Raw genomic sequence first — 53,029 nt, 5'->3', positions numbered from 1 at the left:
GATAAAAGTAATTTTTTGTTCATAATGAGTTAGAGTTTAGTAAATTATAGTTGTTATTAAGTTGCAAATATAGGTTTTTCTTAATTTTAGTTAAATTATTTAGTAAATGTTATGGACTATTACTAAGACAAGGGAATTATGAAAAAGACATATTTTTTTAATCAACTATTTTTTCTTAAAGAGAGGAACCGACGAACAAGCTTCACCAAACATAATGGATTTTGTAATTGGTTTTAATCTTTGTGATAGCAACACCAAAGCATTTGCAGGTACAGGTTTGTGAGAACACCCTTTGATAATTACAGGCATGTCTTTATAGATTTTCAGATCTAATTCTGAAATTATTGACGTGTAAATTATCGATTCTAACTGTTCTAAAGAGCCAATAACAGTGAGTTTAGAATAAGATTTTGTTTCTATCGAAATAAGCATGTAAGCCCAGTCTGGCACAATAGCATCTGTTGAGCAATGTAAGGCGATATAACAATCTTGGTATTGCGACCAATCATGCTCAGCTACAGAAACTCTAAAGTCTTTTTCGCGAAGCACCAAACCTTCAAGTAACCAGTTCTTAATATCAAAAAGAACACGCTTTCCATCTGGATAGTAGTCCTCTAAATCTATAACTTTTAGCTTGCTTTTAGCTACTCTATTTATTATTTCTTCTGCCATTTTTATGTTTCTAGAGTTTGGGTGAGCATTGAAAACTGAATTAAAGCATTCCTAATTCTAATTTAGCTTCTTCACTCATTAAGTCTTGCGTCCAAGGTGGATCAAACGTAATTTCCACATTAGCAGTTTTAACTTCGTTAATAGATTTTACTTTTTCCTCTACCTCTAAGGGTAAAGTCTCTGCGACTGGGCAGTTAGGTGTTGTTAACGTCATAAGGATTTTAACCTCGTAGTCTTCGTTAACAAAGACATCGTAAATAAGTCCTAGTTCGTAAATATCTACAGGGATCTCAGGATCAAAAATAGTTTTTAAAACTCTAACAATTTTATCTCCGAGTACATTTGTATCTATAGTTGCTTCGCTCATCTTAATTTAGTTGTGTTTGGTATGCAATAGCATACAGTTTTAGTTGTTTTATCATGCTAACTAAGCCGTTAGCTCTGGTTGGTGACAAGTGTTCTTTTAGGCCTATTTTATCAATAAATTCTGTGTTTGCATCGAGAATAGCTTTAGGGTGTTGATTAGAAAAAGCTCTAATTAATATTGCTATAATACCTTTTGTTATAATGGCATCGCTGTCTGCAGTGAAGTTTATTTTATCTTCTTGTAAATTCGCATGTACCCAAACTTTACTTTGACAACCTTTTATTATATTATCTTCAGTCTTGTATTGTTCTTCAATTATGGGTAGCGATTTACCAAGATCTATCATGTATTGGTAGCGCTCTTCCCAATCTTCGAACATTGCAAACTCTTCTATAATTTCATTTTGAACTTCTTCAATAGTCATATTCAATTTCTTTAATGCAAAATTACAAAATAGCTATTGTTTTAAGACACTTTCCTTAATGGATAACACTTTATTAACTAATTCTTTAATTTTAGTAGGAGGTTCCCCTTCATCAAAAGTTGGTGTTTCAAAGAGAATGTCACCTTCTCTTAAGCTAAGTGTTGCATGAGCAGCACCATCATATAGGCGCTTATCTGTTGGAGCTTTTAGATTTGAAATAGTTTGAGTATCTATTTCTCTAAGAAGCCTTTTTATATCTTGCCAATCTCCTTTTTTAGAATTAAATGTATCTATTTCAATTAAATTACGATCTGTTGAATAAGCGATTTTAGATTCTGAAATATCAATATATTCAAAGGACGTTCTAGAGCTTGTTGTGTAGGTAACACTTTTAGTATTGTAATAATCGCCAGTACTCCTTGTTTGTACAATAGAGGCATTATTTTTAGAATTAGTAGTTGCCTTATCAGTATCTGTAATACTTTGTTTTGAAGAATCACATGATAAAGTAAGTAATGCTATAGCAAATAAGCTTAATAAAAACTTCATTTTTATGTTGTCTGTTAAATAAGTTGCATTTTTAATGCCAAAACTTAAGATAGCATCATTACTGCTTTTTTTAATGCAGTAATAAAAGTATCTATTTCTTCTTTAGTATTATAAAACATAAAAGAAGCTCTAATAGTTCCTGGTATTTTATAAAAATCCATAATAGGTTGTGCGCAATGATGACCTGTACGCACGGCAATGCCCATTTTGTCTAATATAGTACCAATATCGTAAGGATGAATGGAGCTAACATTAAAAGATATGACTGATGTTTTTTCTTTGGCTGTACCATAAATCTTTAAACCTTCAATTTGCTTTAACTGCTCCGTTGCGTATTCTAAAAGCTCGTGCTCATATTTAGCGATAGCATCAAACCCGATACTATTCATATAATCTAAAGCTGCACCGAAAGCAATACCTCCAGAAACGTTAGGTGTACCAGCTTCATACTTATGAGGCAAACCTGCGTAGGTTGTTTTTTCGAAAGTGACTTCAGCAATCATTTCGCCTCCTCCTTGGTATGGTGGTAATTTATTCAACCATTCCTCTTTTCCATAAAGCATACCAACACCTGTTGGGCCACAAATTTTATGCGCAGAGCAAACATAGAAATCAACATCTAAAGCTTGTACATCTGGTTTTAGGTGAGGACAAGATTGTGCGCCATCTACTAAAACGGCAGCTCCGATAGCATGTGCTTTTTCAATCATATATTCGATAGGATTAATAGTTCCTAAAGCATTAGAAATATGATTAACAAAAACAAGTTTTGTTTTATTATTTAGAAGGTCATCAAACTCTGAGAGGATAAGATCACCATCTTCATTCATAGGAATGACTTTTAAAATTGCACCTGTGCGCTCACTTAACATTTGCCAAGGCACAATATTACTATGATGCTCTAAAGCCGAAACTAAAATTTCATCTCCTTTTTTAAGAAGTGAAGAAAACCCACTAGCAACTAGATTAATACTGTCTGTTGTACCAGCAGTGTAAATAATCTCGTAAGGATGCTTGGCATTAAAATGTTTCTGAATTTTAATACGAGCTTGCTCATAAGCATCAGTTGCTTCTTGGCTTAAAGTATGAACACCTCTATGAATATTTGCATTGTAATTACTATAATAATCTACAATAACATCAATGACCTGTTTTGGTGTTTGTGATGTTGCAGCATTATCAAAATAGATGAGTGGTTTTCCGTTTACTGTTCTGTTTAGTATTGGAAAGTCTTTTCTTATTTTTTTTACGTCTAGCATAAGTTCTAATTCCATATACAAAGATACAAAGCATTGTGTTTATAGTGAAATATATAAGAAGGGTTTAATAGTATAGAGCTATAATATTTTTACATTTTATTAGGATACATTTTATATAAATGTATATTTGTAATATGTATAGTAAAGAATTAACAAAAGGAACGTTGCAACCTATCATCTTAACCCTTATAAATAATAACGGTAAAATGTATGGTTATGAGATTACACAGGAAGTAAAAAAAATGACCTCAGGAAAAATTGATATTTCAGAAGGAGCTTTATATCCTATTCTTCATAAACTAGAAGCACAAGGTGTTTTGGAAATCGAAAAAGTATTTATTGGCAAACGTGTTAGAAAATACTATAACGTTACTAAAACCGGAAAACAAAAAGTTATGGAGGTTACCACAGAAATTAATGATTTTATAGATACGTTAAACACAATTTTTAACACTAAACTAACCACATAATGCAATTATCAGAAAAACATATAGATTTTATAGAGAACAGTTTAAAACTTTATGGCGTAAAATCTAAAGCGCTTCAAGAAGATTTAGTTGATCATATTAGCACGTATATTGAAAACCAGGACTCTAACGACTTCAATGAATTATATCAAGAAGCTTTGCAGAAGTTTGGTGGCTATGCTAGTTTTCAAAATTTACAGTTAGAAACGAACAGACAGAAGTTTGCTAAAGAAAGAGTGGTTCTTAATAGACTAAAAATTTCTCTTGGTTTAGCTATGGTTTTGTTATTGGTTCTTGGTATGTTATTTAAAATAATGCACTGGCCTTATGCAAGTGCTTTGTTGACTTTAGCAATTTTAATTTTTGCCTTCTTACTAGTTCCAGTTATTTTTTATGCGGGCTATAAAACATCTATTCATAAATTTTCTTAAATTAAAAACTATGAAAAAATTATTTTACGTTTTAGGCTTTTTAACTTTTTTTATCCTTGGGATTGGTGCTATGTTTGAATTCCTAACTTGGCCATATAGAGGCATTATTGTTTTTATTGGTTTCTTGTTTCTTAATTTCGGATTTATCCCAACCTATTTCTATCAAAAATTTAAGCAATGTGAATCATAAGGTGATGTAGTTTTTTTGAAAAGAATGCGATTACCGATTAGCAATCGTTTTGTTATTAAAAGATAAGACCTCACAGGTTTTTAAAACTTGTGAGGTCTATATTATCTATAAAATGTTTTGGTAATCCTTATACTGACTTAGCAAGATCTTTACGATTTACTACAAATCAAACCCAATATTTACACCTAATTTATTTGCAATAATTTTAGTAATTCTATTTTTAATTTCAGGAATTCTAACTGAGTCTAAAACATTATTACTAAACGCAAACATTAATAAGGCTCTTGCTTCTTTTTCTGGAATACCTCTAGAACGTAAGTAGAACAAAGCGCTGTCATCTAATTGTCCAATAGTACAACCGTGAGAACATTTTACATCATCTGCAAAAATCTCAAGTTGAGGTTTGGTATTAATGCTAGCTTTATCGCTTAATAAAATATTATTGTTTGACTGAAACGCATTAGTCTTTTGTGCTAATTTTTCAACAACAACCTTACCATTAAAAACACCCGTTGAGCTATCAGTAAAAATACCTTTATAATCTTGGTGACTTTCGCAATTAGGTTCTATATGATGCACTAATGTGTTGTGATCTACATGCTGCTTATTACCAATAATGGTAATACCTTTCATTGTAGAATCTATGCGCTCACCATTTTGATAAAAGTTGAGGTTGTTTCTAATCAATTTTCCACCAAAAGAGAAGGTATGCACTTTTGCATGACTTTCCTGTTTCTGATTTACAAAGGTGTTATCAATTAATGAAGCATTTTCGTTATCATTCTGAATCTTGTAATAATCTACAATAGCCCGCTTATTCGCGAATATTTCAGTAACACTATTAGTCAAAACAGGATTATCAGTTAAACTCTGATGACGCTCTATAATTTGAACATGAGAATTCTCATCAACAACAATAAGATTTCTAGGTTGAAGCATTAAAGCCGCTTCATTACCTGTTGAAAAATGTATAATTTGAATCGGTTTTTCAACCAACTTATTCTTTGGCACATGGATGTATGCACCTTCCGCAGAAAATGCAGTGTTTAAAGACGACAAGCCATTTTTGGGAGCGATTTTATTGAAATAGTTTTCAATAATCAATCTGTATTTAGGCTTATTTAAGGCAGATGACATTAAACAAACATCTAAACCATCATGTGTCGTTTGTGATAAATGCGATGAATATTTTCCGTCTATAAAAATTATCTTGTAAGCATCTATCTCATGGATAAAATACTTATTTATATCTTTAAATTCTAATGCATTTTCATGTTTAGGAAACACACTGTAGTCGTGTTTTAAAACTGAATTTAAAGACGTGTATTTCCAGTCTTCTTCTCTCTTGCTTGGAAAGCCTTCATTTTCAAATGTTTTTATAGCTTCAGTACGAATATCGTGTATAGGCGAGTGCACATCTACTGTGTCTTCAAATGCCATAAATGATGATACTAATTTTTCTTTTAAATCCATATTTCTATCATTCCTGCGAAAGCAAGAATCTTTTAATGTTATCTAGTTGTTTTTATTGAATTCCTGGTTTCGCAGAAATAACAAACTAAATTAATTTATTAGGTAATCTGAATATAGTAAGCAACTGTAAACTGAATACTGCAACTAGCGTTAAGCGTTTGCTTCTTCCTTAATCCAATCGTAACCTTTAGCTTCTAACTCATGTGCTAATTCTTTACCACCAGATTTTACGATTTTCCCATTGTGTAAAACATGAACAAAATCTGGTACAATATGATCTAATAAACGCTGGTAGTGTGTAATTACAATGACAGCATTATCTTTAGATTTTAATTTATTTACACCATTGGCTACAATACGAAGTGCATCTATATCTAGTCCAGAATCAGTCTCATCTAATATGGCAAGTTTTGGCTCTAACATTGCCATCTGAAAAATTTCGTTACGTTTCTTTTCTCCACCAGAAAAACCTTCGTTTAAAGATCTTGATAAGAATTTACGATCTATCTCTAATAGTTCAGATTTTTCACGAATCATTTTCAGCATATCTTTAGCTGGCATATCCTCTAAACCTTTTGCTTTACGAGTTTCGTTGATGGCAGTTTTCATAAAGTTAGTGACACTAACTCCAGGAATTTCTATAGGATATTGAAACGATAAGAATATACCTTTGTGTGCGCGTTCTTCTGCAGATAATTCTTCAATATCGTCACCTTCGAGTAAAATAGTACCTTCGGTAACTTCATACTCTTCTTTACCAGCAATTACAGAAGCTAACGTACTTTTACCCGAACCATTAGGGCCCATTATTGCGTGAATTTCTCCTGGTTTTACCTCAAGATTAATTCCTCTTAAAATACCTTTATCGTCTACACTTGCATGTAAATTATTTATTTTTAACATAATCTTAGTTTGCTAATTTTATAACATCTTTTTTACTAGGGTCAGGTGCTTCCACCTTTAATATTTCTTTTATTTCTACCCTATATTGCCACCCTTCTTCGTCTTTGGGTTTTTCAAATTTCCTAACACGTACAGTTATAGGAACCATGTCTGTTGCTTCTTTTTTAAAGGGCCTAACTTGTTTCTCTAAAAGTTGTAAATTATCATCTATTACGACTCCATAGATTTCGTTAGAAGTTTGAAAAACAGCAGCATCTGCATAATATACGTATTCACCTTTCATGGTTACTAAACCATCATTTTGATCGAAAGATTTTGAACGATTATCTTCTAAATCTACTTCAGATTTTGCTTCGTTTTTACAAGCAAAGAAAACCAAAGCTATGATAATAATAAGATTGATTTTTTTCATCTTCAAATAATTATAATTTATAAGCGACATCTCTAGTTTAATCAGAATGACAGAATATTTATCTCTGGTTTAGCCTACACTGCCTTCTAAACTAATTTCCAATAATTTTCGAGCTTCAACAGCAAATTCCATAGGTAATTTATTCAACACATCTTTACTAAATCCATTAACAATAAGTGCAATGGCTTTTTCTGTATCAATACCACGTTGGTTACAGTAAAAAATTTGGTCTTCACCAATTTTACTTGTAGTCGCTTCGTGCTCTATTTTAGCAGTTTTATTTTTTGCCTCAATATAAGGGAAGGTGTGCGCACCACATTCATTACCCATTAGTAAGCTATCACATTGTGAAAAGTTACGAGCGTTATCTGCACGCGAACCAATTTGCACTAATCCTCTATAAGAGTTTTGTGATTTACCAGCTGAAACACCTTTAGAAATAATCGTTGATTTCGTGTTTTTACCTAAGTGAATCATTTTTGTACCCGTATCTGCTTGCTGATAATTATTAGTGACAGCAATAGAATAAAATTCACCAACTGAATTATCACCTTTTAAGATACAACTAGGATATTTCCATGTTACAGCAGAACCGGTTTCAACTTGTGTCCAAGAAATTTTTGCGTTTTTCTCACAAAGGCCTCTTTTCGTTACAAAATTGTAAACACCACCTTTGCCTTCAGCATTTCCTGGATACCAATTTTGAACTGTTGAATATTTTATTTCAGCATCATCCATAGCAATTAACTCAACAACGGCTGCATGTAATTGATTTTCGTCTCTACTAGGTGCTGTACAACCTTCTAAATAACTAACATAACTGCCTTCATCTGCAATAAGTAAGGTGCGTTCAAATTGACCTGTACCTCCTTGGTTGATTCTGAAGTAAGTTGATAATTCCATAGGGCATTTGACACCTTTTGGAATATAACAGAAAGAGCCGTCACTAAATACTGCTGAATTTAAAGCCGCGTAAAAGTTGTCTTTGGTTGGTACGATTGAACCAATATATTTTCTCACAAGTTCTGGATGCTCTTTAATGGCTTCTGAAATACTCATAAAAATAATACCTTTTTCAGATAAGGTCTTTTTAAATGTAGTAGCTACAGAAACAGAATCTACAACAATATCCATTGCGACATTGTTCATTTTCTTCTGTTCATCTACTGAGATACCTAGCTTTTTGTACATCGCTAATAAATCTGGATCTACATCGTCTAATGTTTTATTAGGATCAATAGCTACTGGTGCAGAATAATAGGCTATTGCCTGAAAATCTGGTTTCTTGTAATTAACATTTGCCCACTCTGGCTCAGTCATTTCTTTCCAGACTTTAAAGGCATCCAATCTCCATTCTGTCATCCATTCTGGCTCATTTTTTTTCTTAGAAATAGCACGAACGATATCTTCATTTAATCCAATAGGAAATGTTTCAGATTCAATATCTGTAAAAAAACCATATTCGTATTCTTTGGTTTTTAGTTCTTCCCTTAAATCGTCTTCTGTATATTTAATCATATTTAATTCTCTTTTAAAACTTTTTCCCTTAGGGAAAGTTGGATGGGATTAAAGCGAAAAACTCTCACCACATCCACAAGTACGATTAGCATTCGGATTGTTAAAAACGAAACCTGCTCCGTTTAATCCTCCAGAATATTCTAGTGTGGTACCAATAAGGTATAAGAAGCTCTTTTTGTCAATAATAATTTTTACACCATTATCTTCAAAAACTTTATCTTCTTCGGCTTGTGTGTTATCGAATTTTAAATCATAGGATAGACCAGAACACCCTCCACTTTTTACGCCAACTCTAACGAAGTCGTTTGTTGGGTTAAAGCCATCGTCAGTCATTAACTCGACGACTTTCTTTTTAGCTGTTTCCGAAACTTTTATCATATTCTTATGTAGATTTACTCTAAATAGAGTGCGAAGATACAATATAAGTCTCTTTTGACCATGGGTCCTAACATTATATTAGGATATGTTTATTATAGATTTTAGTTATGGATGTTAAACGAGGTCGAAAGGCTCTCTATTTAAGAAACTTTTGCTTTCTGAAAGCGATGTATAAGACGATACAACTCTTGCATTGTATCTTTAATTTGAGTATTAGAAACCGTAATAGAATCAAAATTCCCATTACGATCTGTAACAACGACCGCATCGCAATGCGAACAAGTGAGCTCTAAAGTATAATCTATATTTGTTTTCGTTCTTATATAATTGTGCCCAAAGACGGAGCAAGGTAATGCTTTATTAAAGGTAGGTTTCATGATTTTAGGTGATTTAGGGGAAATGAATATACCTAAAACCTTTATAAAACAAGTTCAATTACTTAATTTTTCGATGAAATGCATTTATTTAGTAGGTTAATCTTTCGGTTTATTAATTCTGAAATTCAGGATTATTAATGAATGATGGGTCAGAAAGTGTTAATAAAAAAGCTTTGAGATCTGCTTTTTCTTGATCAGATAATTGCACGCCTCCCTCATCTATTTTTTTCATAAGAGGATCTATTGTTGGCGAGTTTTGAAGTCCTTCGCTGTAGTGATTAATAACTTCATCTATTGTGTTAAAACGACCGTCGTGCATAAATGGAGCCGTAAACGCTAAATTTCGCAATGATGGTGAACGAAACTTTCCGTTATCATTCGGATCTCCTGTAATGGCTCCTAAACCTAAGTCGTTGAATGTAGTATCTAACCCATTATTGTGAAAATCATTATTAGTCCATAATGGGTTGTTTGGATTACCGTGGCAGTGAAAACAATCCCCTTTGTCTTCTCTCAAAAATAGATCTAACCCATTTAATTCTTGAGGTGTTAACGTCGCTTGCCCTAAAGAATAGTTGTCGAATTTTGAATTGGCCGAAATTAAGGTACGTTCAAACTGTGCAATGGCTTTTGTGGTTAGTTCTTTTGTTATTGTATTAGTTTTAAATGCTAGTTGAAATAATTCAGGATATTCCGAATGGGATTGTAATCTACTAACTACATCCTCCCAACTACTATGTAATTCTATAGGGTTTTCTATTGGTTCTTCGGCTTGCCGTTCTAAACTTAATGCTTTACCATCCCAATTAAAACGCTCTCCATAGTTCCAAGCTAAATTGAATAAAGGCATAGAATTGCGTGTGCCAAATATACCGTCTATACCATCACTTGTTGGTGTGTTATCTGTAAACGCATTTTGTGGTGAGTGGCAACTGGCACAGGCTTGAGAACCATCTGAGGATAAGATTTTATCAAAAAATAAGCGTTTGCCTAATGCTACGCCTTCAATCGTTTGAGGATTATCATTAGGGATTATAGGCGTAATTATATTTTCTGCAAATATTTGAGGTATGTCTAATCCTAATGCTGTAGGCTCATAACCGGTATCTTCTTTTGAACAATTCAAAAAAAACACGACAAAACATGTATAAACTATCCTCGATTTCATTTTAGTTATTAGTTATATCCCCTAAAGAAAATACGGTTTGACCATTTTCAGACATCATTATTTGAGCTGAAGAATTAGGCATTAAGGTTTGATTTAAGACATTTAAATCCCAAAGATTAGGACTTTTAAACCATTCTGCTAGATTAGCCTTTATTTCAATTTCAATATCATTTGTAACTGTTATGGGTCCTAGGTTTACTGTGAAAAACGTATCTTGGGGGAAAGTAGGATTCATTCCAGGATTATCCACTGCTCTGATGGCATGGTAATTAAAACCTTGTTCGTTAGAATTTGTGTCTAAGTACTTACCATCAAACTGCATGTAATGATAACCTCCACCTAACATATCTGGGACATTAAAAGATTCAGAATTTAAGTCTAAATAGTTTTCTGCATTGTCTTCATTATCAAAGCCAAATGTAAATGAAACATTGACATAATTCCCAATTGGGATTTGATTTGTAGAATAGCTCAAACCATCGTCATTGGTAAGATCAATTAAATTATAGTCGTCTAAAATTAAATTTTCTCCTGCATTGGTTCTAAAGGTGATGTCTGAAATAACATAGCGCAATCGCTCTATACTTAACATTTGGCCATTTTCATTTGTATATTGTATAGTATTAAAGTCAGCGCTTGTTATTACATCAGTATTCCAGTTATGTGTAAATTTTAATGTTGTTGTTGCGCTAGAGCTTAGTGTTCCATCATTGTCATTAGTGCATGACAAAAAGCAAAATATTGTAATTATTATTAGGATGAAATTATTTTTCATTTTATTCAATTTTTATAAGGAGTAAATCGGTAAAGCCTTTATTTTCATATATATCACCATCGTTACTGCTAGTATCACCGACAACTATAATTGAGTTGTTATTTAACTCAGCAATCCCATATGCGAAATCTATATTTGAGCCTCCAATACTAGTTTCCCACAATAAATTTCCTTCGTCACTTACTTTAAGTGCCCAAGCATCGTTTTGACCTTTATTTTCAGACACATCTAAATCGTTACTTCTAGAACTTCCGGCTAATAAGAAGCCATTATCTTGAGTTTTAGTTATGGCTCTAGCAACATCAAAACTAGTACCTCCAATGGTCTTTTCCCAAAGTAAATTACCATCTGGCGAAATTTTAATTAGCCATAAATCTGCAGCTCCATTATTATTAGATACATCATTCGTATTACTCCTTGTTTCTCCAGCAATCATATAATTTCCGTCTCCAGAATCTACGATGGCTTTAGCTTCATCTATTTCATCTCCTCCAAAGGATTTTTCCCAGACTAAATCACCAGTTGCCGAAATTTTTAAAACCCAAAAGTCATAAGAACCTATATTGCTAGAAATATCTGTTTCCACACTATCAGAGCCTCCAGCAATTATAAATCCGTTATCAGTAGTTTGAATGATACCTTCTGGGATATCTGAAAAGTTGCCTCCAAAGAATTTACTCCATTCTATATCTCCATTCATATTTAGTTTAAGCACCCAATAATCTCCGCCTGCGTGTCTATTAGCAGTTCTCGAGGTATTGCCTTCTCCTCCAGACGCTGTGACGTCTAATACTCCTGAAATTAAATAGCCTAAATCATTAGTTTGAATGACCGAAATACCTGAGTCGGCTCCTTGATATCCAAATGATTTTTGCCATAAAATAGCACCAGTAGAATTTAGTTTAGCTAACCAATAATCTTGCATGCCTGAGTTGCCTGAAACATCACCATCATTGCTAATACTTGTACCAAGAATAGCATAGCCTCCATCTTGAGTTTGAATGATATCTTTACCTCTGTCATCACCAGAACCTCCATAGGTTTTATTCCATTCAATAGTATCTTCGGTATTAAATTTTAATACCCAATAGTCAAAACTTTCGTCTTGTGCATTGGTAATATCACCATCTATACTTTGCGAAAAACCTAAAACGGCATAACCTCCATCATTTGTACTAACGACAGATTGTCCGCTGTCATTATTACTTCCTCCATAAGTCTTTACTAGACTAGGAGTAATAATTGGATTTGTATTAGAGCTACTATCATCAGAATTACAACTTAACATGAGTATAGAGGTAATGCATAAAAAGAGGTATTTATATTTAATTCGCATTTAGTTGCTTTTTCTAACGATAAATAGACCTCCTTCAATATCACTTATAACAATATTCCCGCTCTCAAAGTATGGGTAAACGCTCCACACGCCATTAAAATTGTCACTATCACTCAATGGATAGGTGTCAATAAAATGAGTTTCAGTCATTGCATTATTAGGTGCAGCTATGTTGCTAATGTCTAGTATTCTTAGCCCTGCCCTATAGTTGGCTAGATAATATTCATTACCTAATACATAGCCGTTATGATCTATCGCTTCAGTTGGGCCTAAATAGGTGGATGATAATGTTGGGTTATCTAAGTCTGTAAAATCGAAAATTAAAGTTTTTGTATTAAAACCGAAAGTTAGTTCGTCTACTTCATCTCCTAAAATAAAATAAGCTTGATCTTCAGTAAACCAGCCTTGGTGAGCGTAAGCTATTTCAGAATATGTAAAATCACTAATAGGAACAACATTGGTTTTATCGGTTACGTCTAAAACGACAATTTTATCTGTGTTTCCATTACTACCAACATAAATTTGTTGACCAACATAGTCAGTATCTGAGCCATTGTAAGTGACCACTTGGGCATCATGAGAATAACCACCATCTGTATAATCGCCTAAAAATATTGGACTTATAGGGTTTGAAATATCTACAAAAATTGGGCCTCCTCCATTGGTTGATGTACAGCCTACTAAATAAGCAACAGCTTCACTTTCGTTGATAACAATATTATGACAACTTCCTACTCCAGTATAAATTGCATCTGCAGTAAACGTTTCGGGAGCTTCTAGGACATCTCTTAATTTTGTTAGATCAAAGACTTGCATACCATGATCTCCAGCACCATCTGCAACAATAAAAGCGTAATTGTTGTAGACTTTTACATCTCTCCAAATATTGGTTCCAGCGTTTGTATTTAATCTGCCTAAAAATATAGGATCTACGGGGTCGGTAATATTTATAAATGCAGTGCCATTGTTTAGTGTCATTATAGCATATTCGTTATTATTTATAGGATCTGTCCATCCCCAAATATCACTTCCTCTTACATCAGGATTACCGCCTAGAGTTTCATTACTAATAATCGATAAAATATCTATGCCATTACATGGAAAAGGACCAGCCATTCCGTTTTCGCATGGAAAATCCGGTATAATATTTTCAATTGTTCTATTTACATCATCATCAGAACAACCAAAGATAATAGCAATACAATAAACAGAGGCTATTATGAATTTCTTAAGGGGGCTTAATTTCATAACTTTTTTTACAGCAATTTACATTAAATTTTACATACCAAATCGATAGTTAATTTAAATAACGTGGATAAAGTATCAATATTTAATAAAAGCATAATATTTTTGCATTATGATTGAAGATAAAAACCCACAACGCACTCCTTTAAGCGAATTAGGAGAGTTTAAACTTATAGAACATTTAACAGAGCATTTTAAAGTAACTAAAAAGTCTACAGTAAAAAGTATTGGTGACGATGCAGCAGTATTAAATTTCGGTAAAAAGCAGGTTGTTATTTCAACAGACCTATTAGTTGAAGGCGTTCATTTTGACCTAAGTTATGTACCTCTAAAACACCTAGGTTATAAAGCTATAGTTGTTAATTTATCTGATATTTATGCGATGAATGCAACTGCAACACAAGTCACCGTTTCTATTGCAGTATCTAATCGTTTTCCGTTGGAAGCATTAGAAGAATTGTATGCAGGTATAGCTATGGCAGCAAAATTATACGACATTGATGTTGTTGGTGGTGACACTACATCTTCAACCTCTGGATTAATAATCTCAGTCACTGCAATTGGTGAAGTTGAGAAAGGAGGTGAAGTTTTACGATCTGGAGCAAAACCAAATGACTTACTCGTTGTTACAGGCGATATTGGAGGAGCTTATATGGGTTTGCAAATTTTAGAACGCGAAAAAGAAGTTTTTAAAGTGAATCCAAATAGTCAGCCAGATTTATCAATGTATACCTATATTATTGAGCGTCAACTTAAGCCAGAAGCGCGCAAAGATATTGTTGAATTATTAGAAAAAATTGGAGTAAAACCAACCAGCATGATTGATGTTAGCGATGGTCTCTCATCTGAGGTTATTCATTTATGTAAACAAAGTAAAGTGGGTGTAGATATTTTTGAAAATAAAATCCCTTTAGACCCACAAGTAATTTCTACATGCGAGGAATTTAATATAGATAGTACGACTATAGCTCTAAATGGTGGTGAAGATTACGAGTTATTAATGACCATATCTCAAGAAGATTTTCCTAAAATTAAAGGAAACCCTAATTTAACGGTTATAGGTTATATGACTGATGAAGACAGAGGTATGCATTTAGTTACCAGATCAGAAGAAAAAATTCCAATTATTGCAAAAGGTTGGAATGCACTTAAGAGTTAGACATTAATAATCTTTGGCTGCGGTCTAAGCGTTTTTGATGTACACGATTTAATACTGAGTTTATTTCTCTGTATTTTGGTGTAAGAGGAATAAAGTCTCCATTACTATCGATTGTCATTTCAGACTTACATTGTTTGCACTTATATTCTTTAACGTGGTATGTTATATTTTTAGATACTTTATAAGCGTGACCGAATAAAGAGCAATAGATATTTTTCATTTAACGTGTTGTATTAAGTGATTAAATCTTTGAGAGAATTTAAAGATAACAAAACAAGTTATTAACACGTTATTAACAATTAATAAATCGATGAACTGATTGTTTTTTGCTTCAAACGAGACATTCTATTATTGTAAATACGTTCTAAAGCCATATTTATTTCCTGAAACTTAGGAGTAAGCTCAGTTAATTTTCCGTTGCTATTAGTCGTCAATTGTTTTTTACAACATTTGCATGTGTATTCTTTGACATGGTTTGTGACTTTTCTAGATATTTCGTAATTGTGTCCAAAGAAGTCACAGTAAAGTTTAGTAGGTGCCATTGTAGATTAATTTTATGGGGTCATTTTTATTTCGTTGATAAATTTAGAAAAAAACAACAATTAAAACGTTTAAATGGATTATTTTTCGATGAATTGATTTATTGTGTAAGATAATTCTGATTTATTTTCAATATGACTCATGTGCCCTTCTGAAAACTCTTCACATTTGATATCCGTATTTATAATTTGAGATTTTAATTTTTCAATATTAATAATCCAATCCTTAGTTCCCACAATAATTAATTTATGTGAATCTAATCTTTTAAGCACTTCAAAATAATTTGATCTTAGTCTCATGCCTTCAGAAGCAGCAATATAGCCTTGAACTGAAGTTTGTAGTGCAATTAGTAGAGCATCATCAAGTTCATTTTTAAATTTGAGTCTACTTTCAGGAGCAAAAAGGTTAGCGAAAGACATACTAACTAAACTTTTAAAATTAGTTTTAGCCATATCGTTAGCACGTACTCTAAGTGCTTTACGTTGATTATCGTCAGCTTCAAAAGTAGAATTCATTAAACACAAGCTTTTAATTAGTTGTGGTTGATTTTCAGCTAAAGCCAATGCCACATAACCTCCCATAGAGTGTCCAATAATATGTGCTTTCTTAATTTCAAGATGATTTAATACAGCTAAAACAGCATCAGCCATAGCTTCCATTGTATGCACATAACCTATACAACCTGTTTCCCCATGGCCTAACAAATCAATACAAACAACTCGGTGTTTTTTTGACAATTTAGGGACTAAGTCAGACCACATGCCAACCGTTTCAAGAAACCCATGAAGTAGAACGATAGTAGAGCCTTCTCCTGAATTCGTATAATTAATATTTATGTTCTTGTATTCTAACATCATAGCTGCAAAGATAATTTTTGAAAGCAATTCTTGGATGTAATCATCACTAACATTTTAGTATATTTGAATCTATTCAAACTAAATTTTAATCTACATGTTTTTAAAGCGACTATTAATTATTGTACTTACAATAAGTGTAATTTCATTAAACGCACAAATTGAAGAAAAACAACTCGATAAATTAATCCAAGAAACCTTAACAACATTTGATATTCCAGGAATTTCTGTCGGTATTTTTAAAGACGGAAAAGAGGTTTATGCAAAAGGATATGGTGTCCGATCGTTGACCACTAAAAAGGACATGAACGATAATACCTTAGTTGGTGTTGCATCTAATAGTAAAGGGTTTACTTGTTTTGCTTTAGCAATGATGGTTGATGCTGGTAAATTAAATTGGGACGACAAAGTTAGAAAGCACATTCCTGAATTTCAATTGTATGATGCTTGGGTCACTGATAATTTCACCGTTAGAGATTTAGTAACACACAGAAGCGGTATGGGATTAGGTGCTGGTGATTTAATGTTTTTTCCTGACGGGAATGATTTTGATGTTGACGATGTAATTAATAACGTAAAACATTTAGAATCTGAAACTTCTTTTAGAAGCAAATTTGCTTATAATAATAATATGTTTATCATCGCTGGTGAAGTTTTAAAACGCGTCAGTGGATTGTCTTGGGAAGACTTTATTGAAACCAAGATTATGAAACCTGTTGGTATGACAAGTAGCAAAGCCTCTTATAATAGAGTAACCGATAAATCTAATATCATTGATGCACATACTAGAGCAGAAGGTAAAGTAATTCAAATCCCACACGATTGGAGTAGAACTGCTAATGCAGCAGGTGGCATCGTTAGTAATGTGCACGATATGATGACTTGGGCACAATTTTTAATGAATGATGCTGTCACCAAAAGTGGAGAGCGTTTATTGAGCGAACGTCAATTCTATGAGCTTTGGCAACTTCAAACCCCTTTAGGAGTTGGGCCAAATGACAGTTATAATTCTAACTTTAAAGGTTATGGTTTAGGTTGGTTTTTAACCGATGTAAAAGGCGGACACAAACAAGTCTATCATACAGGTGGTTTACTAGGAACTGTAACACAATTTACCATGATTCCAGATTTAGACTTAGCCATTGTGGTACTCACGAATCAAATGAATGGAAATGCGTTTAACACCATTACAAACACCATTAAAGATTCATATTTAGGTTATGAAAATAGAGATTGGTTGAAGAATTATGGAGAAAGAAATGTAGATTATTTAAAATATAATGACAGTATAAAAGCTGAGGTTTATGCTAAAGTTGTGAAGGCTCAAACGAATTTAAACACTCCGAAACCGAATCAAATAGTTGGAACATATACAGACGATTGGTTTGGAGATATCCTCATTTCTCATGATGGCAAAACCTACAGCATAAAATGTGAACGCTCTCCAAGATTATTCGGTGAATTATTGCCGTATAATGCGACCACTTATCTTGTAAAATGGAACGATAGAAGTTACGACGCTGATGTATTTATGCAGTTTACGTTTAATGAAAAAGGAGATGCAGAATTTGCAACCATGAAATATATTGCGCCAATTACTGATTTCAGTTTCGATTTTCATGATTTAGAACTCATTAAAACTAACTAAGTGAACATTCAACGTAAAGAACTTCTAGTCACAAGCTTTGCTCTGTTCTCATTATTTTTTGGAGCAGGAAATTTATTGCTACCTCCTTTATTAGGCTATAATGCTGGTGAAGATTGGATTTGGGTTACGATTGGTTTTATGATTACTGCTGTAGTCATTCCTATTATTGGTATTCTCGCACATGGCAGACTTCAAGGCACTTTATACGACTTTGGTAAGAAAGTTTCACCAATATTCAGTTTTACGTATTGCATTTTAATCTATGTCATTGCAGTTACGATTCCTTCTCCCAGGACGGCCGCTGCAACACATGAAATTGCTATTTATCCTGCCTTTGGTACTAGCCCTTTAGTCACTAGCGCTATTTACTTTGCCTTAGTATTAGTCTTTGTACTCAACCGTTCCAAAATATTGAATGTCATCGGAAAATTTTTAACGCCGTTTATCGTCCTAATGGTTTTAGCTGTAATTTTTATTGGTCTCTTTTATTCTGAATTATATACAGGAACATCACAATATGAGACACCAATCGTAACTGGAATTTTAGAAGGTTATCAAACCTTTGATGCTATTGGCGCAGTTGTCGTAGGAGCTGTAATTATTGTGTCATTGAATTTTAAAAACATGGCAGTTGAGGCCTATGAATCTAAGCGGGCTTTAATCCGAAAATCTGGCTTTATTGCAGGTTTGGGTTTGTTTATTATTTATGCAGGTTTAATTGCAGTTGGTGCATACTACGGTTCGGAAATTAGTATTAATAAAGAATTAAGTAACGATATGCAACGCGCCAATTTATTGAGAGACATTAGTATTAGATCTTTGGGTGAATTTGGAAACACCGTATTGAGTATTCTAATTTCTTTAGCCTGTTTTACAACTGCGGTTGGTATTATTGCAGGTACAGCAGATTATTTTAAAGGCCTATTAAATAATTCACAAACCGTTTATATTACCACTGCCGTTATTGCTTCAGTTTTGGGTGTTGTGGTTGGTCAGTTCGATTTCAATTCTATAATTGTTGTTGCTGTTCCGGTTTTACTCTTTATCTATCCGATTACAATTGTTCTTATTTTGTTGAATGTATTACCTAAAAAACTGGCTACAACTTTAGTCTTTAGAGCTGTGGTTTTAGTTACCTTTTTATTTAGTATTCCAGATGTGATTGGTTTTATAAGTCCGTCGGAAGGTTTAAAATCAGTTGCTGAATTTATTCCGTTTTCACAATACAATTTGGGTTGGGTTTTGCCAGCTTTTCTAGCTTTTGTTATTGCTTCATTTGTTCAACCTAAAAAAACAATTTAGTGAAATGAAGTACATGGGAAGCAAGGCGCGTTTCGCCAAAGATTTACTGCCAATTATATTAAAAAACAGAAAGCAAGGTCAAGCGTATCTCGAACCGTTCGCAGGTGGTATGAATATGATTGATAAAGTCGATGGTATAAGAATCGCCAACGACCAGCACAAAGAACTCATGGCCATGTGGCAAGCGTTGATTTATGAGAATTGGGATCCACCAAAATCGGTAAGTGAAGACGAATATAAAAAGATAAGAACCAACCAAGACCAATACCCAAAGCACTTAGTAAGTTATGTTGGCTTTAATTCCTTTGGAGGCAAGTGGTTTTCGGGTTACAGGCGTGATAAGCAAGGCAAACGCGATTATTGGAGCGAACATTATCGCAACATTACCAAGCAACTTCCAAATTTAGAAGGCATCATCTTGTCTTGTAAATCGTATACGGAATTAGATATACCAAAACAAAGTATCATTTATTGCGATCCTCCATATGCTTCTACAACTAAGTATCGCGATGGTTTTGACCACTACCAATTTTGGGATTGGTGCAGACAACAAAGTAAAGCTGGTCACCAAGTTTTTATAAGCGAATACAATGCACCTGACGATTTTAAATCTGTTTGGGAAAAGCCAGCGAAAACCACCTTTTCTTGGCATGCTGAGAATTTAGCGCCTAAGGTGGCTTTGGAGCGATTATTTGTATTTAAAAGTTAAACCTAATTTTAAAATTGATTGGGAGATACAGAAATTAAGAATTCATAATTTCCTCAACCTCTTCAATTTCAATAGGAATATTACGCATCAAATTAAAAGGCTCACCTTTGTCTTGGATAACCACATCATCTTCCAAACGAATACCAAAACCTTCATCCTGAATATAAATACCAGGTTCAACCGTAAAGACTTGGTTGGCTTGCATTGGCTCGTGTAATAAACCGTAATCGTGTGTGTCTAAACCAATGTGGTGTGATGTGCCGTGCATAAAGTATTTTTTATACGCTGGCCAATCTGGGTTTTCGTTTTGTACATCGGCTTTATCTAAAAGACCTAAACCTAAAAGTTCAGATGTCATTAGTTTACCAACTTCAACATGGTATTGTTCCCAAAGTGTCCCTGGAACGAGTAGTTTTGTTGCATCATTTTTTACACGATTCACCGCATTATAAACCGCCTTTTGTCTATCATTAAATTTTCCAGACACAGGAATCGTTCGCGTCATATCACTTGCGTAATTTGCATATTCAGCACCAGCATCAATAAGAATTAAATCGCCAGCTTTACATTGTTGGTTATTCTCTATATAATGTAAGACGTTGGCATTGTTTCCTGAGCCAATAATTGGTGTATAAGCAAATCCTTTTGAGCGGTTGTTTAGAAATTCATGCATAAATTCTGCTTCGAGATTATATTCCCAAACACCAGGTTTTGTAAATTTAAGAATACGTCTAAATGCTTTTTCGGTAATGTCGCAAGCTTGTTGCATTAAGTCTAATTCTATTGGGTCTTTTACAGAACGCAGACGTTGTAAAATAGGATTGCTCTTTGCTACACTATTTGCAGGGTATTTGTTGGTTAACCATTTGGTAAAACGATCTTCTCGCGTTTCTGTTTCTATATTGGCTCTATAATGTTCGTTGGTGTTAATGTAAAGCGTTTCGGATTGTGTCATTAATTCAAACATCACCTTTTCTAGATCTTGTAACCAATACACCGTTTTTATACCAGAGGTCTCAAAGGCTTTATCTTTTGTTAGTTTTTCACCTTCCCAAACTGCAATATGTTTATTCGTTTCTTTTAAGAATAAAATCTCACGATGTTTTGCTTTTGATGAATCTGGAAATAACACCAAAATACTTTCTTCTTGGTCCACTCCACTTAGATAAAAAATATCGCGATGCTGGGCAAAAGGCAAAGTACTATCTGCACTTACAGGATAAATATCGTTAGAGTTAAATACGGCTAAACTACTTGGCTTCATTTGGGCCATAAAGTTTTTGCGGTTTTTTATAAAAAGGTTGCGGTCTATTAAATCGTATTTCATTTGGTGAAAATTTATTTTTTTAATTCTGTCAAATAGCATGTTTAATTCGTGTTTTTCGGAAAGCATCAAATTTTAGTTTGACAGCATTTCATTAGAAAAATTTATTTTCGGTCTCAGTGAAAGCGGAAATCTTATTAAACAAAGCATGTTCCTCAAAAATACCAATTTGAAAGCCATAAAAAAAGGCAATCGTGTTAAAGACTGCCTTTTTATAAATTTTGAAATAAAAGTTATTTCGCCATAGCTTTTTTTATCATTCCGATAACAACCATAACAATACCACCACCAACACCACCTCCGGCAACACTGCTTAAGATACTTGTAAGGTCCATACCTGTAGATGCTTCAGCTGCTGCTGCTCCACCAAGGCCTAGCATACCAAGAACTTGGCCGCCAAGTCCTCCTCCAACAATACCTGCTACGGAATTCCATAAGGTGCCTAAAGATGATCCCTTCATGAGCTTGCCAGCAACAATTCCACCACCAGCTCCACTAATTAATTGAATAATTAAAGGTAAATACTCTTCCATTTTATTTTGATTTTATTAGTTAATTGGAAACAATGTAATAAATTTATATAATAAAATGTTAAAATACAATGAAATTCATAATATTTAAGCAATAAAACGATCAAGTTGTTGGTTTTTGATTTTGTTAAACTTTAGTTTATGCCTTTGATGATTCTCTTATAATTGATTAATTTCAGGATTCTAAAAATTAACCAACATGTTAAACTTAAGACTCCTTTCGCTTGTATTTTTTCTGAGCTCATTTTTTGCTATTGCGCAACAACCAGCAACCTCTGCTGAAACTGTAAAAAATGCTTTAGCACAAAAAGCAACAATGACACAATCGTCATTAGTTAAAAACGTACCATTTAAAAATATTGGCCCAACTATTATGAGTGGTCGTGTGGTAGATTTGGATGTTAATCCTGAGATGCCTTCTGAGTTTTATGTAGGTTATGCTTCTGGTGGTGTTTGGCATACCACTAATAATGGCACAACATTTACTCCAATTTTAGATAGTTCGGATACGCAAAATGTTGGTGATATTGCAGTGCATTGGCCAACCAGAACTATTTATGTTGGTACAGGTGAAAATAATGCATCACGTTCCTCTTATGCAGGAATTGGAATTTTAAAGTCTACGGACAACGGAAAATCCTGGGCTAACCTTGGACTTATGGACGCACATCATTTTGCGCCAATATTAATTCATCCAGATAATCCAGATATTGTTGTGGTTGGTGCAACAGGTCATTTATATTCTTCTAATGAAGAACGTGGAGTTTATAAAACGACAGATGGAGGTAAAACATGGAAACAGACGTTGTTTGTAGATAACATGAGTGGTATTATTGACCTACAGAACAGTCCGACAAATTACAATATAATGTTTGCAACATCTTGGACTAAAGATCGTAAAGCATGGAATTTTACTGGAAATGGGAATAATTCAGGCATCTATAAAAGTACAGATGCAGGTGAAACTTGGGCTAAAGTATCTACTAAAGAGAGTGGTTTTCCAATAGGTGAAGGAGTTGGTCGTATCGGTATAGCTGTATTTAATGATGATGTAGTTTATGCTGTTCACGATAGTCAATTTAGACGAAAAGATGAAAAGAAAAATAGTAGTAAACCTGGTTTAGTTAAAGATGATTTTAAGACCATGTCTAATGCTGACTTTTTAGCCTTAGATGATAAAAAGCTGAATATATTTTTAAAGACCAGTGGTTTTCAGGAAAAGTATAGAGCTGAGAACGTGAAGCAAATGGTGCGTTCTGGGAATGTTAAACCAATAGATTTAGCCAAGTATTTAGAAGATGCGAATTCAATGTTGTTTGACACACCAGTTGTTGGTGCTGAGGTTTATAAAAGTACAGATGGTGGAAAAACTTGGAAGAAAACACATGACGATTATTTAGATGGTATTTTTTACAGCTATGGTTATTATTTTGGACACATCCATGTGTCACCTACAGATGAAAATGCAATTTATATTTACGGAGTACCTATTGTAAAGTCTAAAGATGCTGGTAAAACTTGGACTTCTATAGGTGCAGAAAATGTGCATGCAGATCATCATGCACTTTGGATAAACCCTAAAAACCCAAACCATTTAATTAACGGAAATGATGGTGGAGTTAATATTACTTATGATGATGGTGAAAACTGGATTAAAAATAACTCACCTTCAGTCGGGCAGTTTTATGCAATAAATGTAGATAATGAAAAGCCATATAATGTATATGGTGGCTTGCAAGATAATGGTGTGTGGAAAGGAGCTAATACGGCTCGCGAAAATAAAAGCTGGCACCAACGTGGTCAGTACCCTTGGAAATCTATAATGGGGGGAGATGGTATGCAAATTCAGATAGATAATCGTAACGCTAATGTGGTTTATACTGGTTATCAATTTGGAAATTACTTTAGATTAAATACAGAAACAGGAGAACAAACTTATATTCAACCAAAACATACGTTAGGCGAAAACCCATACCGATTCAATTGGCAAACCCCTATTTTATTATCTCCACATAACCAAGATATTTTATACTTAGGAGGTAATAAATTGATGCGTTCTATGAACCAAGGAAGCGATTTTGAAGCCATAAGTGGTGATTTAACAAACGGAGGAAAACCAGGAAATGTAGCTTACGGAACTTTAGCTTCTGTAAGTGAAAGCCCATTTCAATTTGGCTTAATCTATACAGGTAGCGATGATGGAGTAGTGAGTGTTACTAAAAATGGAGGAGGAAGTTGGACAAATATCACAAGGGATTTACCAAAAGATTTATGGGTAAGTCGTGTTATTGCATCGCAACATAAAAAGGAACGTGTTTATGTAACGCTGAACGGTTATCGCTGGGATCATTTTAAAGTTTACACTTATATAAGCAATAATTATGGACAAACTTGGAAAGACATTGGTAGTACTATTCCGGTATCACCAGTTAATGTGATTAGAGAAGATTCTGCTTCAGAGAATATTTTATATTTAGGAACTGATAATGGAGCTTATGTTTCTTTTGATATGGGAAGTTCTTGGGAGGTATTTTCAAGCGGAATACCAAATGTTGCTGTTCACGATATTATAATTCAGCCAGAAGAGAAGCACCTTTTATTGGGCACACATGGTCGAAGTATTTACAAAGCAGATATCTCTTCCCTACAAAAAACAAATGCAGATATGATGTCAAAATCTATCACATTTTTTGATGTTAATTCTGTAAGATATTCTAATCGTTGGGGAAGTGCTTTTAGCCAGTGGTCTGATGCTTTTGAGCCAGAAGTTGAGATTCAGTTTTTCAGTAATTCTTCAGGAACTAAAATTGTTAAAATTCTATCTGAAAACGGAACAGAACTAAATAGTATGTTTGTTAATGTTGATAAAGGTTTTAATTATACAGATTATAATTTAGAGCTTACCGAAAAAGGAAAGAAAGCGTTAATGAAAGAAGATAGTAAATTAGAGTTTAGGGAAACTGGAAACAAAAAGTACTATCTACCAAAAGGAGTCTACACCATACAGATTGATAACACAAAAACGAAGTTGGAAATAAAATAATTTGACACTTCTTTCACATTTATTTGGCAAACCTTACCAAACCTTATACTAACTTGGCGTTAAAATTATACGCTACTTATGTTTAATGCGTTAAGGTTTTAGTTATTAATTAAATCATCAATCAATCAATCAATATATGTTAAAGTATACATCTTTAATCTTTTTAGTTATAATCTCATTATCAGTAAATGCACAAAAAAATATAACGGAACAACTCAGTATCTTCCTAGATTGTAATGTTTGTGATAACGAATTTCTAAGACAAAACTTAGGGAATGTACAGTTTGTAAGAGATCAATTTTTAGGAGATGTGCATGTATTTTTTGTAACTCAAAGAAATGGAAGCGGAGGGAGAAGCTTTGAGGTTGATTTTATAGGTAAGAATGAGTTAGAGCCTATAAATTACAAGATTACGTTTTCTACTGATGCTAATATGACTAGAGATGAGGTAAGAAAGAGAACGCTAGAAAATTTAAAACTAGGCTTAGTAAGGTTTTGGATTGCAAAAGGAACTACAGCAGATGTTACGGTTAGTGTGCCTACTCCGGATGATGAAAAAGAAGAAGTAGAAGATGATGATCCTTGGGATTATTGGTTGTTTCAACTTGGGGCTGGTGGGTTTTTTAATGGCCAGGAACAAAGTAGATCAAGCAATGTAAACGTAAATGGATCAGCGCGAAGAGTCACCGAAAAGAATAAATTTTCTTTGCGTGTGCGTTTCAGTGAAAGTCGCAATGTTTTTGAGTTTGAAGGCGAAGAAATTGTTGGGATTAATGATAGAAAATCTCTAAATATAAGTGATATCATAAGCATTACCAACCATTGGTCCTATGGGTTTTTTGGAAGTGTCAGGTCTTCAACATTTAACAATACAGATATGGCGTGGACTTTTAGACCAGCTTTAGAGTATAGCTTTTTTGATTATGTAGATTCTGCAAAAAAGCAATTAACTATTTCTTACAGAAATGGAATTCGGTTTAACGATTATATTGAGCGTACCGTTTTTAACAAAGATGAAGAATATTTATGGGAACATGGCCTTTTAGTTGGTGGTAGGATTAACCAAGAATGGGGTAATTTTAATGCAGAGGTGTCTTACAATCAGTTTTTAACCGACACCAGTTTGTATTCGGTAAATTTTTTCCTAGGTACAAGAATCCGTTTATTTAAAGGCTTTAACTTCAATGTAAGCGGAAGTTATTCGATCACAAGAAATCAAATTAACCTACCTGGTGGCGACTTATCTCTAGAAGAGTTACTATTACAGCAGCAGCAATTACAATCTGGTTTTAATTATTTTGTAAATATTGGCTTTAGTTATTCTTTTGGATCTATTTACAATACTATCGTAAATCCAAGATTTGATTTTTAGATTAAATTCATTCTAAATAAGTAATTACACTAAGGTGCAGTTGGCAATACGCTAATTGCAGTGTATCTTTGTAAGACTAACAATAAGATTAGATCTACAATGAGCGGAATTTTAAATTCTTCGATTGGAAGAAAGTTTGCAATGGCACTTTCGGCACTCTTCCTAATGGTTTTTTTACTACAACATTTTGCAATTAATATACTATCGGTTTTTAGTCCGGATACGTTTAATGATGCATCGCATTTTATGGGCACATTCTGGGCAGTTCAGTATTTATTACAACCTGTACTAATTTTTGGTGTGATTTTTCACTTTTTAATGGGTTTTGTATTAGAGCTAAAAAATAATAAGGCTAGAAGAGTAAGCTATGCAAAAAGTAATGGTGGTGCTAATTCATCTTGGATGAGTAGAAATATGCTATTAACAGGTTTAGTCGTTTTAGCGTTTATGGTACTTCACTTTATAGATTTTTGGATTCCAGAAATAAATATAAAATATATCCAAGGTGATATGTCTGGTTTAATGGATCCTAATGTTGCTGAAAGTGGTTTTAGGTATTACGAAGAATTGGTTCATAAATTTCAAAATCCACTACGTGTTGGAGCTTATGTATTATCATTTGTACTATTGAGTCTTCATTTATTACATGGTTTTAATTCTGCTTTTCAATCTGTAGGAGCAAATAATAAATATACTAAAGGGTTAAAAGGGTTTAGTAAAGTATATGCAATTGGGATTCCTCTAGGATTCGTATTTATTGCATTATTTCATCATTTTAACCATTAATAAAAACAGCTTGTATGGCTTTAGATTCTAAAATACCAAAAGGACCACTTGCAGACAAGTGGACCAATCATAAAAATCACATTAATCTTGTGAACCCAGCAAATAAACGTCTTATTGACGTGATTGTTGTAGGAACAGGGTTAGCAGGAGGTTCTGCTGCAGCAACGTTAGCAGAATTAGGTTATAATGTAAAAGCATTTTGTTTTCAAGATTCGCCAAGACGTGCGCATTCTATTGCGGCACAAGGAGGAATTAATGCAGCAAAAAATTATCAAGGAGATGGTGATTCTACCTACCGTTTATTTTACGACACAGTAAAAGGAGGTGATTATCGCTCAAGAGAATCAAACGTTCACCGTTTAGCAGAGGTGTCTACCAATATTATTGACCAATGTGTTGCACAAGGTGTGCCTTTTGCAAGAGATTATGGTGGATTGTTAGATAACCGTTCGTTTGGTGGTGTATTAGTGTCTCGTACATTTTATGCTAAAGGACAAACAGGTCAACAATTATTATTAGGTGCATATTCTGCAATGAATCGTCAGATTGGTCGTGGAAAAATTAAAATGCACACACGTCACGAAATGTTAGACGTTGTTATTGTAGATGGTAAGGCAAGAGGAATCATTGCGCGTAACTTGGTAACTGGCGAAATTGAAAGGCATTCTGCACATGCTGTTGTATTAGGTACAGGAGGTTATGGTAATGCATTTTATTTATCAACCTACGCAATGGGTTCTAATGTAACTGCAGCTTGGAAAGCTCACAAACGTGGGGCCTATTTTGCAAATCCATGTTATACACAAATTCACCCAACATGTATTCCAGTTTCTGGAGACCATCAATCTAAACTGACATTAATGTCAGAATCATTAAGAAATGATGGACGTATTTGGGTGCCAAAACATAAAAAAGATGTCGAAGCAATTCGTGATGGAAGTTTAAAGCCAACACAATTAGCTGAAGAAGATAGAGATTATTACTTAGAGCGTCGTTATCCTGCTTTCGGTAACCTAGTACCACGTGATGTTGCATCTAGAGCAGCTAAAGAACGTTGTGATGCTGGTTATGGAGTCAATAAAACAGGAGAAGCTGTTTATTTAGATTTTGCGTCAGCATTTATGCGTTATGGAAAAGAGCAAGCACACGTTAAAGGATTAAACGAAGATGATGATGCACTAGTTAGAAAGCTAGGTCAGGAAATCGTTAAAAACAAGTATGGAAACTTATTTCAGATGTACGAGAAAATTGTAGATCAAAATCCATACGAAACACCAATGATGATTTATCCAGCGGTTCATTACACAATGGGCGGTATTTGGGTTGATTATAATTTAATGACTACGGTTCCTGGTTTATATGCCATCGGAGAAGCAAATTTCTCTGACCATGGTGCTAACCGTTTAGGTGCATCGGCATTAATGCAAGGTTTAGCAGATGGCTATTTTGTATTACCATATACTATTGGTGATTATTTAGCGCACGATATTAGAACAGGACCTATTTCTACGGATTCAAAAGAATTTGATGAAGCTGAGAAAAGCGCCACCGAGATTATAGACAAATTAGTTAATAATAACGGTACACATTCTGTAGATTACTTCCATAAGAAATTAGGGAAAATCATGTGGAATAAATGTGGTATGGCTAGGAACGAAAAAGACCTTAAAGAAGCAATTACTGAAATTACTGAATTAAGAGCTGAGTTTTGGAAGGATGTTAAGATTCCTGGTGAAGCTAATGAATATAATGAAGAATTAGCAAAAGCTGGTCGTGTAGCAGATTTCTTAGAATTAGGAGAATTATTTGCTAAAGATGCTTTGGTAAGAGAAGAATCTGCGGGTGGTCACTTTAGAGATGAATATCAAACACCAGAAGGGGAAGCGATGCGTCGTAAGGAATTTCAATTTGTATCTGCTTGGGAATTTAAAGGAGAACCAAAAGATGCTGTACTGCACAAAGAAGACCTAGTGTACGAAAACATAGAAGTGAAAGAGAGAAGTTACAAATAAAAAAAGAGCTATGAATTTAACGTTAAAAATATGGCGTCAAAAAAGCGCTAAAGACAAAGGAAAAATAATTGATTACGCAATTGGTGATGTGTCTCCAGATATGTCATTTCTAGAAATGCTAGATGTTTTAAATCAAGATCTTATCGAAAAAGGAGAAGAACCAGTCGCATTCGATCACGATTGTCGTGAAGGTATATGTGGTTCGTGTTCTATGTTTGTTAATGGTCAGGCACACGGCCCAGATTCTATGGTAACTGTCTGTCAATTACACATGCGAAGCTTTAATGATGGTGATACTATTTATATAGAACCATGGAGAGCAACAGCTTTTCCGGTGATTAAAGATTTAATTGTAGATAGAAGTGCTTTTGATCGTATTCAACAAGCAGGTGGTTTCATATCTGTAAACACATCTGGTAATACGCAAGATGCAAATTCAATACCTATTGAAAAAGAGAATGCAGATAACGCTTTTGATGCTGCAACTTGTATTGGTTGTGGTGCTTGTGTAGCAAGTTGTAAAAACTCTTCAGCGATGCTATTTGTATCTGCTAAAGTGTCTCAATTTGCTTTGTTACCACAAGGACAAGTTGAAGCTACAGACCGTGTTATGAATATGGTAAAGCAAATGGATGATGAAGGTTTTGGTAACTGTACTAATACCGGTGCTTGTGAAGTAGAATGTCCAAAAGGCATTTCTTTAGAAAACATAGCACGTATGAACAGAGAATACTTATCAGCTAGTTTTAAAGGCTAAATTTTTTAATACATATTTAATTAAATCCTAAGTAAATACTTAGGATTTTTTCTTTTCTTTGATTTTCAAAATACCTAACATGAAAAATATAGTAACTTCCTTTGCATGTCTCTTATTTTTTGTATCGCTTAGTTGCGCACAAAATAAGAGCACAAAATTTAATGAAGACCAACTTTTAGAACGATTAAAAACATTGAGTTCAGATAAATTTGAAGGTCGTAGAACTGGAGAAAAAGGAAACGATTCTGCTAGAGCTTACATTATTAAACAATTTAAAAGTTTAAACGTATCTGGTCTTAACGGTAAATACGAATATCCGTTTTCGTTTGAAATTAGAGATAGAAAATTTAATGCTAATAATGTTTTAGTAGAAATTAAAGGCACACAATTTCCTGATAAATATATTGTTATTAGCGCACACCACGATCATTTAGGTGTTTCTGGAGACAAAATTTATAACGGAGCTGATGACGATGCCTCTGGAGTAGCAGCACTTTTTAGTTTTGCTGAATATTTGACTAAAAACCCACCAAAGCATTCTGTCATATTAGCAGCTTTTGATGCCGAAGAATTAGGATTAAGAGGTGCTAAGTATTTTGTTGAAAATTTTGATACTAGTGCTATAATGGTTAATCTAAATATGGATATGATTAGCCGTAGTGCTAAGGATGAATTATATGTTGTTGGAGCACGCTATAATAAGTCGCTTAAAGCTATTGTAGATAATTTTGAAAACCCAACATCGTCAAAACTTTTACAGGGACATGACGGTACTGATGGTAAACAAGACTGGACAATGTCTTCTGACCATGGGCCATTTCATAAAGTAAAAATTCCATTTTTATATTTTGGAAACGAAGACCATTCAGCGTATCATAAACCTACAGATGTTTTTGAAGCTATAACACCAGAATTTTACAAGAATTCTGTAAAAGTTATTCTGTCAGTTTTTGAAACTATTGATACTTCAGTATTATAATATTTAATTTTTTATGGAAGAGCAAAAGTCTTTTTATAAAGCACAATTAGAATTACACAAGACAGAGGCGAGTGGTATTTTTAAGCAAATGGGCTTACTAAGTGTATTGAGAATTTTAGTTTTTTTACTAACGGCTTTTGGCATATATCTTACTTATTTACAATGGCAAGTTTCTTCGTTAATAGGTGTTTTAGGTATTGGTGTTTTTCTGTTTTTATTATCAAAATACACAGATTTAAAACAGAAAAGAGCACTGCATAAAAGACTAGTGGTTATAAATAAAGATGAATTAGATATAGCTTCTGGCGATTTTCACGATAGACCAGGTGGTGGTCAATTTCAAAACCCAAAACACTTTTATAGTTTAGATATCGATCTGTTTGGCAAGGGTTCTTTCTTTCAATTTATCAATCGTACAACCATTAAAGAAGGAACAGAGACGCTAACCAATAATTTATTAGCTAATAATATTTTAGATATTGAAACAAGGCAAGAGGCTATAAAAGAATTAGTTACAATTCCTGAATGGCGGCAATATTATTCAGGCGTAGCTCAAGGTGTAGAGGTAAAACATTCAGCAAAATCTATAATTACTTGGTTAAAAGATTACAAACCATTTTTAAGTAAGATTCACTATTGGTTTACGATTGCTTTTAGTCTAGCCTCAGTACTTATTTTAGTATTAGGAGTTACAGAGGTTATTTCCATTTCATTTACTGGGTATTGGCTTTTATTAGGTTTAGGGATTACAGCTTATTATTTAAAACGTATTAACAACGTAGCACAAAATACAGAAAGAGCTAAGGATACATTTAGACAATACGCATTGTTGTTAGAACTTATAGAAACTGAAGAGTTTAAGTCGGCCTTGTTAAAAGACCAACAGCATAAAATTAAATCCGAAAACCTAAAAGCATCTCAAATATTCTTAAAATTTTCAAAAGCTTTAGATGCTTTAGATAACCGAAATAATTTGATATCTGCAATATTTGGAAATGGACTTTTACTTTGGGATTTAAGACAAACCCATTATATAGAACAATGGATTACTAAATACGCAGATAAGGTAGAAGACTGGTTCGAAGTCGTTACTTTCTTTGATGCCTATAATAGCTTAGGGAACTATGCCTTTAATCATCAAGAGTTTACTTATCCTGAAATTTCGAATGAAGCTACGACTATTCTAGCAGACAATCTGGGCCATCCTTTATTAAAATCCGAAAAACGAGTAGACAGCGATTTAACTCTAGAAGAAGAACAATTCTTTATCGTTACTGGAGCAAATATGGCAGGTAAGAGCACTTTTTTAAGAACTGTTGCACTCCATATTGTAATGGCTAATGTCGGATTGCCAGTTTGTGCAAAAGCGAGTAAATACAAGCCTATTAAATTAATTACAAGTATGCGTACAACAGATTCGCTAACAGATGATAGCTCATACTTCTTTAGTGAGTTAACACGACTAAAATTCGTAGTAGATACTGTTACAAATGACGCATCATATTTTATCATTTTAGACGAAATTTTAAAAGGAACAAACAGCACAGACAAAGCTATTGGCTCACGAAAGTTTGTTGAGAAACTAGTAAAGCTGAATGCAACAGGTATTATTGCTACGCACGACTTAAGCTTAACGGAGATTGAAAAAGAATTAGAAGCAGTAAAAAACTACTACTTCGATGCAGAAATTATTAACGATGAACTTTATTTTGATTACAAATTAAAACAAGGGGTTTGCCAGAATATGAATGCTAGCTTTTTGTTGAAGAAGATGGAGATTGTTTAGTAAATTATTCTACTATGTTAATTAAAATAGGGGAAACACCTTTTAGCCAATAGATTGTACTTCCTGGTACCTGACTCTTATATTAAATATTTGTATTAAGTCATTTGGTTTAAGTAATGTAAATAAGTCATTTGCCCTTATATTCATTTTATCACCAACTATTTCAATTGTTCTATAATGATGCATTTTAATTTTAAATGAAGTTACAATAAAATCGTTATCATGTAAAAAATCATTCACTTTAACATCTATAATTGCGTTAGTTAATTCTTCTTTTAGCTTTAATTCACATTTAGTGTCACAATCAAAATTGTTGATTGTTCTATATGGCTTCCCTATATCTTTAATTCTCAAAGTTTTTATTTGGCTCAAATAATCTCCATTTTTGAGTTTTGACTTAATTTTAATATCAACGGATTTACCAGTTCCAGGAGATAAAACATCATTCCCTAGACTATCTTTCTTTCTTAATCCTGAAGCAGAAGCTTCGAATGACATTACGTTTGGTTTTGAAATATAAATAGGATTAGAAAAACCTCTGTAAACCACATTTATGCTTTTAAGCTCTAGAGTAGCTTCAGTATTTTTCACTGTCATAAGATTCTAGGTAACTAATTCTTTCCTTTAAGGTTTTATTTTCAGCAAGTAATTGTGTTGTTCTTTGAGAAGACTTTCAACTTAGAAATAGGCTAAGAATTATGATAATAAATACAGTCGTTCTTTTTATTATAAGATTGGTTGGTAATTATTAAACAAAAATGTAAAGAATTTATTGTAACTAAAAACCCCTCTCTATTAAATAGAAAGGGGTTTTATAATTTGATAGGAAAACGTTTATTAAGCCTCAAAAGGCTCAATAGAAACGTAAGACTTATTGTCTTTTTTCTTAGTAAATTTTACTAGACCATCAACTTTAGCATGTAAAGTATGATCTTTTCCTTGGTATACGTTTTCAGCTGGGTGATGTGTATTACCACGTTGTCTTATGATGATGTTACCAGCAATAGCAGCTTGTCCACCAAATATCTTAACGCCTAAACGTTTCGATTCTGATTCTCTACCATTCTTCGAACTACCAACTCCTTTTTTATGAGCCATAATCTTAAGGTTTTATTTTGTTATACTTAAGTAGTTTAGCAACTAAGCTTTACCACCATCTAATTCGTCTTGCCATTTTTTAAGCTCATCCCACTTACCATCAGCAGCTAATTGTGCTTGTGCTGGCCAAGTATCTGTAACGTGATTTCCACGAACACTAGAGATGATTTCTGAAATTGCTTCTGATTTTGCTTTTGCTAAATCAGAAAAAGAAGCGATACCAGCTTCTACTAAAGTAGATGCAATTTTTGGTCCGATACCTTCAATTTTTTTTAAATCATCAGCTTTACCAGTTGCTTTAGGAGCGGCAGCTTTCTTTGCAGCTTTCTCAACTTTAGGAGCAGCAGCTTTCGCTTCTACTTTTGGTTCAGCTTTCTTAGTTTCTTTTTTAGGAGCAGCTTTTTTAGCTCCAGAAGTAGTAATACCTTCAATTACGATTTCAGTTAAAGATTGTCTGTGTCCATTTTTAACACGGTAACCTTTACGTCTTTTCTTTTTGAAAACTATTACTTTGTCACCTTTAAGGTGCTTCAAGACTTTTGCACTTACTTGTGCTCCGTCTATAGCTGGGGCGCCTAAAGTTACATTGTTACCATCTCCAATTAAAAGAACGTTATCGAAATTTACTTTCTTACCTTCTTCTGTTGTTAAACGGTTAACAAAAACTCTTTGGTCTTTTTCAACTTTGAATTGATGCCCTGCTATCTCTACAATTGCGTACATAGCGTAAACGTTTTTATTAATTTGTTTATAATATAAATTACTTTCTTCTCAGAAAGCGGATGCAAATATACTCCTAAATTCGTAATATACAAACGTTTCAAACGTTTTCGACTTGTTTTTAATCTAGTTCTTAAATAGGACTAATTAGAACTTCAAGTTTAAAGGTATAATTAAGATACTTTTCACATTTTATTATGTTAAAAAAGGGCAATCATTCCTTATTTTTGTAGGGCTTTATGTAACAAAGTACATTTAGTAAAGACAAACATTAAAACAATTAAAAACTTTAAACACACTTAATAATGAAAAAAAGCTTATTTATTCTAGCACTTTCGTTGCTCGTTGGGTTTCATGCCAACGCGCAAAAAGTAGAATTTGAGGAGTACAAATTAGATAATGGTTTGCACGTCATTTTACACCAAGAAACTGGAGCGCCAGTTGTAACTGTAGGTGTTATGTACCAAGTTGGTGCTAAGGATGAAATTCCGGGTAGATCTGGTTTTGCACACTTTTTTGAGCACCTTTTATTCGAAGGAACAGAAAACATAGAGCGAGGCGAATGGTTTAATATCGTTTCTGCTAATGGTGGAAGAAACAATGCCAACACATCTCAAGACAGAACTTTTTATTATGAAACTTTTCCTTCTAATAAATTAGAAGTTGGTCTTTGGATGGAGAGTGAGCGTATGTTACACCCAAAAATTGAAAAGATTGGTGTGGATACTCAAAACGAAGTCGTAAAAGAAGAAAAGCGTCAGCGTATAGATAATTCACCTTATGGTAAGATCATTTACAGAACAGGTGTAGATAAGCACCTATTTAAGACGCATCCATACGGTCGCTCTGTTATTGGATCTATGGACGATTTAGATGCTGCTGAACTTAATGAGTTTCAAGAATTCAATAATCAATATTACAATCCCAATAACGCAACTTTAGTAGTTGCAGGAGATATTGACTTTGCAACAACTAAAAAAATGATTACTGATTATTTTGGGACAATTGAAAATAAAGCTGAAGCAAATGTTAGGAAGAAAATAGTAGAGCCAGCCATAATAGAAACAAGATATGCGACTGAATACGATTCTAATATTCAAATACCAGCATATATTTTCTCTTATATTACACCAAAATCTGTAGAAAAAGACGCCTATGTTTTAGATTATATTTCTTCGATTTTAACTGGTGGAAATAGCTCAAGAATGTATAAGCGTATGGTAGACCAAGATAAAGTGGCTGTACAAGTTTTGGCTTTTGGCCAAGCTAACCAAGATTACGGAACCTATACAATGGGTGCTTTAATTAAAGGTGAGCCAGACTGGGATAGTCTTAAAGCGACTATGGATGACGAGATTAAAAAGTTACAAACCGTACTAATTTCAGAAAAAGAATATCAGAAATTACAAAACCAGTTTGAAACAAGGTTTGTTAATGCTAACTCTAGTGTAGAGGGTATTGCATCTTCACTTGCTACTTACCAAATGTTACAAGGGGATACAAGTCGTATAAATAAAGAGCTAGATATTTATAGAACTATTACTCGCGAAGATATTATGCGTGTTGCTAACAAATATTTAAATCCTAACCAACGTGTAGAGATTAAATACTTGGCAGGTACAGAACCAACAAACGATAAAAAATAAAATAAGCTTAGTAAACATGAAAAAATATATAATATATTCACTTTTAGCAGTTTTTACGGTATTTACCGCAACTGCTCAAATAGACAGATCTAAAATTCCGGCCTCAGGCCCAACACCAGAAGTTAACCTTGGTGAAGCCAAAGAATTTACATTAAAGAATGGTTTAACGGTATTAGTGGTTACGGATACAAAGCTTCCTGCTGTTAATTGGACTTTAAATTTAAATACTCCTCCTGTTTTTGAAGGAGAGAAAGCTGGTGTTCAGTCATTGACTGGTGCTTTAATGGGAAAGGAAACACAATTATCAACAAAAGATGAATTCAGCGAAAAAGTTGATTTTCTTGGGGCAAGCATTAATGTTAGCCTTAATGGTGGTTTTGGTTTCTGTCTTTCAAAGTACACAGATCAAGTTTTTAGTCTTTTTGCAGAAGCGGCTTTGCAACCAAAATTCACTCAGAAAGAGTTAGATTTTGAACGAGAACAATTAATAGAAGGTATAAAGAATAATGCAAATAGTGCGGCAGCAATCGCAGGTGAAGTGAGAAGTGCTTTATTCTATGGTAAGAATCATGCTGCTGGTGAAATGGTTACAGAAGAAAGCGTAACTAAGGTAACGTTGCAAGATGTTAACGATTTTTATAATGGACGTTTTAAACCATCTAATGGTTATATGGTCTTTACTGGTGATATTACAGAAAAACAAGTTAAAAAATTGTTGAAGTCGTATTTTAAGAGTTGGGAAAAAGGAAGCGTAGCAACTCCAACTTACCCATCTTTTGAAGATGTTGCAACAACTGAAGTTAACTTTGTAGATGTTCCTAATGCAGTGCAGACAGAGTTAGCCGTAATGAGTGTATCTCCTTTAAAAATGAGTGATAAAGATTACCATGCATCTCTAGTAGCAAACTATATTTTAGGCGGTGCATTTGGATCTTATTTAAATATGAATTTAAGAGAAGCTAACGGATATACGTATGGTGCGAGATCATCTTTAGGCACAGGGAGGTATTATAACTCATCTTTTAGAGCAACAACAAAAGTAAGAAACGAAGTAACTGACAGTGCTGTTGTAGAAACTTTAAAAGAAATTAAAAGGATAAGAACAGAGTTTGTTGATGAGGAAGTTTTAGAAAATGCTAAGGCTAAGTTTTTAGGTAGTTTTATTCTAGAGTCAGAAGACAAGGCGGTTTCTGCAAGACGTGCATTGCGTATTAAAACAAATAATTTGCCAGCAGATTTTTACAAAAACTTTATTGCTAATATAGATGCCGTAACCAAAGAAGATGTAAAGCGTGTTGCTAATAAATATTTTGACGATGGTAAAGCACGTATTGTATTAGTAGGTAAAGCATCAGATGTTTTAGAGAATGTTGAAAAAATGGAATGGAATGGCAAAAAGCTACCTGTTAAGTTTTTCGATAAAGAAGCTAATCCAACGGAACGTCCTTCAACTTTCGTAAAGCCCGAAGGAGTATCTGTAACGTCTGTATTAAACAATTATTTACAAGCTGTAGGTGCTAAGGATAAAATGTCTACTTTAAAATCAATCATGACAAAATATGAAGCAACTGCAATGGGTGCTACAGTTGTGAGTGAAGAAAAGCGTATTGATGGTAAAATGGCTCAAAACCTTTATGCCAACGGAAACCAAGTGCAGGCACTTGTTGCTACACAAGAATCAGCATTTGCTAATAAAAACCCATTACCAGAAAACATGGCTAATGATATGAAGATGATGGCTGGTTTATTTATAGAAGCTAATCTTTTAAATTCTGATAAAGTAAAACTTACTGGAATGGAAGAAATAGATGGTAAGAATGCGTATGTATTAGAAGTGCCTGGAGAAGTTGTTTCTCTTGTATTATACTATGATGTAGAATCTGGACTTAAAGTAAAAGAAGTTCAGAATACAACAATGGAAGGACAGACGCAAAGTCAAGATGCTATTTTAAAGGATTATAAAGACTATAATGGAATTAAATTTCCTGAAACAAGAGAAGCGACAATGATGGGACAATCTGTTGTTTTTAAGTTAAAGGAGGTTAAAATTAATGAAGCTGTTACAGATGCAGATTTCGATTAATCATTTTTAGTTTAGACTATATTAAAAACCGAAGCTTTCGCTTCGGTTTTTTTATGATTTACGTTTATGTGATAAGTAAACACCAACCAGTATTAATAAGGCAGCTAAGCCTTGAATAAGACTAAAAGACTCACCATCTAAAATACCCCATAGTAATGCTACAATTGGCATTACATATGTAACAGATGATGCAAATACTGGTGTAGATAGTTGCACTAATTTGTTAAATAATACTTTTGCGAAAGCTGTTCCAAATACAGATAAAATAGTAACATACATTAGTGCATTTGGTAGGTTAGGATTATTAAGTCTCTCATCACTGAAAAAATCAGTAAATAATAATATAATAATGGCAGGTATGAGGATGAATACGTAATTTCCTGCTGCAATAGCTAGTGGTTTTACATCTTGTAAATAGCGTTTAATAATGTTAACATTGATGGCATACATAATTGTAGAAACAATTACAAAGCCAGCATACAAATAGTTTTGATTTGGATTAAGATCCGACCCTTTTAAAATTAAAATAGCAGTACCTATAAAACCTATCATTACTCCTAAAATTTGTCGTTTGGTTGACGCTATTTTAAATACAGCAAAGCCAAGTAATATTGTATTTAAAGGAACAAGAGAATTTAATATGGAAGCCACACTACTGTCAATTTCAGTTTCTGCAATTGCAAAAAAGAATGATGGTAAAAAAGAAGCCAAAAACCCTGAAACCATAAGCCACTTCCACTTAGATTTAGGTATCGTTTTTAACGTATTAAAACCAAATGCCAGCAAAATCACACCCGTTATTATAGTTCGTAATGCACCAAGTTGATATGCTGTTAGTCCTAAAAGCGACTTTTTGATTAAGATAAATGAGCTTCCCCAAATCACAGACAATATTAAAAGATAAATCCACTTAACATTAAGGTTCTTCATACAAAAGCTATCTTTAAGCATCACAAAAATCGTTAATTATTTTGCAAGAAACATTAAGTTTGTTAGATTTATCAAAAAACTTAATAGATCTACTAATTATGAATACCCTTAAGAAAATATTTGTTGTTGCGTTTATAAGCACATTAGTTGTTTCTTGTAAAAACGATGTTGAGCCTGAAGTTAAAACTGTAGAAGTTGAAGTTACAAAAAGAGATGTCGCTCAAACTTTAGATCCAAATGCTACTTATGCAAGAGTAGAATTCGGTATTGAAGGTATGACGTGTTCTATGGGATGTGCTAAGACAATAGAAAAAAAGATGGCTAAGATGGAAGGTGTGAAATCTGCAAAAGTAGATTTTGATAATCGTATAGCTATGGTAGAATATGATGAAGCTAAAGTCTCACCAAAATCATTAATAGAGACAGTGGTTAGTGTTGCAGATATTTATAAGGTAAAAGATATGCATAAAGTTGAAGACTTTGGTAATGCAGCTAAAGCAAAAACTTGTAAGCCAGATTGTAAAATGGCATGTTGCACAGATGATGCTAAAAAAGACAAAAAAGCATGTGCCAAAGATTGCACAAAAGACTGTTGTAATAAAGAAAAATAAGCTGAGTAATTCTCAGCTAAATATAACTAAAGCGCACCCTAATGGGTGGTGTTTTTTATTGTACTTGTAATAAAATAACACCAATTAGAAGACATCCAATTGGGAGAAGCCATAATAAATAGATAGCCATACTTTTAGATTTTATCTTGGCATTAAGTATGTTTCTTTTTCTTCCGTTATAACGCATCCAGTTTTTAAAAATAACAAAAACAGTAATTAAACTAAAGAGCACAAAGAATTTAGTTAAAGACATTGTTGTCATTTTCATTTGACTAGCAAACGCTAAAAAAAAAGAAGCCAAAGCAAGTAGAATTGATACTTCTAAAAAATTTATATAAACTAAAGCAACAGTGAGACTTCGTTTACCTAAAGCCTTCTTATAATAATTAAAAACAGAGATGTAAAAATTATCTAACATAGTTTTTTTTTGATTTCATAAAATAAAAGCCACATTCTTTAAATTAAAGATGTGGCTTTTTAAGTATAGTATTTTAAGTCTTAATTGCCTGAAACTTCTACATTATCTATGTGATATCTAGTTGTAGCGCCTGGATCAGAGCCAGTATATCTAAATCCTATTCTTACTGTACCAGAAACACAAGATAAGTTTACTGGTCCTGCTGCTTGAAATGTACCAAAACCACTAGCAGGGCCATCAGGAATTGTAACATCCTCTAATAGAGACCAGTTTGAGTCTGTGGCTGTATCAACAAAATCTGTAGATATATATACAGACATTACTTCACCGCCATTAAAATTGGTTTGTATATCGAAATTTAAAACATCTTCTGTTGTATTATCTAAATCAATTTCTGGTGAAACGATCCAAGTATCAATATCAGCTTCATCAGTACCAAAAGCATTACCAATTACGTAAGTGTTACCACCAAATCCGCTAACTCCCCATGTATAAGAGCCTCCGCTAACATTAATCAACGACCAACCTGCTGCAGTAAGTTCACCTGCATTATCGTAATTTTGAAAATCATCAGAGAAAATAGTTGTTGCTCCACTTACGACGGTGTCATCACAATCTGTTGGGACATCGCTGATAAGGAATTCTGCTGGATCACAACGATTTTCATTGCTTAGATCCATATCTTCAGGAGTATTTATAACGACATTAAATTCATCACCAAAAAAGTTTTTCTGTAAAACAGCCGTCATAGAACCTCTTCCAGCAGGTAACGTTAATCCACTAAAGTCTGCGAATGTACTAGTAGCAAAAACTGTAGATGAGCCAGATAAACAATCTTCTAAAATACGTTCACCATCAAACTGATCTGAAGGTTCAGACGCAAATGATAATGGGCCACTATCTTCAGTACCTAATGCTTGATTTACATTAAACTGAACATCTTCAAGTTGTATTAAAATATTTGTTTTGTCATTAGTAAAACCAGCTACAGTTAACGGAAGTGGTACCATATCTGCTATTTCAGCAGAGCGTAAAATAAAATCACCTTCTGATGCAGCAGGTATTTTGCCTACACGATCACCATCTTGTGGACCTAGAGTTAAAACTCCATTAGATATACCAGCAACTAAGCCATTAACTTTAACAAAAACTTTGCGGCCAACTTCGTAACGTACAAATAAAGGATTAACATCCACAAGTACTCTTAGTCCAAATGTTGGATTTTCAGGTGCATTTTGAATAATTAATTCTTCAAAATAGTTACCAGCTTCATCAGATGAAACCACATAACCTACGACATATTGATTTGGTCCATCTGTAGGATACGTGTAAAGTACTCCATCTTCATCATAATTTAATTCTCCATTGTCATCTAAACCTTCATCTATTTGTTCTTGGGCTAAAGATCCAGATACAGAGCTAATATTAATTTCGCCACCATCTAGTACAGGTTCTTCAATCGTTAAATTTGGTGTATCAAAATCATCATCTTGTACACAGCTATTAAATACTACTAACCCAACAAGTAATAGTATTAGTTTGTTAATTTTTAAAGTTTTCATGTTGTATTTTTTATTTTGTTCTAACATTGCTTAAAATCTTACATATACGTTAAGGTAATATGTGGTACCAGCGCCAAAGAAATATCTTGATCCAAAAATAGGACCGTTATCTCTAGACTTATCTTCTTGTATTCTTCGGAAATTTGATAATCGCGATTGCTCAAAACCACCTGTTCTGTATTCTTCATTAAACACATTATTTATGGTTGCAAAGAAGCCTACAAAGTAATCGTCAATTCTCCATGACTTTCCTCCAACAATATTAACCAGCATATAATCATCAAATTGTTCTTGCTTTAATAATTCTTTACCAACGACTGGGTCGTAATCATTAAATGTGTTTCCATCAAAATCTGAGGTGAAATTTGCAGATCTCGCTAAATTACTTACATCTACGTACGCATTAGAGAAGAAGTTACTTGTAACTCCAATATTCCAAAAGTTAGGATCTCTATATTCAAAACCTACTTGAAATGCGCGTTCTGGTCCACCAGAGACATGATAGTCTTCTAATTGTGTTGTTCCATCTCCAAAAGTTAATGGGCCATCAAAATCTACACTTGTTAAATATAGGTTTGGATTATTTTGAAATGTATATTGTCCTATAGAAGCAGCTCCCTTAAGTTTAATAGTTGGAGTCACCTGCGCCTCAATACCAAATTCCATACCTACATGCCTACGTTCTACATTTGTTAAGATTTCTTGTACAAATGCATCACCAGAATCAATACCTAAGCCGGCTAAGTCTTCAGTGAAATAAAACCCTATATCACTTCCGTTTTTAAAGCCAGAATAAAACCCTGTAAGTCTTGCTTTTACTTTCGGAGATCTAAAAATATAACTTGCGTCAACAGATTGAATATTCTCACTTTCAAGACCAATGACTGATGCGTTAGTTTGTCTTGCGTTGCTAAAAGCATTTCTTAAGGTGGGCGCTTTAGTAAAGTAACTTGCGTTAACATCTAATAAATGCTTTCCTGTTATTTTATAAGTAAACCCTCCTTTAATACCATAATTGGTAAAATCTAATTTATCACTTTTTCCAAAAGATCCGTTATTACCGCCCCCTTCAAAAAAACCGTTTTCATATAGACCAGTTCTTTGATAATTAGTTTGCGAAACATTAGCACCCACATAAAAGTCTATTTTATTGTATTTAAATTGGACTTGTGTAAATGCGCTTACAACGTCTGCATCCATAATGTAGTTATACTTGTAACGATCACCTTCACCAACTATACGGTTTGGATTACGCAAATCACTTTGCGCTAAATTTGAAGCAACTTCATCATCTATGGCGGTCTCATCTTCATCTGCGAAGAAATCTACATCAAGATATCCTGTACCTCCAAGTAAATCTTCAACACGAGCAAAGTTTTCACTTTTTAAATGTCTATAATTAAGTGATGCGTTTAATCTTATATTTTCTGCCAACTCTGCATCTAAAATAGAATTAAAAGAGAGTTGTTGGTCATTAACAACATCTGCTTGTACTGCATATAATGAGTTACCACCTCGGTTTCTTAGTGTTGCATTACCTTCATAAAGTGCGTTCCAATTCCATTGTCCGTCATTAACAAATGCTTCTTGAGCAACAAATGCTTGTTGATAATCAAATGCTGTTGGGTTTGGATCTTGTAAAAAGAAACTAGGTAAATTTTGATAATACGTTGGGTCCGGGTTACGAGCACCACCTAAAAACACATTTTCATTTCCTACGGTTACTAATCTAGTACCACCATTATCAATCCTAGTATTTGCAATTTCACCAAATTGATATGCCACATTAGTGTTTAATCTTACTTTAGAAGAAATATCCCAAAAGTGATTCAACATTAAGATAGGTTGATCTGTTTTACGCATTCTAGAGTTACGTTGCTCACCGTTTAATTCACCCCAAAACGGATTGTATTGTCTTCCTTTAAGGTCATTTACTTCCTGTGTTAGTGCTGTAGATCGTCCACGTCTATTTTGAGCATAAATACCAGTAAAGTTTAAACTATGTTTTTCATTGATTTGTTTTTCAACCGCAACAAAAAACGAATTAGCATCATATAACGTACCATTTACAAAGCCGCTTTCGCCATAACGACGTGATCCTAAAACAGAATATGACCAGCCATCTTTTAGCATACCAGAGTTATAGCTTGCCATGACTCTTCCTTGATAACTTCTGTTTGCTGAAGCATAAGAAATACGTCCGCCTCTTCTATATTTTGAAGCACGCATTATAATGTTATTAGTACCAGCTAAATCACCAAAGTTGTAATCGTTGGCAGACATACCCATTGAAAATTCTTGGTTTCGTTGCATGTCATTTAAACCTCCCCAGTTAGCCCATTGCGGACGTCCACTGAATTGCTTATTCATTTCTATACCATTAATAAGGACTTTACCATTAGCATTATCTAAACCTCTTGGTCTAAAGAATGTTGCGCTAAAGTCAAAAGCAGCAGCATTTAGAAATACATCTCTCGATGCTTGTAGTAAACCAGAAATATTATCTGTTAAACCGTCGTCTTCACTATTCAAATTATCATCTGAAATTGAAATAATGAACAAATCTTTTTTATCACTACTATCGTAATCTAAAGTCATACCGCTGATATCAACAGTTTTACCTTCATTTACAATAATTGGATAACGTTTGGTAACATACCCTACGATTTCAACTTTCAAAACTTGCTCACCAAGTGGAACGTTTGTGGTAAAACTAAATTCACCTCTCCCATTTGTTTTTGTAGTTTGTCTAGTTTCTTCAATAGTGATAGTTACATCAGGAATTGGATTTCCTGTAGTTCCGTCTAAAACGCTTCCTTTAACAATTGTTTGTTGTGCAAAATTTGTCAAAGAAAAGGCGATTCCGAACAGAAAGAGTAAAAAACTTTTTTTCATGCCTAATATTAAAATTGATTGTTAGTATGCCTTAATAAAACTTATTTAAGGCGTGCAAATGTACATTTTTTATAATAATATCATATTTTTGGCAAGCATTTTGCTTTGGATATAACAATTAGATAATACGAAAGAATAAAACAGCGTTAAAAAAAATATAATTTTTAAAAAAATGTTTTATTTTATTTATTTAAAATAATAAAAAAAATTAAATGAAAATATTAAAATCATGTCTTGTCTTACTTGCATTAGTCTGTATTTCGAATGTTTGGTCACAACAAGAAAAACGTTTTAAAATTCATACAGTAGCATTCTATAATTTAGAAAATTTATTTGACACTATAAATGACCCCTTAAAATATGATGAGGCGAGTCCTATGATGGAGATTAAAGCCAATCGATCAGAAATTTATAAAAAGAAGGTTAAAAACATGGCTCGTGTTGTTGCTAATATCGGTAGTGATAGAGCAAACAATTCTCCAGCTATTATTGGTGTTTGCGAAATTGAAAACAGAAAAGTTTTAGAAGATTTAGTTAATGATCCTTTATTGTTAGCTAAGGATTATGGAATTATTCATTTTGAAGGACCAGATAGGAGAAGTATCGATGTTGCGTTATTATATCAAAAGGCATTATTTAAACCTACAGATTCAAGTTCCCACGAATTATTAATTTATGATAATTTAACTCGAAAAAGAGTCTATACAAGAGATCAACTATTAGTAAGTGGAAAGCTTGATGGTGATCTTATACATATTTTGGTAAACCATTGGCCATCAAGAAGTGGTGGAGAGGCAAGAAGTAGATCTAAGCGAGTTGGAGCTGCAAAGTTAAATAAAAGCATTATTGATTCTATACAATCTGTTGATCCTTATGCTAAGATTTTTACTATGGGTGATTTAAATGATGACCCAACAAACGAAAGTGTTAAAAAAATCTTGAAAGCAGAAAAAGATAAAACGAAAGTGCCTTTAAAAGGTATTTATAACCCTTTCGAAAAAATGTTTACCGAGAAAGGCTATGGAACTACAGCTTATAGAGATGCTTGGAGTTTATTTGATCAGATAATGATGACGAAACCTTTATTAGATGATGATTATTCGTCTTTTAGATTTTGGAAAGCAGGAATTTACAATAAAGCGTATTTAACTAATAAGCGCGGAAGATATGAAGGTTATCCATTTAGGAGTTTTGCTGATGGGGGTTTTACAGATGGCTTCAGTGATCACTTCCCTGTATATGTCTACTTAATTAAAGAAGTAAAAGAGGATTAATTCTGAAAAGAAATTATAAAAAAAAGGTGCAAATTAAATTTGCACCTTTTTTTTAGAACCAAAGATTCCAAGGAATCATATATAAAACTAAAGCTAAAGCAATAGAGTAAAAAACAGCTAGCATCTTAAATTTTGGCTTAGAAACGAGTTTCTTTTTGTGTTTGGAATAGCCAATTGTCACCAATGCTACAGCTATAATCATAGTTGTTGGATGCTCAACCGCTAATTTTCTTAAACTGTCATTTTTCATGACTTCACCAATACTGTTTTCATCAAAATAACCTTTAGTAAAGTAAAGTACAACACCAATCAAAAGTTGAATGTGCATTGTAATAAGTGCAAAAAGGGATATTCTAAAATCTTTTGCATCAAATTCTTTATCGCCAATAAACTTAAATAGTGCATTAAAAGTAGCAGCTACTAAAACTAATAGTACTAAATAAGCCCAGTAAGAATGTATAAATTGAACAGTTTCCATAATTAATTTAGTGTTTTAATAAGCACAAAAGTAAGGATTTGTGTATGAAAGTAATTATTCAGAAATAGTAATTTTATGCTTTATTTCATTTCCTAATTCATCCATAACTGTAATGATGTGGTCTCCAGCAGTTGGTATAACTGCCATATCATGAATATCTTGCGTGCTACCAACAAATGTACTGTCAATATACCAATACAGTTCCAATTCTGGTTTTGAATGTGCGACTTTTAAAACTAAATCATTTGTATTTCCGTCAAAGCTTTTCGGTAAGAATATTGTGCTTTGCTGATTGGGATAAATAAACTCCATTGAGACTTGAGAAGCTTTATCGCAGTCACTTCTATATGGTGGAACAATTTTATAAAAAGGATTTTTGCTTTTAAAATAATAGGCTTGTAAAGGTGGCAGGACAAACCACGGTTTACTGATAATATTTGAAACAGATTCGCAAGACGAATTCACTTGAAAACGTTCCGAAACATCCAAATGCATCAATTTATGAAATGGACAAGGTTCTGTTTTTTGCCCACTAATTTGAACATACTTAAGCTCAGTATCATCACAAATTGATGACGCTCTATAACCACTTTTTTTACAGATATCTACTTCTAGCATTTCGTCATACGGTTTAGTAAACCAGTCGCTTTTAGGCAACATATCGAACACATCAAATAGAATTGGAGCTGCAGTTTGTACACCAACTAAACCTGGTCGTCCTTCTCCATCTGCATTGCCAACCCAAACACCAACAACATAATCTTTTGTAGTACCAATAGCCCAAGCATCTCTAAAACCAAAACTTGTACCTGTTTTCCAAGCTATGTCTTGCGAAGAATCGTAAAATTCCCAGCTTTCATCACTTTCAGGTCGGTTTACTTGTTTCATACTTTCAAAAGTGAGGAAAATAGAAGCCGCGTCAAAAATAGTTTTCTCTGTAGATAGTTTTCCGAAGTCAATATCTGTTTTGAAATTATAAGTAGGTTGACAAAATTCATTACTAAAGTACTGGCTAGAGTTGGTATTAAAATGATTTAAAGTTGAAGCCATGGCAGCGTAACTTTTACATAAATCCCATAGGTTGCTTTCTGCACCTCCAAGTACTAAGGATAAACCATAATGATTGGCGTTGTATTTTAAATCTTTAAGCTGTAATTGTTTGAGATAATTATAGAATCGGTCTAAACCAAAACTCTGAAGCATCCTAACTGCTGGCACATTTAATGAGCGGGACAAAGCTTCATTGGCATGTACTGCACCATCATAAGATTTATTAAAATTTTCTGGCTTATAACTCCCAAATTGCGTTGGTACATCTGTGACTAAAGTATTTGGTAATAAATCACCAGCATCAAGCATAGAAGCATATAGAAAAGGCTTTAAAATACTTCCTGTACTTCTAGGTTTGTCAATAATATCTACACTTTTTTGGTGTGCTTTATCAGTTGGAGAATTTCCGACATAGGTTAAAATTTTTCGTGTATTTACGTCTAGTATTAAAATCGAAATATTATAAATTTCATTTTGTTTTAATACATTATAATGCTGTTTTACAATACCGTTGACCTGCTCTTGCAAAGTAATATTAAGCGTCGTTTTTATGCGCTTCCCTCTGTTTTTTCTAGCTATTTTCTGAAGCAAATGAGGCGCTATTTGCGGAAGCGGATAAGGTTTTTGAGGTAAGCCTTCAGCAATAGACAACTCATAAGTCAGCTTATCTAGTGTGCCATTATCAAAAAGCTTTTTCAATAAACGATTACGTTTTTCTAAAAGGCGTTTTTGATTTTTCCCTGGATAAATTAGACTTGGTGCATTAGGTAATACAGCTAAAGTTGCACTTTCTGCCCAAGATAAATCTGTCGCGTTTCTGTTATAATAACGCCAAGATGCGGCATCAATTCCCACTACATTTCCACCGAATGGCGCATGACTAGAATAAAGCTTTAAGATATCATTTTTAGATAACCTTAATTCTAGTCGTGTTGCTAAAACTATTTCTTTTAGCTTTTCAAAATAAGTTCTAGACTGTCCTTTTCGCGATAAGCGAATGACTTGTTGTGTAATAGTACTGCCACCACGTTTTATATCACCAGAACTTAAATTTTGTTTTAAAGCTTTAAATATCGAAACTGGATTAAAACCAGGATGTTTATAGAAATATTCGTCTTCAAATTGGAGAATACAAGTTTTAAATTTTTCTGGTATAGCATCACTTTCTGGAAATCTCCATTGCCCATCTTTAGCAATTACTGCACCTAGTAATTTATCTGCATGACTTGTAATAACCGTTGCAGTAGGATCTTTAAATAATTGCTGAGGTAAACAGAAATAATAAGTTATAAGTAGAACAGAAATCACTACAGATTTTATTCTATGTCGTTTAAAATATTTAATTAACCTATACATGTACTATACAAAAGTAGCTTTTATGATCTTTTCATCGAAAAGTCAAAATTATTACACAAACTTATCTATATATTTAAACGTGCGAAACACTTTCTTAGATCATAAAGTACTCATAATTTTTTGTATTTCTTTTTTCTCAAAAGGATTGCATGCGCAATTAGGGTTTTGTCAAGGTAATTCTGGTGATCCAATATTTTCCGAAAACTTTGGTACAGGAACACAAGATTCTCAATTACCTCCGGGCACTACTACTTATACGTATGCTAATAATCAAAACCCAAATGATGGTCTTTACACCGTTTCTAGTAATTCAAATTACTTTGATTGGTTTGATATAAATGATCATACTCCAAATGACACAAATGGAAGAATGCTTATCATTAACTCTGATTTTTCGGCTGGTGAATTTTACAGAACAACTATTAATGGTCTTTGCGAAAATACAACTTACGAATTTTCATCATGGCTGATTAATCTGTCGCCAGCAGGAGGGTTTTGTGGAGCAGGAGTTATTCCTATTAATGTGAGATTTGAAATTTGGGATAACACAGATACTAATCTTTTAGCCTCAGGTACAACCGGTAATATTACGAGTACTACTGCACCAGATTGGAATCAGTATGCTCTTGTGTTTCAGTCGCTACCAGCACAGACCTCTGTAATATTAAAAATGCTTAATAATGGGTCTGGCGGATGCGGAAACGATTTAGCAATTGATGATATTGTATTTAAAAGTTGTGGTGATTCTATTGCGGTTGAAGATTCTAATAATAACGATAATGCCTCGCTATGTAGTAGCATATCACCTTATTCTGATACCATTACTGCGATACCAGATAATGCAGTTTTTAATAGTCATTTTTATCAATGGCAAGTAAGTACAGATGGTATTACTTGGGTTGATTTAGTTGGAGAAACTAATGCATCCATTACAGTAACAGGTGTTACTACAACTTCGTTCTACAGAGCTAAAGTCGCCGAGTTTGCTGCTAATTTAAATAATGCAGATTGTATTACATTTTCCGATATTTTTCAAATTATTATAACACAAGCACCAGCACAACCAGTTATAGAATGTTGGCAAATTGCTACTTTTAATGATGTGTCTTGTAGTTGGTCGGTAACAGGTACCCAGCCTATACAACCTGCAATTGAGTGTTGGCAAACTACTACCTTTAATAATACCACATGTATTTGGGAAGTTACAGGTACACAACCGGCTCAACCAGCGATAGAATGTTGGGAAATGGCTAATTTTAATAATACAAGTTGTATTTGGGAAGTTACAGGTACACAACCTGCTCAACCAGCAATAGAATGTTGGCAAACAGCTACTTTTAATAATATAACATGTGTTTGGGATGTTAATGGAACACAACCAGTAGCTCCAACAAATTTAGAATGTTGGCAAACTACGACATTTAATAATGGCACTTGTGCATGGGTATTAGTAGGAACACAACCCGTGCAACCTGCGATTGAGTGTTGGCAAACTACTACGTTTAATAATGCCACATGTATTTGGGATATTACAGGTACACAACCAGCTATGCCAACAGGCTTAGAATGCTGGGAAATTGCAATATTTAATAATACAACTTGTACTTGGGAAGTTTCGGGAACTCAGCCATTGACACCAAACAATTTAGAGTGTTGGCAATCGACAACCTTTAGTATTGTATCTTGCTCGTGGTTGATTACAGGGATACAACCACCAGCACCAAACAATTTAGAATGTTGGGAAATTAGTACGTTTAATAATGCTACATGTGGTTGGGAAATTTCAGGCACACAATCATTAGAACCCACTAATTTAGAATGCTGGGAAACAGCTACATTTAGTGAGGTATCTTGTATATGGGAAATTACAGGTACGCAACCCTTAGATTTTAGAGATGAATTTTTATCGCTTTGCGAAAATGAGACGCTACTTTTACAAGCAACATCATCTATTATAAATCCTTCTTACGATTGGGACTCTGGTGAAATGACATCATCAATTACAATAGATTCTGCAGGAAGCTATGAAGTTGAAATAACAGATGGCTGTTTTACAGAGATTATAACATTTATTATAACTGCTATTGAGAACCCTATTATTGAAAGTGTAGTGTCAGAAGGGAGTACCATAATTATTAATCTTCTTAATGATGGTGATTATTTGTATTCGTTAGATGGGATAGATTTTCAAACGAGTAACATCTTTAGTAATAGACAAAGTGGTTTATATACAATCTATGTGAAGTCTAATGAATGTGATCTTGTAGTGATTCAAGAGCATTTGCATTTCTTTATTCCGAAGTTTATGACTCCTAATGGTGACGGAGATAATGATTTCTTTTCTTTAAATATTTTAGAGTTTTTCATCTCTACTGAAGTTTATATTTTTGACCGCTATGGTAAATTACTATTCTCTGCAATTAATAGAAATGTGAATTGGGATGGTACCTTTAATAACAGCCGTTTACCAACTTCAGATTATTGGTATGTTATTAAAATAGATGGACAAGAGTTTAAAGGGCATTTTACGTTAAAAAATTAGTCTTAAATTAGACTGAAGTAAACTCATATTCACGCTCTACTTTACAAATTCTTACGCTATACCAATTATACCATTGTTGTCTGCCTTTTTGTTGTGCTAACAAATGTTCAGTGTATGCTTTCCAAGTTTTAATCGCATCTAAATTTTCCCAATAACTAACTGTAATACCAACATCATTTTTTACACTATCTATGCTTATATAGCCTTTTTGTTGTTTTGCTAAAGCCTCCATTTGCATAGCCATTTCTGAATAACCATTGCTATTTTCAGAATGTGTTGATGTGAATATAACTGCGTAGTAAGGTTTAAAGATTTTCATGAGTGTTTTTTAAATTTATTAAGTTGAGCGCAGTCGATACCGATCTGAACTTAAGGAATTTAAATGTATGTATTATTAAATATAAAAAGACCTACAGTGTATTTAAAACCTTGCAGGTCTCCAGAATTAAATCTTTTTTAATTTTCAATAACCCATCGGAATCTCAAATTCAATTATTTTTTCAGTGATATTATCTTTAGAATCTGTCATTAGAATTTTTAGAAAAATACGAGAAGTTGAAAGTCCAATAGGATTATCTTTTACATCTTTTATAGTCTCAACATAGTTTAACCAGTCTTCACCACAATACTCAATGACTTCCGTTTTTAAGTCATCAATTGCTGTTTTGATAAACTTCTGCCAATCCTCTTCACTGTAAGATAGTGTCTTAAATTTAGAAGCATTAATACGCATAATAGGTTTCCAATCAGAATTGTAATGTTTCCAATCGGTAAGATCACAATTAGAATCTTCATTCATTAAGGTAATACTATTTTTAAATCGTTGAAAAATACTGACTCTCTCGTAATCTTCATTATTAATAACTAATATTTTACCCTCAGGACTATCGCCTAATTCTACACTTACATTAACAGTGTCTTTTTCAAAAAAAGGATAGATAATAGATTCGTCATTACTTTTTAGATTCTTTACTCTAAGTTGTAATCCTTTATGGTGAACTTCTATACCTTTTGTAAATCTTGCTTTAGATAGATAACCGTTAAAAACATAGCCAGATTTTGAATTTGCTTTTATTTTAACCCAGTTCCCAGCTATTCTTTCACCCTCATCTATAATGATAAGTTCTATGTTAGTTTGCTCTGTAATTTCTATTTCATCTCCATAATGTAATTTCCCTAACCGTTCTGAACTTACATCTGGTTTTTCTCTTAATGTTAATCCATTATCAGCTGTAACAAAAGCTTGCTGCTGAGCAAATATTAGTGCTAAATTGAACATAAATCCGATCGCTAAAATCTGTTTTAAATTTTTCATGTGTTTTGTTTTTTTTGTGTTAAACATTAATTAGCGGTTTTGTTTTGGATTTTATTTAGTTTATTGTTTTGTCACGCTGAATTTATTTCAGTATTTAATTTTTATGTATCCTTATTTCGAGTGAATTTTAAACGCTTTAAAGCTTGAAATTACTGTCGATAAAGAGTTATTTCATTAGTAATGAATATTCTCGAAACAATTTTGATGAAAAAATCAGAATCACTCGAACTGCCGTAGGTGTTGTTTGTTATTTTTCTACTGTGACCCATTCACCTTTATTCCGCACCAAATAGTCATCATTATCAT

The 53,029-nt window shown here is 33.4% G+C and carries 48 protein-coding genes; 18 read left to right on the top strand and 30 right to left on the bottom strand.

What is annotated here, in order from left to right:
- Positions 1-165: 165 nt before the first annotated feature.
- From B2U95_RS03825 to B2U95_RS03805, 5 genes are read right to left on the bottom strand one after another with little or no spacing between them, the layout of a single operon-like run.
- Positions 166-672 (bottom strand): DUF2480 family protein, encoded by a 507-nt coding sequence (locus B2U95_RS03825; RefSeq protein WP_296313033.1) that lies wholly within the window; start codon positions 670-672, stop codon positions 166-168.
- Between the two features lie 40 nt (positions 673-712).
- Positions 713-1,039 carry a DUF59 domain-containing protein gene (locus tag B2U95_RS03820; RefSeq protein ID WP_296313031.1) on the bottom strand — a complete coding sequence of 109 codons (327 nt, stop codon included), beginning with the start codon at positions 1,037-1,039 and terminating at the stop codon, positions 713-715.
- A gap of 1 nt (position 1,040) precedes the next feature.
- Entirely contained in the window at positions 1,041-1,463 is a 423-nt protein-coding gene (locus B2U95_RS03815) for a SufE family protein (protein WP_296313029.1), read from the bottom strand.
- A gap of 33 nt (positions 1,464-1,496) precedes the next feature.
- A complete protein-coding gene (locus B2U95_RS03810; RefSeq protein ID WP_296313026.1) occupies positions 1,497-2,012 on the bottom strand; it encodes a hypothetical protein in 516 nt (171 codons plus the stop codon).
- Positions 2,013-2,056: 44 nt separating this feature from the next.
- Positions 2,057-3,271 carry an aminotransferase class V-fold PLP-dependent enzyme gene (locus B2U95_RS03805; protein ID WP_296313063.1) on the bottom strand — a complete coding sequence of 405 codons (1,215 nt, stop codon included), beginning with the start codon at positions 3,269-3,271 and terminating at the stop codon, positions 2,057-2,059.
- 134 nt (positions 3,272-3,405) lie between these two features.
- Here B2U95_RS03805 and B2U95_RS03800 point away from each other — a divergent pair, with 134 nt between their 5' ends.
- Positions 3,406-3,741, top strand: coding sequence for a PadR family transcriptional regulator (locus tag B2U95_RS03800; RefSeq protein ID WP_296313024.1), 336 nt, complete (start codon positions 3,406-3,408; stop codon positions 3,739-3,741).
- Complete coding sequence (locus B2U95_RS03795; RefSeq protein WP_296313021.1) at positions 3,741-4,169, top strand: hypothetical protein; 429 nt, start codon at positions 3,741-3,743, stop codon at positions 4,167-4,169. The genes B2U95_RS03800 and B2U95_RS03795 overlap by 1 nt, the downstream gene beginning before the upstream one ends.
- A gap of 349 nt (positions 4,170-4,518) precedes the next feature.
- Here B2U95_RS03795 and sufD read toward each other — a convergent pair whose 3' ends face one another.
- From sufD to B2U95_RS03745, 10 genes are all read right to left on the bottom strand, one after another.
- Positions 4,519-5,832, bottom strand: a complete 1,314-nt coding sequence (sufD, locus tag B2U95_RS03790) for a Fe-S cluster assembly protein SufD (RefSeq protein WP_296313018.1) — start codon at positions 5,830-5,832, stop codon at positions 4,519-4,521.
- A gap of 150 nt (positions 5,833-5,982) precedes the next feature.
- On the bottom strand, positions 5,983-6,735 hold the full coding sequence (sufC, locus tag B2U95_RS03785; RefSeq protein WP_296313015.1) for a Fe-S cluster assembly ATPase SufC: 753 nt from the start codon (positions 6,733-6,735) through the stop codon (positions 5,983-5,985).
- 4 nt (positions 6,736-6,739) lie between these two features.
- Positions 6,740-7,147, bottom strand: a complete 408-nt coding sequence (locus B2U95_RS03780) for a hypothetical protein (protein WP_296313013.1) — start codon at positions 7,145-7,147, stop codon at positions 6,740-6,742.
- A gap of 69 nt (positions 7,148-7,216) precedes the next feature.
- Positions 7,217-8,665 carry a Fe-S cluster assembly protein SufB gene (gene sufB / locus B2U95_RS03775; RefSeq protein WP_296313011.1) on the bottom strand — a complete coding sequence of 483 codons (1,449 nt, stop codon included), beginning with the start codon at positions 8,663-8,665 and terminating at the stop codon, positions 7,217-7,219.
- Between the two features lie 48 nt (positions 8,666-8,713).
- Positions 8,714-9,043, bottom strand: a complete 330-nt coding sequence (locus tag B2U95_RS03770) for a HesB/IscA family protein (RefSeq protein WP_296313009.1) — start codon at positions 9,041-9,043, stop codon at positions 8,714-8,716.
- 140 nt (positions 9,044-9,183) lie between these two features.
- Positions 9,184-9,420 (bottom strand): hypothetical protein, encoded by a 237-nt coding sequence (locus B2U95_RS03765; RefSeq protein WP_296313006.1) that lies wholly within the window; start codon positions 9,418-9,420, stop codon positions 9,184-9,186.
- 112 nt (positions 9,421-9,532) lie between these two features.
- Positions 9,533-10,555: a cytochrome-c peroxidase gene (locus B2U95_RS03760; RefSeq protein ID WP_339614057.1), complete on the bottom strand. Its 1,023-nt coding sequence runs from the start codon at positions 10,553-10,555 to the stop codon at positions 9,533-9,535.
- 34 nt (positions 10,556-10,589) lie between these two features.
- Complete coding sequence (locus B2U95_RS03755) at positions 10,590-11,363, bottom strand: MbnP family protein (protein WP_296313003.1); 774 nt, start codon at positions 11,361-11,363, stop codon at positions 10,590-10,592.
- A 1-nt stretch (position 11,364) separates the two neighbouring features.
- Positions 11,365-12,699, bottom strand: coding sequence for a hypothetical protein (locus B2U95_RS03750; RefSeq protein ID WP_296313001.1), 1,335 nt, complete (start codon positions 12,697-12,699; stop codon positions 11,365-11,367).
- Complete coding sequence (locus tag B2U95_RS03745) at positions 12,700-13,947, bottom strand: choice-of-anchor B family protein (protein WP_296312998.1); 1,248 nt, start codon at positions 13,945-13,947, stop codon at positions 12,700-12,702.
- Positions 13,948-14,056: 109 nt separating this feature from the next.
- Here B2U95_RS03745 and thiL point away from each other — a divergent pair, with 109 nt between their 5' ends.
- Positions 14,057-15,103, top strand: coding sequence for a thiamine-phosphate kinase (gene thiL, locus B2U95_RS03740; protein ID WP_296312996.1), 1,047 nt, complete (start codon positions 14,057-14,059; stop codon positions 15,101-15,103).
- Between the two features lie 299 nt (positions 15,104-15,402).
- Here the strand turns inward: thiL and B2U95_RS03735 are convergent, their stop codons facing one another.
- Together B2U95_RS03735 and B2U95_RS03730 are read right to left on the bottom strand one after the other, a co-directional pair.
- Complete coding sequence (locus B2U95_RS03735) at positions 15,403-15,645, bottom strand: hypothetical protein (protein ID WP_296312994.1); 243 nt, start codon at positions 15,643-15,645, stop codon at positions 15,403-15,405.
- Between the two features lie 78 nt (positions 15,646-15,723).
- Positions 15,724-16,500: an alpha/beta fold hydrolase gene (locus tag B2U95_RS03730; protein WP_296312991.1), complete on the bottom strand. Its 777-nt coding sequence runs from the start codon at positions 16,498-16,500 to the stop codon at positions 15,724-15,726.
- A gap of 94 nt (positions 16,501-16,594) precedes the next feature.
- On the opposite strand from B2U95_RS03730, the gene B2U95_RS03725 reads away from it, so the two are divergent.
- Genes B2U95_RS03725 through B2U95_RS03715 form a run of 3 tightly spaced genes read left to right on the top strand, consistent with a single transcriptional unit; the run spans position 16,595 to position 20,156 of the window.
- Entirely contained in the window at positions 16,595-18,145 is a 1,551-nt protein-coding gene (locus B2U95_RS03725) for a serine hydrolase (RefSeq protein ID WP_296312989.1), read from the top strand.
- Positions 18,146-19,447, top strand: coding sequence for a branched-chain amino acid transport system II carrier protein (brnQ, locus tag B2U95_RS03720; protein ID WP_296312986.1), 1,302 nt, complete (start codon positions 18,146-18,148; stop codon positions 19,445-19,447).
- A 13-nt stretch (positions 19,448-19,460) separates the two neighbouring features.
- Positions 19,461-20,156, top strand: a complete 696-nt coding sequence (locus tag B2U95_RS03715; RefSeq protein ID WP_296312983.1) for a DNA adenine methylase — start codon at positions 19,461-19,463, stop codon at positions 20,154-20,156.
- A 34-nt stretch (positions 20,157-20,190) separates the two neighbouring features.
- Here the strand turns inward: B2U95_RS03715 and B2U95_RS03710 are convergent, their stop codons facing one another.
- Entirely contained in the window at positions 20,191-21,483 is a 1,293-nt protein-coding gene (locus B2U95_RS03710; RefSeq protein ID WP_296312981.1) for an aminopeptidase P family protein, read from the bottom strand.
- Positions 21,484-21,713: 230 nt separating this feature from the next.
- Positions 21,714-22,013, bottom strand: coding sequence for a hypothetical protein (locus B2U95_RS03705; protein ID WP_296312977.1), 300 nt, complete (start codon positions 22,011-22,013; stop codon positions 21,714-21,716).
- A gap of 196 nt (positions 22,014-22,209) precedes the next feature.
- On the opposite strand from B2U95_RS03705, the gene B2U95_RS03700 reads away from it, so the two are divergent.
- The 7 genes from B2U95_RS03700 to B2U95_RS03670 all read left to right on the top strand — a co-directional run bounded on the left by B2U95_RS03700 (position 22,210) and on the right by B2U95_RS03670 (position 32,745).
- Positions 22,210-25,053, top strand: coding sequence for a WD40/YVTN/BNR-like repeat-containing protein (locus tag B2U95_RS03700; RefSeq protein ID WP_296312974.1), 2,844 nt, complete (start codon positions 22,210-22,212; stop codon positions 25,051-25,053).
- Positions 25,054-25,189: 136 nt separating this feature from the next.
- A complete protein-coding gene (locus B2U95_RS03695) occupies positions 25,190-26,425 on the top strand; it encodes a hypothetical protein (RefSeq protein ID WP_296312971.1) in 1,236 nt (411 codons plus the stop codon).
- Positions 26,426-26,524: 99 nt separating this feature from the next.
- Positions 26,525-27,211 (top strand): succinate dehydrogenase cytochrome b subunit, encoded by a 687-nt coding sequence (locus tag B2U95_RS03690; RefSeq protein WP_296312968.1) that lies wholly within the window; start codon positions 26,525-26,527, stop codon positions 27,209-27,211.
- A 14-nt stretch (positions 27,212-27,225) separates the two neighbouring features.
- The gene (locus tag B2U95_RS03685) at positions 27,226-29,223 is read left to right on the top strand and encodes a fumarate reductase/succinate dehydrogenase flavoprotein subunit (RefSeq protein ID WP_296312965.1); all 1,998 of its coding nucleotides are present in this window, start codon (positions 27,226-27,228) and stop codon (positions 29,221-29,223) included.
- A 10-nt stretch (positions 29,224-29,233) separates the two neighbouring features.
- Entirely contained in the window at positions 29,234-29,980 is a 747-nt protein-coding gene (locus B2U95_RS03680; protein WP_296312962.1) for a succinate dehydrogenase/fumarate reductase iron-sulfur subunit, read from the top strand.
- A gap of 79 nt (positions 29,981-30,059) precedes the next feature.
- Positions 30,060-30,959 (top strand): M28 family peptidase, encoded by a 900-nt coding sequence (locus B2U95_RS03675; protein WP_296312959.1) that lies wholly within the window; start codon positions 30,060-30,062, stop codon positions 30,957-30,959.
- 13 nt (positions 30,960-30,972) lie between these two features.
- Positions 30,973-32,745 (top strand): MutS-related protein, encoded by a 1,773-nt coding sequence (locus B2U95_RS03670; protein ID WP_296312956.1) that lies wholly within the window; start codon positions 30,973-30,975, stop codon positions 32,743-32,745.
- Positions 32,746-32,787: 42 nt separating this feature from the next.
- Here B2U95_RS03670 and B2U95_RS03665 read toward each other — a convergent pair whose 3' ends face one another.
- The 3 genes from B2U95_RS03665 to rplU form a co-directional block, all read right to left on the bottom strand.
- The gene (locus tag B2U95_RS03665) at positions 32,788-33,342 is read right to left on the bottom strand and encodes a GldM family protein (RefSeq protein WP_296312955.1); all 555 of its coding nucleotides are present in this window, start codon (positions 33,340-33,342) and stop codon (positions 32,788-32,790) included.
- A 240-nt stretch (positions 33,343-33,582) separates the two neighbouring features.
- Complete coding sequence (gene rpmA / locus B2U95_RS03660) at positions 33,583-33,843, bottom strand: 50S ribosomal protein L27 (protein WP_296312952.1); 261 nt, start codon at positions 33,841-33,843, stop codon at positions 33,583-33,585.
- Between the two features lie 42 nt (positions 33,844-33,885).
- Positions 33,886-34,566, bottom strand: coding sequence for a 50S ribosomal protein L21 (rplU, locus tag B2U95_RS03655; protein WP_296312949.1), 681 nt, complete (start codon positions 34,564-34,566; stop codon positions 33,886-33,888).
- Positions 34,567-34,868: 302 nt separating this feature from the next.
- Here rplU and B2U95_RS03650 point away from each other — a divergent pair, with 302 nt between their 5' ends.
- Entirely contained in the window at positions 34,869-36,209 is a 1,341-nt protein-coding gene (locus B2U95_RS03650; RefSeq protein ID WP_296312945.1) for a M16 family metallopeptidase, read from the top strand.
- 16 nt (positions 36,210-36,225) lie between these two features.
- On the top strand, positions 36,226-38,292 hold the full coding sequence (locus B2U95_RS03645; protein WP_296312943.1) for a M16 family metallopeptidase: 2,067 nt from the start codon (positions 36,226-36,228) through the stop codon (positions 38,290-38,292).
- A gap of 51 nt (positions 38,293-38,343) precedes the next feature.
- On the opposite strand, the gene B2U95_RS03640 is transcribed toward B2U95_RS03645, so the two are convergent.
- The gene (locus B2U95_RS03640; RefSeq protein WP_296312941.1) at positions 38,344-39,222 is read right to left on the bottom strand and encodes a DMT family transporter; all 879 of its coding nucleotides are present in this window, start codon (positions 39,220-39,222) and stop codon (positions 38,344-38,346) included.
- Positions 39,223-39,263: 41 nt separating this feature from the next.
- Between B2U95_RS03640 and B2U95_RS03635 the strand changes: the two genes are divergently transcribed.
- Positions 39,264-39,833, top strand: coding sequence for a cation transporter (locus tag B2U95_RS03635; protein ID WP_296312938.1), 570 nt, complete (start codon positions 39,264-39,266; stop codon positions 39,831-39,833).
- Between the two features lie 55 nt (positions 39,834-39,888).
- Here the strand turns inward: B2U95_RS03635 and B2U95_RS03630 are convergent, their stop codons facing one another.
- The 3 genes from B2U95_RS03630 to B2U95_RS03620 form a co-directional block, all read right to left on the bottom strand.
- Complete coding sequence (locus tag B2U95_RS03630; RefSeq protein ID WP_296312936.1) at positions 39,889-40,251, bottom strand: hypothetical protein; 363 nt, start codon at positions 40,249-40,251, stop codon at positions 39,889-39,891.
- Between the two features lie 80 nt (positions 40,252-40,331).
- On the bottom strand, positions 40,332-41,813 hold the full coding sequence (locus B2U95_RS03625; RefSeq protein WP_296312934.1) for a DUF5689 domain-containing protein: 1,482 nt from the start codon (positions 41,811-41,813) through the stop codon (positions 40,332-40,334).
- A gap of 30 nt (positions 41,814-41,843) precedes the next feature.
- On the bottom strand, positions 41,844-44,708 hold the full coding sequence (locus B2U95_RS03620) for a carboxypeptidase-like regulatory domain-containing protein (RefSeq protein WP_296312932.1): 2,865 nt from the start codon (positions 44,706-44,708) through the stop codon (positions 41,844-41,846).
- A 212-nt stretch (positions 44,709-44,920) separates the two neighbouring features.
- Between B2U95_RS03620 and B2U95_RS03615 the strand changes: the two genes are divergently transcribed.
- On the top strand, positions 44,921-45,982 hold the full coding sequence (locus B2U95_RS03615; protein ID WP_296312930.1) for an endonuclease/exonuclease/phosphatase family protein: 1,062 nt from the start codon (positions 44,921-44,923) through the stop codon (positions 45,980-45,982).
- Between the two features lie 52 nt (positions 45,983-46,034).
- Here B2U95_RS03615 and B2U95_RS03610 read toward each other — a convergent pair whose 3' ends face one another.
- Positions 46,035-46,463: a hypothetical protein gene (locus B2U95_RS03610; RefSeq protein WP_296313061.1), complete on the bottom strand. Its 429-nt coding sequence runs from the start codon at positions 46,461-46,463 to the stop codon at positions 46,035-46,037.
- 51 nt (positions 46,464-46,514) lie between these two features.
- Positions 46,515-48,866, bottom strand: a complete 2,352-nt coding sequence (gene pbpC / locus B2U95_RS03605) for a penicillin-binding protein 1C (RefSeq protein ID WP_296312926.1) — start codon at positions 48,864-48,866, stop codon at positions 46,515-46,517.
- Between the two features lie 79 nt (positions 48,867-48,945).
- On the opposite strand from pbpC, the gene B2U95_RS03600 reads away from it, so the two are divergent.
- Entirely contained in the window at positions 48,946-51,408 is a 2,463-nt protein-coding gene (locus tag B2U95_RS03600) for a T9SS type B sorting domain-containing protein (protein WP_296312923.1), read from the top strand.
- A gap of 7 nt (positions 51,409-51,415) precedes the next feature.
- On the opposite strand, the gene B2U95_RS03595 is transcribed toward B2U95_RS03600, so the two are convergent.
- Both B2U95_RS03595 and B2U95_RS03590 read right to left on the bottom strand, forming a co-directional pair.
- Positions 51,416-51,727: an antibiotic biosynthesis monooxygenase family protein gene (locus tag B2U95_RS03595; RefSeq protein ID WP_296312920.1), complete on the bottom strand. Its 312-nt coding sequence runs from the start codon at positions 51,725-51,727 to the stop codon at positions 51,416-51,418.
- Between the two features lie 144 nt (positions 51,728-51,871).
- A complete protein-coding gene (locus B2U95_RS03590) occupies positions 51,872-52,723 on the bottom strand; it encodes an SH3 domain-containing protein (RefSeq protein ID WP_296312919.1) in 852 nt (283 codons plus the stop codon).
- Positions 52,724-53,029 lie beyond the last annotated feature (306 nt).

The sequence above is a fragment of the Winogradskyella sp. UBA3174 genome, from assembly GCF_002364335.1.
In the GTDB taxonomy this organism is placed as follows: domain Bacteria; phylum Bacteroidota; class Bacteroidia; order Flavobacteriales; family Flavobacteriaceae; genus Winogradskyella.
The sequence above is the reverse complement of the archived record's forward strand: the minus strand, read 5'-3'. Positions and strand labels throughout refer to the sequence as shown.

What these genes read in the sequence shown, in the direction of transcription:
- B2U95_RS03695 (WP_296312971.1), top strand. Translation starts at nt 25,190, where the DNA reads ATGTTAAAGTATACATCTTTAATCTTTTTAGTTATAATCTCATTATCA.
- B2U95_RS03825 (WP_296313033.1), bottom strand. Translation starts at nt 672, where the DNA reads ATGGCAGAAGAAATAATAAATAGAGTAGCTAAAAGCAAGCTAAAAGTT.
- sufB (WP_296313011.1), bottom strand. Translation starts at nt 8,665, where the DNA reads ATGATTAAATATACAGAAGACGATTTAAGGGAAGAACTAAAAACCAAA.
- B2U95_RS03630 (WP_296312936.1), bottom strand. Translation starts at nt 40,251, where the DNA reads ATGTTAGATAATTTTTACATCTCTGTTTTTAATTATTATAAGAAGGCT.
- B2U95_RS03745 (WP_296312998.1), bottom strand. Translation starts at nt 13,947, where the DNA reads ATGAAATTAAGCCCCCTTAAGAAATTCATAATAGCCTCTGTTTATTGT.
- B2U95_RS03625 (WP_296312934.1), bottom strand. Translation starts at nt 41,813, where the DNA reads ATGAAAACTTTAAAAATTAACAAACTAATACTATTACTTGTTGGGTTA.
- B2U95_RS03645 (WP_296312943.1), top strand. Translation starts at nt 36,226, where the DNA reads ATGAAAAAATATATAATATATTCACTTTTAGCAGTTTTTACGGTATTT.
- B2U95_RS03700 (WP_296312974.1), top strand. Translation starts at nt 22,210, where the DNA reads ATGTTAAACTTAAGACTCCTTTCGCTTGTATTTTTTCTGAGCTCATTT.
- B2U95_RS03810 (WP_296313026.1), bottom strand. Translation starts at nt 2,012, where the DNA reads ATGAAGTTTTTATTAAGCTTATTTGCTATAGCATTACTTACTTTATCA.
- B2U95_RS03620 (WP_296312932.1), bottom strand. Translation starts at nt 44,708, where the DNA reads ATGAAAAAAAGTTTTTTACTCTTTCTGTTCGGAATCGCCTTTTCTTTG.
- B2U95_RS03750 (WP_296313001.1), bottom strand. Translation starts at nt 12,699, where the DNA reads ATGCGAATTAAATATAAATACCTCTTTTTATGCATTACCTCTATACTC.
- B2U95_RS03820 (WP_296313031.1), bottom strand. Translation starts at nt 1,039, where the DNA reads ATGAGCGAAGCAACTATAGATACAAATGTACTCGGAGATAAAATTGTT.
- B2U95_RS03705 (WP_296312977.1), bottom strand. Translation starts at nt 22,013, where the DNA reads ATGGAAGAGTATTTACCTTTAATTATTCAATTAATTAGTGGAGCTGGT.
- B2U95_RS03670 (WP_296312956.1), top strand. Translation starts at nt 30,973, where the DNA reads ATGGAAGAGCAAAAGTCTTTTTATAAAGCACAATTAGAATTACACAAG.
- B2U95_RS03685 (WP_296312965.1), top strand. Translation starts at nt 27,226, where the DNA reads ATGGCTTTAGATTCTAAAATACCAAAAGGACCACTTGCAGACAAGTGG.
- B2U95_RS03595 (WP_296312920.1), bottom strand. Translation starts at nt 51,727, where the DNA reads ATGAAAATCTTTAAACCTTACTACGCAGTTATATTCACATCAACACAT.
- B2U95_RS03690 (WP_296312968.1), top strand. Translation starts at nt 26,525, where the DNA reads ATGAGCGGAATTTTAAATTCTTCGATTGGAAGAAAGTTTGCAATGGCA.
- rplU (WP_296312949.1), bottom strand. Translation starts at nt 34,566, where the DNA reads ATGTACGCAATTGTAGAGATAGCAGGGCATCAATTCAAAGTTGAAAAA.
- B2U95_RS03675 (WP_296312959.1), top strand. Translation starts at nt 30,060, where the DNA reads ATGAAAAATATAGTAACTTCCTTTGCATGTCTCTTATTTTTTGTATCG.
- B2U95_RS03665 (WP_296312955.1), bottom strand. Translation starts at nt 33,342, where the DNA reads ATGACAGTGAAAAATACTGAAGCTACTCTAGAGCTTAAAAGCATAAAT.
- B2U95_RS03710 (WP_296312981.1), bottom strand. Translation starts at nt 21,483, where the DNA reads ATGAAATACGATTTAATAGACCGCAACCTTTTTATAAAAAACCGCAAA.
- B2U95_RS03735 (WP_296312994.1), bottom strand. Translation starts at nt 15,645, where the DNA reads ATGGCACCTACTAAACTTTACTGTGACTTCTTTGGACACAATTACGAA.
- B2U95_RS03815 (WP_296313029.1), bottom strand. Translation starts at nt 1,463, where the DNA reads ATGACTATTGAAGAAGTTCAAAATGAAATTATAGAAGAGTTTGCAATG.
- B2U95_RS03730 (WP_296312991.1), bottom strand. Translation starts at nt 16,500, where the DNA reads ATGATGTTAGAATACAAGAACATAAATATTAATTATACGAATTCAGGA.
- thiL (WP_296312996.1), top strand. Translation starts at nt 14,057, where the DNA reads ATGATTGAAGATAAAAACCCACAACGCACTCCTTTAAGCGAATTAGGA.
- B2U95_RS03755 (WP_296313003.1), bottom strand. Translation starts at nt 11,363, where the DNA reads ATGAAAAATAATTTCATCCTAATAATAATTACAATATTTTGCTTTTTG.
- B2U95_RS03590 (WP_296312919.1), bottom strand. Translation starts at nt 52,723, where the DNA reads ATGAAAAATTTAAAACAGATTTTAGCGATCGGATTTATGTTCAATTTA.
- B2U95_RS03615 (WP_296312930.1), top strand. Translation starts at nt 44,921, where the DNA reads ATGAAAATATTAAAATCATGTCTTGTCTTACTTGCATTAGTCTGTATT.
- B2U95_RS03770 (WP_296313009.1), bottom strand. Translation starts at nt 9,043, where the DNA reads ATGATAAAAGTTTCGGAAACAGCTAAAAAGAAAGTCGTCGAGTTAATG.
- sufC (WP_296313015.1), bottom strand. Translation starts at nt 6,735, where the DNA reads ATGTTAAAAATAAATAATTTACATGCAAGTGTAGACGATAAAGGTATT.
- rpmA (WP_296312952.1), bottom strand. Translation starts at nt 33,843, where the DNA reads ATGGCTCATAAAAAAGGAGTTGGTAGTTCGAAGAATGGTAGAGAATCA.
- B2U95_RS03715 (WP_296312983.1), top strand. Translation starts at nt 19,461, where the DNA reads ATGGGAAGCAAGGCGCGTTTCGCCAAAGATTTACTGCCAATTATATTA.
- B2U95_RS03765 (WP_296313006.1), bottom strand. Translation starts at nt 9,420, where the DNA reads ATGAAACCTACCTTTAATAAAGCATTACCTTGCTCCGTCTTTGGGCAC.
- B2U95_RS03805 (WP_296313063.1), bottom strand. Translation starts at nt 3,271, where the DNA reads ATGCTAGACGTAAAAAAAATAAGAAAAGACTTTCCAATACTAAACAGA.
- sufD (WP_296313018.1), bottom strand. Translation starts at nt 5,832, where the DNA reads ATGGATTTAAAAGAAAAATTAGTATCATCATTTATGGCATTTGAAGAC.
- B2U95_RS03725 (WP_296312989.1), top strand. Translation starts at nt 16,595, where the DNA reads ATGTTTTTAAAGCGACTATTAATTATTGTACTTACAATAAGTGTAATT.
- B2U95_RS03795 (WP_296313021.1), top strand. Translation starts at nt 3,741, where the DNA reads ATGCAATTATCAGAAAAACATATAGATTTTATAGAGAACAGTTTAAAA.
- B2U95_RS03800 (WP_296313024.1), top strand. Translation starts at nt 3,406, where the DNA reads ATGTATAGTAAAGAATTAACAAAAGGAACGTTGCAACCTATCATCTTA.
- B2U95_RS03680 (WP_296312962.1), top strand. Translation starts at nt 29,234, where the DNA reads ATGAATTTAACGTTAAAAATATGGCGTCAAAAAAGCGCTAAAGACAAA.
- pbpC (WP_296312926.1), bottom strand. Translation starts at nt 48,866, where the DNA reads ATGTATAGGTTAATTAAATATTTTAAACGACATAGAATAAAATCTGTA.
- B2U95_RS03780 (WP_296313013.1), bottom strand. Translation starts at nt 7,147, where the DNA reads ATGAAAAAAATCAATCTTATTATTATCATAGCTTTGGTTTTCTTTGCT.
- B2U95_RS03640 (WP_296312941.1), bottom strand. Translation starts at nt 39,222, where the DNA reads ATGAAGAACCTTAATGTTAAGTGGATTTATCTTTTAATATTGTCTGTG.
- B2U95_RS03650 (WP_296312945.1), top strand. Translation starts at nt 34,869, where the DNA reads ATGAAAAAAAGCTTATTTATTCTAGCACTTTCGTTGCTCGTTGGGTTT.